The sequence below is a fragment of the Micromonospora sp. DT43 genome (assembly GCF_049841645.1).
GTDB lineage: Bacteria > Actinomycetota > Actinomycetes > Mycobacteriales > Micromonosporaceae > Micromonospora.
The window spans coordinates 56,006-110,409 of record NZ_JBNCKR010000016.1; the positions used below are offsets into that span (position 1 = coordinate 56,006).

57 protein-coding genes (1 of these 57 cut by a window edge) are annotated in these 54,404 nt (G+C 71.6%); 32 read left to right on the top strand and 25 right to left on the bottom strand.

From position 1 onward, the window contains the following. Window positions 1–243: 243 nt before the first annotated feature. From ACLQ26_RS28550 to ACLQ26_RS28560, 3 genes are all read left to right on the top strand, one after another. Entirely contained in the window at window positions 244–1,434 is a 1,191-nt protein-coding gene (locus ACLQ26_RS28550) for a helix-turn-helix domain-containing protein (protein WP_425747430.1), read from the top strand. Window positions 1,435–1,547: 113 nt separating this feature from the next. Further along, a complete protein-coding gene (locus ACLQ26_RS28555; protein WP_425747431.1) occupies window positions 1,548–1,709 on the top strand; it encodes a hypothetical protein in 162 nt (53 codons plus the stop codon). Then, entirely contained in the window at window positions 1,696–2,841 is a 1,146-nt protein-coding gene (locus ACLQ26_RS28560) for a helix-turn-helix domain-containing protein (RefSeq protein WP_425747433.1), read from the top strand. Before ACLQ26_RS28555 ends, ACLQ26_RS28560 begins: the two co-directional genes overlap by 14 nt. A 75-nt stretch (window positions 2,842–2,916) precedes the next feature. Here ACLQ26_RS28560 and ACLQ26_RS28565 read toward each other — a convergent pair whose 3' ends face one another. Beyond that, the gene (locus ACLQ26_RS28565; RefSeq protein WP_425747434.1) at window positions 2,917–3,441 is read right to left on the bottom strand and encodes a TetR/AcrR family transcriptional regulator; all 525 of its coding nucleotides are present in this window, start codon (window positions 3,439–3,441) and stop codon (window positions 2,917–2,919) included. A gap of 145 nt (window positions 3,442–3,586) precedes the next feature. On the opposite strand from ACLQ26_RS28565, the gene ACLQ26_RS28570 reads away from it, so the two are divergent. Further along, a complete protein-coding gene (locus tag ACLQ26_RS28570; protein WP_425747435.1) occupies window positions 3,587–4,483 on the top strand; it encodes an SDR family oxidoreductase in 897 nt (298 codons plus the stop codon). 53 nt (window positions 4,484–4,536) lie between these two features. Here ACLQ26_RS28570 and ACLQ26_RS28575 read toward each other — a convergent pair whose 3' ends face one another. The 3 genes from ACLQ26_RS28575 to ACLQ26_RS28585 form a co-directional block, all read right to left on the bottom strand. Then, window positions 4,537–4,797, bottom strand: a complete 261-nt coding sequence (locus tag ACLQ26_RS28575) for a transcriptional regulator (RefSeq protein ID WP_425747436.1) — start codon at window positions 4,795–4,797, stop codon at window positions 4,537–4,539. Window positions 4,798–4,871: 74 nt separating this feature from the next. Beyond that, the gene (locus tag ACLQ26_RS28580; protein WP_425747437.1) at window positions 4,872–5,375 is read right to left on the bottom strand and encodes a hypothetical protein; all 504 of its coding nucleotides are present in this window, start codon (window positions 5,373–5,375) and stop codon (window positions 4,872–4,874) included. Window positions 5,376–5,592: 217 nt separating this feature from the next. Beyond that, window positions 5,593–6,384 carry an SDR family NAD(P)-dependent oxidoreductase gene (locus ACLQ26_RS28585; RefSeq protein ID WP_425747438.1) on the bottom strand — a complete coding sequence of 264 codons (792 nt, stop codon included), beginning with the start codon at window positions 6,382–6,384 and terminating at the stop codon, window positions 5,593–5,595. Between the two features lie 169 nt (window positions 6,385–6,553). Between ACLQ26_RS28585 and ACLQ26_RS28590 the strand changes: the two genes are divergently transcribed. Next, window positions 6,554–6,685 carry a hypothetical protein gene (locus ACLQ26_RS28590; RefSeq protein WP_425747439.1) on the top strand — a complete coding sequence of 44 codons (132 nt, stop codon included), beginning with the start codon at window positions 6,554–6,556 and terminating at the stop codon, window positions 6,683–6,685. Window positions 6,686–6,786: 101 nt separating this feature from the next. On the opposite strand, the gene ACLQ26_RS28595 is transcribed toward ACLQ26_RS28590, so the two are convergent. Continuing rightward, complete coding sequence (locus tag ACLQ26_RS28595; protein WP_425747440.1) at window positions 6,787–7,740, bottom strand: aldo/keto reductase; 954 nt, start codon at window positions 7,738–7,740, stop codon at window positions 6,787–6,789. Between the two features lie 152 nt (window positions 7,741–7,892). Between ACLQ26_RS28595 and ACLQ26_RS28600 the strand changes: the two genes are divergently transcribed. From ACLQ26_RS28600 to ACLQ26_RS28620, 5 genes are all read left to right on the top strand, one after another. Then, window positions 7,893–8,471: a TetR/AcrR family transcriptional regulator gene (locus ACLQ26_RS28600; RefSeq protein ID WP_425747441.1), complete on the top strand. Its 579-nt coding sequence runs from the start codon at window positions 7,893–7,895 to the stop codon at window positions 8,469–8,471. Between the two features lie 413 nt (window positions 8,472–8,884). Then, window positions 8,885–11,644 (top strand): CHAT domain-containing protein, encoded by a 2,760-nt coding sequence (locus ACLQ26_RS28605; RefSeq protein ID WP_425747442.1) that lies wholly within the window; start codon window positions 8,885–8,887, stop codon window positions 11,642–11,644. Between the two features lies 1 nt (window position 11,645). Continuing rightward, window positions 11,646–11,825 (top strand): hypothetical protein, encoded by a 180-nt coding sequence (locus tag ACLQ26_RS28610; protein ID WP_393293072.1) that lies wholly within the window; start codon window positions 11,646–11,648, stop codon window positions 11,823–11,825. Between the two features lie 9 nt (window positions 11,826–11,834). After that, window positions 11,835–12,569 (top strand): DUF6338 family protein, encoded by a 735-nt coding sequence (locus ACLQ26_RS28615; protein ID WP_425747444.1) that lies wholly within the window; start codon window positions 11,835–11,837, stop codon window positions 12,567–12,569. Continuing rightward, window positions 12,541–13,659: a tetratricopeptide repeat protein gene (locus ACLQ26_RS28620; protein ID WP_425747445.1), complete on the top strand. Its 1,119-nt coding sequence runs from the start codon at window positions 12,541–12,543 to the stop codon at window positions 13,657–13,659. The genes ACLQ26_RS28615 and ACLQ26_RS28620 overlap by 29 nt, the downstream gene beginning before the upstream one ends. A gap of 4 nt (window positions 13,660–13,663) precedes the next feature. Here ACLQ26_RS28620 and ACLQ26_RS28625 read toward each other — a convergent pair whose 3' ends face one another. Beyond that, window positions 13,664–16,462 (bottom strand): CHAT domain-containing protein, encoded by a 2,799-nt coding sequence (locus tag ACLQ26_RS28625; protein WP_425747446.1) that lies wholly within the window; start codon window positions 16,460–16,462, stop codon window positions 13,664–13,666. A gap of 72 nt (window positions 16,463–16,534) precedes the next feature. On the opposite strand from ACLQ26_RS28625, the gene ACLQ26_RS28630 reads away from it, so the two are divergent. The 4 genes from ACLQ26_RS28630 (at window position 16,535) to ACLQ26_RS28645 (ending at window position 18,658) form a co-directional block, all read left to right on the top strand. After that, complete coding sequence (locus ACLQ26_RS28630) at window positions 16,535–16,936, top strand: hypothetical protein (protein WP_425747447.1); 402 nt, start codon at window positions 16,535–16,537, stop codon at window positions 16,934–16,936. Then, window positions 16,933–17,835: a hypothetical protein gene (locus ACLQ26_RS28635; protein WP_425747448.1), complete on the top strand. Its 903-nt coding sequence runs from the start codon at window positions 16,933–16,935 to the stop codon at window positions 17,833–17,835. The genes ACLQ26_RS28630 and ACLQ26_RS28635 overlap by 4 nt, the downstream gene beginning before the upstream one ends. Window positions 17,836–17,924: 89 nt before the next feature. Further along, the gene (locus tag ACLQ26_RS28640) at window positions 17,925–18,275 is read left to right on the top strand and encodes a GlsB/YeaQ/YmgE family stress response membrane protein (protein ID WP_425747449.1); all 351 of its coding nucleotides are present in this window, start codon (window positions 17,925–17,927) and stop codon (window positions 18,273–18,275) included. Window positions 18,276–18,493: 218 nt separating this feature from the next. Then, a complete protein-coding gene (locus ACLQ26_RS28645) occupies window positions 18,494–18,658 on the top strand; it encodes a hypothetical protein (RefSeq protein ID WP_425747450.1) in 165 nt (54 codons plus the stop codon). 25 nt (window positions 18,659–18,683) lie between these two features. On the opposite strand, the gene ACLQ26_RS28650 is transcribed toward ACLQ26_RS28645, so the two are convergent. From ACLQ26_RS28650 to ACLQ26_RS28665, 4 genes are all read right to left on the bottom strand, one after another. Beyond that, a complete protein-coding gene (locus ACLQ26_RS28650; protein WP_425747451.1) occupies window positions 18,684–19,568 on the bottom strand; it encodes a S41 family peptidase in 885 nt (294 codons plus the stop codon). Window positions 19,569–19,700: 132 nt separating this feature from the next. Further along, complete coding sequence (locus tag ACLQ26_RS28655) at window positions 19,701–20,399, bottom strand: DUF4396 domain-containing protein (protein ID WP_425747452.1); 699 nt, start codon at window positions 20,397–20,399, stop codon at window positions 19,701–19,703. 94 nt (window positions 20,400–20,493) lie between these two features. Continuing rightward, on the bottom strand, window positions 20,494–21,585 hold the full coding sequence (locus ACLQ26_RS28660; protein ID WP_425747453.1) for a winged helix DNA-binding domain-containing protein: 1,092 nt from the start codon (window positions 21,583–21,585) through the stop codon (window positions 20,494–20,496). A gap of 59 nt (window positions 21,586–21,644) precedes the next feature. Continuing rightward, a complete protein-coding gene (locus ACLQ26_RS28665; RefSeq protein ID WP_425747454.1) occupies window positions 21,645–22,022 on the bottom strand; it encodes a hypothetical protein in 378 nt (125 codons plus the stop codon). A gap of 173 nt (window positions 22,023–22,195) precedes the next feature. Here ACLQ26_RS28665 and ACLQ26_RS28670 point away from each other — a divergent pair, with 173 nt between their 5' ends. Together ACLQ26_RS28670 and ACLQ26_RS28675 are read left to right on the top strand one after the other, a co-directional pair. Further along, window positions 22,196–22,789 (top strand): hypothetical protein, encoded by a 594-nt coding sequence (locus ACLQ26_RS28670; RefSeq protein WP_425747456.1) that lies wholly within the window; start codon window positions 22,196–22,198, stop codon window positions 22,787–22,789. 51 nt (window positions 22,790–22,840) lie between these two features. After that, window positions 22,841–23,284 carry a DUF5990 family protein gene (locus ACLQ26_RS28675; protein ID WP_425747457.1) on the top strand — a complete coding sequence of 148 codons (444 nt, stop codon included), beginning with the start codon at window positions 22,841–22,843 and terminating at the stop codon, window positions 23,282–23,284. 475 nt (window positions 23,285–23,759) lie between these two features. Here ACLQ26_RS28675 and ACLQ26_RS28680 read toward each other — a convergent pair whose 3' ends face one another. Together ACLQ26_RS28680 and ACLQ26_RS28685 are read right to left on the bottom strand one after the other, a co-directional pair. Continuing rightward, window positions 23,760–24,578, bottom strand: a complete 819-nt coding sequence (locus ACLQ26_RS28680; RefSeq protein ID WP_425747458.1) for an alpha/beta fold hydrolase — start codon at window positions 24,576–24,578, stop codon at window positions 23,760–23,762. A 25-nt stretch (window positions 24,579–24,603) separates the two neighbouring features. Further along, window positions 24,604–25,269 (bottom strand): DUF4097 family beta strand repeat-containing protein, encoded by a 666-nt coding sequence (locus ACLQ26_RS28685; RefSeq protein ID WP_425747459.1) that lies wholly within the window; start codon window positions 25,267–25,269, stop codon window positions 24,604–24,606. Between the two features lie 237 nt (window positions 25,270–25,506). Between ACLQ26_RS28685 and ACLQ26_RS28690 the strand changes: the two genes are divergently transcribed. Further along, entirely contained in the window at window positions 25,507–26,244 is a 738-nt protein-coding gene (locus ACLQ26_RS28690) for a helix-turn-helix domain-containing protein (protein ID WP_425747460.1), read from the top strand. On the opposite strand, the gene ACLQ26_RS28695 is transcribed toward ACLQ26_RS28690, so the two are convergent. The 4 genes from ACLQ26_RS28695 to ACLQ26_RS28710 form a co-directional block, all read right to left on the bottom strand. Next, on the bottom strand, window positions 26,245–28,287 hold the full coding sequence (locus ACLQ26_RS28695; protein ID WP_425747519.1) for a glycogen debranching N-terminal domain-containing protein: 2,043 nt from the start codon (window positions 28,285–28,287) through the stop codon (window positions 26,245–26,247). It abuts the gene before it with no gap. 5 nt (window positions 28,288–28,292) lie between these two features. Beyond that, window positions 28,293–28,664, bottom strand: coding sequence for an SCP2 sterol-binding domain-containing protein (locus ACLQ26_RS28700; RefSeq protein ID WP_425747461.1), 372 nt, complete (start codon window positions 28,662–28,664; stop codon window positions 28,293–28,295). Window positions 28,665–28,767: 103 nt separating this feature from the next. Further along, window positions 28,768–29,967, bottom strand: a complete 1,200-nt coding sequence (locus tag ACLQ26_RS28705) for a WD40/YVTN/BNR-like repeat-containing protein (protein WP_425747462.1) — start codon at window positions 29,965–29,967, stop codon at window positions 28,768–28,770. Beyond that, window positions 29,954–30,508 (bottom strand): RNA polymerase sigma factor, encoded by a 555-nt coding sequence (locus ACLQ26_RS28710; RefSeq protein WP_425747464.1) that lies wholly within the window; start codon window positions 30,506–30,508, stop codon window positions 29,954–29,956. Before ACLQ26_RS28710 ends, ACLQ26_RS28705 begins: the two co-directional genes overlap by 14 nt. A 120-nt stretch (window positions 30,509–30,628) precedes the next feature. Here ACLQ26_RS28710 and ACLQ26_RS28715 point away from each other — a divergent pair, with 120 nt between their 5' ends. The 6 genes from ACLQ26_RS28715 to ACLQ26_RS28740 all read left to right on the top strand — a co-directional run bounded on the left by ACLQ26_RS28715 (window position 30,629) and on the right by ACLQ26_RS28740 (window position 35,245). Further along, window positions 30,629–31,135 (top strand): DUF6584 family protein, encoded by a 507-nt coding sequence (locus ACLQ26_RS28715; RefSeq protein ID WP_425747465.1) that lies wholly within the window; start codon window positions 30,629–30,631, stop codon window positions 31,133–31,135. Window positions 31,136–31,286: 151 nt separating this feature from the next. Continuing rightward, a complete protein-coding gene (locus tag ACLQ26_RS28720) occupies window positions 31,287–32,237 on the top strand; it encodes an SRPBCC family protein (RefSeq protein WP_425747466.1) in 951 nt (316 codons plus the stop codon). A gap of 30 nt (window positions 32,238–32,267) precedes the next feature. Further along, entirely contained in the window at window positions 32,268–33,440 is a 1,173-nt protein-coding gene (locus tag ACLQ26_RS28725) for a zinc-dependent alcohol dehydrogenase (RefSeq protein WP_425747467.1), read from the top strand. Window positions 33,441–33,502: 62 nt separating this feature from the next. Beyond that, a complete protein-coding gene (locus ACLQ26_RS28730) occupies window positions 33,503–34,120 on the top strand; it encodes a hypothetical protein (protein WP_425747468.1) in 618 nt (205 codons plus the stop codon). A 26-nt stretch (window positions 34,121–34,146) separates the two neighbouring features. Next, window positions 34,147–34,713, top strand: a complete 567-nt coding sequence (locus ACLQ26_RS28735) for a GNAT family N-acetyltransferase (RefSeq protein ID WP_425747469.1) — start codon at window positions 34,147–34,149, stop codon at window positions 34,711–34,713. Between the two features lie 145 nt (window positions 34,714–34,858). Further along, window positions 34,859–35,245, top strand: a complete 387-nt coding sequence (locus ACLQ26_RS28740; protein ID WP_425747470.1) for a DUF2267 domain-containing protein — start codon at window positions 34,859–34,861, stop codon at window positions 35,243–35,245. 13 nt (window positions 35,246–35,258) lie between these two features. Here the strand turns inward: ACLQ26_RS28740 and ACLQ26_RS28745 are convergent, their stop codons facing one another. Then, window positions 35,259–36,737 carry a glutamate--cysteine ligase gene (locus tag ACLQ26_RS28745; RefSeq protein ID WP_363685650.1) on the bottom strand — a complete coding sequence of 493 codons (1,479 nt, stop codon included), beginning with the start codon at window positions 36,735–36,737 and terminating at the stop codon, window positions 35,259–35,261. Window positions 36,738–36,920: 183 nt separating this feature from the next. Between ACLQ26_RS28745 and ACLQ26_RS28750 the strand changes: the two genes are divergently transcribed. Beyond that, on the top strand, window positions 36,921–37,259 hold the full coding sequence (locus tag ACLQ26_RS28750; RefSeq protein WP_425747471.1) for a DUF3817 domain-containing protein: 339 nt from the start codon (window positions 36,921–36,923) through the stop codon (window positions 37,257–37,259). Between the two features lie 4 nt (window positions 37,260–37,263). On the opposite strand, the gene ACLQ26_RS28755 is transcribed toward ACLQ26_RS28750, so the two are convergent. Further along, window positions 37,264–38,124, bottom strand: coding sequence for an alpha/beta fold hydrolase (locus ACLQ26_RS28755; protein WP_425747472.1), 861 nt, complete (start codon window positions 38,122–38,124; stop codon window positions 37,264–37,266). A 48-nt stretch (window positions 38,125–38,172) separates the two neighbouring features. Further along, window positions 38,173–38,721, bottom strand: coding sequence for a hypothetical protein (locus ACLQ26_RS28760; RefSeq protein WP_425747520.1), 549 nt, complete (start codon window positions 38,719–38,721; stop codon window positions 38,173–38,175). Window positions 38,722–38,863: 142 nt separating this feature from the next. Between ACLQ26_RS28760 and ACLQ26_RS28765 the strand changes: the two genes are divergently transcribed. From ACLQ26_RS28765 to ACLQ26_RS28775, 3 genes are read left to right on the top strand one after another with little or no spacing between them, the layout of a single operon-like run. Beyond that, a complete protein-coding gene (locus tag ACLQ26_RS28765; RefSeq protein WP_425747473.1) occupies window positions 38,864–39,988 on the top strand; it encodes a Vms1/Ankzf1 family peptidyl-tRNA hydrolase in 1,125 nt (374 codons plus the stop codon). Continuing rightward, complete coding sequence (locus ACLQ26_RS28770; protein ID WP_425747474.1) at window positions 39,981–41,735, top strand: thiamine pyrophosphate-binding protein; 1,755 nt, start codon at window positions 39,981–39,983, stop codon at window positions 41,733–41,735. Before ACLQ26_RS28765 ends, ACLQ26_RS28770 begins: the two co-directional genes overlap by 8 nt. A 49-nt stretch (window positions 41,736–41,784) precedes the next feature. Beyond that, window positions 41,785–42,891 carry an iron-containing redox enzyme family protein gene (locus ACLQ26_RS28775; protein WP_425747475.1) on the top strand — a complete coding sequence of 369 codons (1,107 nt, stop codon included), beginning with the start codon at window positions 41,785–41,787 and terminating at the stop codon, window positions 42,889–42,891. Window positions 42,892–42,966: 75 nt separating this feature from the next. On the opposite strand, the gene ACLQ26_RS28780 is transcribed toward ACLQ26_RS28775, so the two are convergent. Beyond that, entirely contained in the window at window positions 42,967–43,194 is a 228-nt protein-coding gene (locus ACLQ26_RS28780; RefSeq protein ID WP_425747476.1) for a CDGSH iron-sulfur domain-containing protein, read from the bottom strand. A 224-nt stretch (window positions 43,195–43,418) separates the two neighbouring features. Between ACLQ26_RS28780 and ACLQ26_RS28785 the strand changes: the two genes are divergently transcribed. Next, complete coding sequence (locus ACLQ26_RS28785) at window positions 43,419–44,831, top strand: hypothetical protein (protein WP_425747477.1); 1,413 nt, start codon at window positions 43,419–43,421, stop codon at window positions 44,829–44,831. Window positions 44,832–45,052: 221 nt separating this feature from the next. Continuing rightward, window positions 45,053–46,195 carry a SigB/SigF/SigG family RNA polymerase sigma factor gene (locus tag ACLQ26_RS28790; protein ID WP_393292980.1) on the top strand — a complete coding sequence of 381 codons (1,143 nt, stop codon included), beginning with the start codon at window positions 45,053–45,055 and terminating at the stop codon, window positions 46,193–46,195. Between the two features lie 72 nt (window positions 46,196–46,267). Here ACLQ26_RS28790 and ctaD read toward each other — a convergent pair whose 3' ends face one another. The 5 genes from ctaD to ACLQ26_RS28815 all read right to left on the bottom strand — a co-directional run bounded on the left by ctaD (window position 46,268) and on the right by ACLQ26_RS28815 (window position 51,937). Beyond that, complete coding sequence (gene ctaD, locus ACLQ26_RS28795; RefSeq protein ID WP_425747478.1) at window positions 46,268–48,259, bottom strand: cytochrome c oxidase subunit I; 1,992 nt, start codon at window positions 48,257–48,259, stop codon at window positions 46,268–46,270. Between the two features lie 124 nt (window positions 48,260–48,383). Beyond that, window positions 48,384–49,112, bottom strand: a complete 729-nt coding sequence (locus ACLQ26_RS28800) for an ATP-binding protein (RefSeq protein ID WP_425747479.1) — start codon at window positions 49,110–49,112, stop codon at window positions 48,384–48,386. 111 nt (window positions 49,113–49,223) lie between these two features. Beyond that, window positions 49,224–49,682, bottom strand: a complete 459-nt coding sequence (locus ACLQ26_RS28805; protein ID WP_425747480.1) for a DUF4383 domain-containing protein — start codon at window positions 49,680–49,682, stop codon at window positions 49,224–49,226. Window positions 49,683–49,770: 88 nt separating this feature from the next. Beyond that, entirely contained in the window at window positions 49,771–50,928 is a 1,158-nt protein-coding gene (locus ACLQ26_RS28810; protein WP_425747481.1) for a glycosyltransferase, read from the bottom strand. A gap of 25 nt (window positions 50,929–50,953) precedes the next feature. Continuing rightward, window positions 50,954–51,937: a glucosyl-3-phosphoglycerate synthase gene (locus ACLQ26_RS28815; RefSeq protein WP_425747521.1), complete on the bottom strand. Its 984-nt coding sequence runs from the start codon at window positions 51,935–51,937 to the stop codon at window positions 50,954–50,956. 223 nt (window positions 51,938–52,160) lie between these two features. Here ACLQ26_RS28815 and ACLQ26_RS28820 point away from each other — a divergent pair, with 223 nt between their 5' ends. The 3 genes in view from ACLQ26_RS28820 to ACLQ26_RS28830 are tightly spaced (at most 48 nt apart) and all read left to right on the top strand, a layout consistent with a single transcriptional unit that may run on beyond the window. Beyond that, window positions 52,161–53,171, top strand: a complete 1,011-nt coding sequence (locus ACLQ26_RS28820; RefSeq protein WP_425747482.1) for a Gfo/Idh/MocA family protein — start codon at window positions 52,161–52,163, stop codon at window positions 53,169–53,171. Beyond that, window positions 53,164–54,252, top strand: coding sequence for a zinc-dependent alcohol dehydrogenase (locus ACLQ26_RS28825; RefSeq protein ID WP_425747483.1), 1,089 nt, complete (start codon window positions 53,164–53,166; stop codon window positions 54,250–54,252). The genes ACLQ26_RS28820 and ACLQ26_RS28825 overlap by 8 nt, the downstream gene beginning before the upstream one ends. A 48-nt stretch (window positions 54,253–54,300) precedes the next feature. Then, window positions 54,301–54,404 carry the 5' portion of an ABC transporter ATP-binding protein gene (locus ACLQ26_RS28830; RefSeq protein WP_425747484.1) on the top strand. The gene runs 1,675 nt beyond the window's last position, so 104 of the gene's 1,779 nt are visible here — the first part of the coding sequence; the start codon lies at window positions 54,301–54,303; its stop codon lies off the right edge, out of view.

Sequence of the window (54,404 nt, forward strand, 5' to 3'; positions counted from 1 at the left end):
GATGCTGCGAGCGCTGGGTCACCTTGCCTCCCCAGGTGGGTCGTTGCGCGCCTTCAATGTCATCCGTCGAGTGACGCCGCCTATTGTTGCCGATCGAGGCTCGGAAGCCGGCTGACCACGGAAGGTGCCAGACCCACCCGCACGACGTCGAGCGTCACCGATGCGCTGCTCAGCGGGTGTAGCGTCCAACCGGGCGGGGGTAGCGGGCTCAATGCCAGATCGGTCCTCTAACCAGGAGTAGGCATGGTGACGAAGCCGGACACCATCGGTGCCAGGATTCGCTACTGGCGGATGCGCCGTGGCGGGATGACTCAGGCCGTGCTCGCTGGGCTCGCTGGTGTCACTCAGTCGTACGTGTCACAGGTCGAGTCGGGCCGCAAAACCATCGACCGCAGGTCCACCCTGGTCGCTCTCGCCGCCGCACTCCAGGTCACGGTGGCCGATCTGCTCGGCCAGGGCACCGAGTCCGGTGATCCGGCCCGCGAGAGCGCTGCCGAGTGTGTGCCGGCGATCTGGTCGGCCCTGATCGAGATCGAGGACGGCGAGCGCCGCCCGTCGACCTACACACCGGAACGCCTGACGGCCGAGACCGCCCGCGCCGATCAGCTCCGCAATTCGTGCAACTACTCGGCCATGGCCCGCATGCTCCCGGACCTGCTGCTCGAAGCTGCCGCCGTGGGCGGCACCGCGCTCGCTCAGGTCGCCTACCTGGCCTCCACCTGCCTCCGGCACCTCGGCTACCGCCACCTGGCCCTCAACGCCGCCCGGGTATCCGTGTCGGCTGCCGAGGACGTTGAAGATCGCGCGTGGATCGGCGCATCCCGGTTCGTCTACGCGCAGAGCCTGCCGATCGAGTCGGCCCGCTTGGCGGCCAATTCCGCTGACCGATCACTGGCGGAGCTCCAGGGGGACGCCTCCGACGTCCGGGTGCGACAGATGCTTGGTCAGCTTCACCTCATGGCGGCGCTGGCCTCGACCGTGGACGCTCGCCCCGACGTTGCCCGCGACCACCTCGCGGAGGCAGCACGCGAGGCGGCGAGTCTGGGAGATCCGGCCGACGGTGGTGGCTTCAACGGGTGCTGCTTCGGTCCCACCAATGTCGGGCTCTGGAAGATGTCCATCGCGGCTGAGCAGGGCGAGTACGGCAAGATAATCGAGCTGTCCCGGACGATACGACCGCAGGTGCTCAAGGCATCGAATCGCCAACTGTCGTACTGGCTGGATATCGGACGAGCGCTGGCGGACGGCGGTCGTCGAGACTCCGAAGCCCTCGCAGCATTCATCCGGGCCGAACAGGCCGCGCCGATCCCGTTCGCCATCAACCCCCTCGCCCGCGACGCAGTGGTGACCCTGGCCCAGCGTGCCCAGCGCCGGGCCATCCCCGACGACCTGCGGCTGCTCGCCGGCCGCATCGGCATCAACCTGGCCGTATAACTGCCAGTAATTCCCCCCATCACTAATCCGCCCTACTGTCCGTTTTGGGACGTGGTCGCGTTCCAACGGCCTGGGGTGGCGAGCCTCCCGGGCCTCTGACGGAGGAGGCGGGGATGAGCGGTAAGGACGACAACGCTTCGGAGAACAAGGGTGAGGCCGCCGAGCGGGAGGCCGCCAAACAGCGCCTCCTCGCCCAGGCCGAGGCAGACCGCGTACCCGTGGAGGACACGACCCGCGCGGTCCCGGACCGGCGGTGGCGGCGTGACCAACGATGACCTCCCGATCGGCCGGCGGGTCGCCCGCTGGCGGGTGCGGCGGCAGATGACGCAGCAGATGCTTGCCGACCGATTGCGCAGGTCGAAGAGCTGGGTCGACAAGATCGAGCGGGGCGTGCGCCCCCTGGACCGGTACTCGGTGATCCAGGAGCTGGCCCACGTCCTGCGCGTCGACCCGGAGGTGCTTCTCGGCCAGCCGCAAAGCGTCCCTGCCGGCCCTCCGGATGGGGTGGACGACATCCGGGCCGCGCTCGCCCGCTACGACACTCCGCAGGCCCCACAGGAGACGGACGAGCTGAGGCGGCAGGTCGGCTACGCCTGGTTGACCTACCAGCACGCGCACTACGGGCAGTTGGTGCGGGTGTTGCCGGGTCTGCTCGACGCCGCCCAGGGCGCGCGGTCGGCGGAGCTGCTGGTGCAGGCGTACCGCATCACCTCGTCGCTGCTGGTCAAGCTCGGCGAGGCCGACCTCGGCTGGCTGGCCGCCGACCGGGCGATGGCCGCCGCCGCCGATGACCCGGCGCTCGCGGCGACGGCGGCCGTCTCGGTCAGCCAGGCGCTCCGCGCCGCCGGCCGCGACCGCCTGGCCCTGGCCGCGTCCCTCGCCGCCGCGAACCGTGTCCGGCCGCAGCGGTCGGCGGGGGAGTGGGCAGTGGGTGGGACACTGCTGGTCCAGGCCGCCCTGGCCGCCGCGGGCTGCGGCGAGCATCGCCGCGCCGACGAGCTGGCCGACCGGGCCGCGGGCGTCGCCGCACACCTTCGGGGGTACGACGATCAGCACCGCACCAGCTTCGGCCCGGTCGCCGTGGAGCTGGCGCGGGTGCTGGCGGCGGTGTCGCGGGGTGACGCCGTCGAGGCACTGCACAGGCACTCGACTGTGGTGCGGCGGGAGGGGTGGCGGCGGTTGCCGGCCGAGTATCGCGGCGCGTACCTGGTGGACGCCGCGCGGGCGTACCTCCAGGTGGGTGACCTGCGCGGGGCGGCGCGGGCGCTTGTCGACGCGGACAGTGTCGCGCCGGCTGAGGTTCGGTGCCGGCCGTTGGCGCGTACTCTCATCGCCGATGTCGCACGCGCGCAGCCGGCGCCGGCCGGCGTGGCGCGACTGGCGACGTTGGTCGGCCTCACCCGGTGAGCACCTGCGGCGACCCAAGCGCCGGGCGGCGGGACGGGACAAAGGCAGCCATCGGGGCTTCGATGGCGAAAAATGTCAAGCTGCCAGTGCTTTCAGTTCTTCCAGCACCGCACGCTCGACCTCGGCTAGTGACCTCTGTTCGTCCTCGGCGATCCACTCGGAGAAGGCCACGTAGAAAACCGTCACGCCGGTTTCCGCCGCGAGGACGGCCGCTCGCTCGGCGACACCGCGCGCACGCAACGCGCCGGCTACCACCGCCGCGAGCGATGCCCTCTTCAGCAGCTCGCGTTCCAGTAGGCCGGGGTTCGCCGTGATGACCGCGTGGCGCTGACGTGACCAGGGCCGTCGTTCGTCGGCGAAGGACTCCGCCGCGACCGCCAGGGCTGCGGTGACCATCTCCAGCGGCGACGCGGACGGCGGGGCCGCGCGCACGCCGTCCAGGAATGCCTGTTGCAGCATGTCCTGTCCGTCGAACAGCACCTCGCGCTTGTCGGCGAAGTGACGGAAGAACGTGCGCTCGGTCAGGCCGACGCTCTGGGCGATCTCTTCGACGGTCGTCTTCTCGAAGCCTTGTCGGACATAGAGCTCCAGTGCCGCCATCTGTAGGCGCTGCCTCGCACCTGGATCCCATCGCGCCATGGGGAGAGCATAGTGATGACAGCGGCTGACATCATGCGCTAGGGTGACGACAGCAACTGACATCACCAGGGTGTTGGTTGGCCGGAATCAAGAAGGAGATCCATCCATGCGCGTTTTCGTCACCGGGGCATCCGGTTGGATCGGCTCCGCCACCGTCGACGAGCTGCTCGCGGCCGGTCACGACGTCGTCGGCCTCGCCCGCTCCGACACCTCCGCCGCCGCTCTGGAAGCCATGGGCGTCACGGTCCGGCGCGGCGACCTCGACGACCTCGACGGCATCCGCGCGGGCGCCGCAGACGCCGAGGCCGTGATTCATCTCGCCAACAAACACGACTTCGACAACCCCGCCGTCTCGAACAGGGCCGAACGAGCCGCGATCGAGGCAATCGGGGACACCCTCGAAGGTTCGGGTCGGCCGTTCCTGTTCGCCTCGGGCATCATCCCGGTCGACGGTGGTCGTCCCGCCACCGAAGACGATGCCTCCCCGTTCCACGGCCCCGACACCCCTCGCGGCGGCGGCGAGAACCTCGCACTGGACTACCTCGCCCGAGGCGTGCACGTGGTCGGGGTGCGGTTCGCCCCCACCACGCACGGCGCGGGCGACAACGGCTTCATGACCACTCTCGTCGGTATCGCGCGGGAGAAGGGCGTCGCCTGCTACATCGGCGACGGTGCGAACCGGTGGCCCGCAGTGCATCGCTCCGATGCCGCCCGCCTCGTCCGCCTCGGACTGGAGAAAGCACCCGCGGGCTCGCTCCTGCACGCGATCGCCGAGGAAGGAGTCCCGACACGCCAGATCGCCGAGGCGATCGGCCACGCGCTCGACCTGCCCGTCGCCTCCATCTCGGCCGAGAACGCACCAGCTCACTTCGGTTGGATCGGCGGATTCTTCGGCAGGGACATCCCCGCCTCCAGTACTCGCACCCAGGAGATTCTCGGCTGGACACCCACCGGCCCCACCCTCCTGGACGACCTCAACACAGGCGCCTACTCCCACGCCTGACAACCCGTCGACGAGACGTAGGCCGTCGGGTCAACCGGGCTACGAAACGGGACCTAGGACCGCGGCTGTTCTCCGGCTTGAGCGCGTTCCACGATCATTCGTAGCGCCTCGACATGCCTCACGAAACGGGATCGGGCCTCGTCGGTGGCTCGTACCGTGGTTTTGGGTACCCGGCCGTGATACGTGCGCCGTTGCTCGATCTGCCCGTCGTTCTTGAGCGTGGTGAGCTGTTTGGACAGTGCGGAGTCCGACAGTGACACCGCGTCCCGCAGGAAGGCGAAGTCGCACCAGTCCGCGGCTGTCAGCACCGACATGATCGCCAGCCGTGTCGGATCCGAGAGCAGCCGGTCCAGGCCCGGTGCCCGGCCCGCAGTTGGTGGTGAGTCGGTCATCGGCCGCTTCGGTGTTGGAAGGTCTCGCTCAGCAGCTGACTCAGGGCGAACAGCGCGGTGAACGCAGCGCCGAGGAGTATCCCGGCGACGGTGTTCGGGTAGTTGCTCAGGCCGATCGCGCCGGCCACGTTGTCAGCGATCGTGTTGCCGTAACGGGAGAGCAGCCAGCCGCCGAGACCGCCGACGACCGCCACCACACCGAAAGCCTGTGGCGCGAACGTCTGCCTGCGCCGCACAGCGCGCAGCCTGCTCAGTGGCGCTGATCGGCCGGCAAAAGTGATCACGGCAACGATGACGAGCACGACCAGGACCACCGCGGCGAGCAGCTTGGCGCCATCGAGGTCGACGAAGTCGTTAACCGCACATGCCGCGGCACTCAGGAGGAACATCGTTGCGTAGACCCACCACGGCACGCGCGCCGCGCGCCGGGTCCGTTGCTGGTGCTCGTGGATCGTGGCCAGAGTTGCTGCCGCGTTCTGCTGATCGTCTTGCATGCTCATCGTGACCTCCTTGACTAGTTGCCTCATTGGAAAGTACTAGCTTCTTTCCGATGAGGCAACTAGTCAGGTGGCCGGGGCGGCGACGGTGCGCGGATCTTCGCCGGACAGCAGCGGCGCGGGAGGGGTGGCGGCGGTTGCCGGCCGAGTACCGGGGCGCCTACCTGGTCGACGCCGCTCGGGCGTACCTCCAGGTGGGTGCGTCAGTCCCGCTTCGGACTCACAGGATCGTTGTCAGCACGCCGCCGTCGACGCGTACCGCCGATCCGTTGATTGCGGACGCGGCCGGACTGGCGAGGAAGGTCACGGCCTTCGCGATCTCACTGGGTTCGATGAAGCGTCCCAGTAGGGAGGTCTGGTTGGCGCCGATGATCGCCACCTTCAGGTCGTCCTCGAGGAGGGACTGGGCATCGGCAAGCGACCTGACCGTTTCGGCGACGCCTGTGGAATAGGTGGGGCCGCCCAGCACCGAGTTGACGGTCACCGCGGTGCCCTTCGTCAGCTTCGCCAGACCGTTGCCCACTGCGAGCATCGCCGTCTTGGACGTGCCGTAGTGGATCATGTCGGCGGGAATGTTGACGCCCGACTCGCTGCTCACGAACACGATCCGGCCCCACCCCCGATCGAGCATCGCCGGCATGAGGTGCCGCGCGAGCCGGACCCCGCTGAGCACGTTCACCTCGAAGTAGCGCCGCCACTCCTCGTCGGAAATGAGGTCGAAGGGCTTGAGCTCGAAGAGCCCGACGTTGTTGATGAGAATGTCAACGCTTGGCAGTTCGTCGCACAGCCTGTCGACGTCCTCGACAACCGAAAAGTCTGCCGGGACACCGGTGACGGATACGTTGGGCGCCTCCCGGCGCAACACGTCGACAGCCTCGGCCAGCTTTGCCGGGTCGCGGCCGTTGAGGACCACGTTGACACCCTCGCCGGCCAGGGCCTTCGCGGTCGCGTAACCGATGCCTTGACTGGATCCGCTGATGAAGGCGGTCTTGCCGCTGAGCTGCAGGTCCACGTGCTGTTCTCCTCGTGAGTGGTCGCCGATCGGTGCCCGAACGGCGTACCTGCCGGACGTCGGCAGGTGTACCTCTCGACCTTGCCGCAGCCCGATGAGCATCTGATGAGCAACGAGTCAGTGGCCGCCGATACCGCCTCCGCACTCCACATTTTGGGTCGGAGCCGTTGTGCGCGACGCCGGTTCGGCCGGATCGATCATCGCTGGCCGTCGACCGGCGACGGCCGCTGCCGGCGGCGGATCGATCCTGGCGGCAACGGCAACCATCTCGGTAGCCCAGGCGGCGATCGTGGCGGTGTGACGTTGATGTCGCATCGCGTGGAGGCGGATGCACGCGGATCGTGGCAGAAGGAAAGACGAGCGAGGGGGTACGAGGATCGCGAGGGCGGCTCGTCGCTGAAATCAGGCCGTGTTGTGCTGGCCGTTGACCGGAGGGCTGATGGTGCACTGGCTTGCCGCGTCCAGCCGGGTGGAGGCGCTGCCCGGAAGCTCGAATGCGAGGCCGGCGAGGTTGTCGCTCAGTTGGTCGGCGGAGCGCGGGCCGAGGACCACCGAGGTGATCTCGGGGCGGCTGCTGAGCCAGGCGAGCGCCACGGTTGGCGTGGTCGTTCCTAGTTCGGCGGCGACGCTGGTGACCTCGTCGACGATGTCGAAATGTCGCTCGGCGAGGAGACCGGTCACGAATGCGCGTGCCATCGGGCTGGGCATGGCCGCCCATTGGGCGAGTCGGGATTCGGCGGGCGGCGCGGTGCCGCGCTGGTAGCGCTGGGCGAGCAGACCGCTGCCTAGCGGGCTGTAGGCGAGGAGGCCGAGCCCGTGTTGCTGGCAGGTGGGGACGATTTCGGCCTCGATGGCACGCGTGATCAGGGAATAGTTGGCTTGCAGGCTGACGAAGGGTGTTCCGCCGACGCGTTGCGCTGCCCATTGGGCGTTGACGATGCCGGCGGCGGTGAAGTTGGAGCAGCCGATGTAGCGGACCTTGCCGGAGCGCACGAAGCCATCGAGCGCTGCCATGGTTTCGTCGATCGGGGTGTCCGGGTCCGGGACGTGACACTGATACAAGTCGATGTAGTCGGTGCCCAGTCGGCGCAGGCTCGCCTCCAGGGCGCGAGTGAGGTGGGCGCGGGACAGGCCCCGGTTGTTGGGTCCGGCGCCTTGCGGTGCCGCCCCCTTGGTGGCAAGGACGACCTCGGAGCGACGGTGGGCGATGGCGTGACCGACGATCTCTTCGCTGGTGCCGCCTCGGTAGGTGTCCGCGGTGTCGATGAAGTTGTGGCCGGCATCGAGGAACTCGCCGATGATGCGGCGGGTCTCGGCTTCCGGTGTCGGTGCCTGCGGGTCGGTGCCGAAGTTCATCGTGCCCAGGCATGCCCGGGAGACGTGGAGACCGGATCGGCCCAGTGTCGCGTACCGCATGCCATCCCCGTAGAATCGGAATCAATATTCCGCTTGAAGATACGGAACCTGGATTCCGCTCGTCAAGGGTGCTCGAATCGAAGGAGGCCGGCATGATCCGCTCGGATGCGGCGCGCAACCGCGCGAAGGTCCTCGCGGCGGCCGAGATCGTGCTCGGCGAGCAGGGACTGACCGCCCGCATGGACGAGATCGCACGCCGAGCCGGAGTTGGTGTCGGCACCGTCTACCGGCACTTCGCCACAAAGGAAGCCCTCTACGCGGCGATCGTCTCGGCGCGGATAGACCTGCTGCTTGACGAGGCCGCCCGGTTGCGCGTCGCCGCAGAGCCGCAGACCGGGTTCTTCCGATTCTTCGCGCAGGTCGTCGCGGACGCAGCGCGCAAGAAGGCTCTGACGGACGCGTTGCACAGCGCGGGGATCGATGTGAAAGCAGAGCAGGCAGGCCAGCGAACGCAGATGCGCGAAGCGTTGGCGGACCTTCTGCGCGACGCCCAACGCGTCGGCGCGGTACGCCTCGACGTCGGCATGCCCGAGATACTCGCCTTGCTGCGGGGCGCCAGCATGGCGGCGGAAACTGGTGACTACTCCGGCCCGGTCATCGACCGGACCCTTGCCGTTCTGTTCGACGGCTTGCGCCCGCTCGCGGTCCATACACCCCCGCCATCGGTATAACGCACTCACGGGCAGGCCCTGCGCCTGCGGCGCGTCAACTACCGCCACTGCAGCCCGGTGCCGGCCGTTTGGCACGTACTCTCATCGCCGATCTGGTCCGCGCGCAGCCGGCGCCGGCCGGCGTGGCGCGACTGGCGACGCTCGTCGGCCTCACCCGCTGACGGTTCGGCCTGCTGTCCTGGACATGGGAGCGCGTCCCGCTGCCGAAACGCGCTGTCCAGGATCCGACTGTCCATCACGGAAATGCGTAAGTACGGTGCGAAAGGTGCATTGCGCGGCACGAACGTGAATGTGATGTGGCTAGGCTGTCCTACCGAGAGCGACGCGTCCCAACCGGGTTTCCAGAACCTTCAGGATCGGTGCCGAGGAAGGGCGACCGCCGGATGGTCGACAACAGACCACGCGCTTACCGATTGCAGCAGCAGGACGAGGTTGGCGCGGGGCGCAAGGGGTTGCTCGCCGCCCTGATCCTGGCGCAGATCGCCGTCCTGGCATTCCTCGTGAACGCGATGCTCGGCCGGAATCCGCCCAGCATCCTGCAACTCGTGATTCTCCTGGCCCTCGCCCAACTCTTTCGGACCCTGAACGACAGGATATATCTGCCCACTCTCGCGACCCGAGGCGACGCCGTCGTCCTGCGGGTCTACGGAAGCGCCTTCAGGCCGCTGCTCACCTGCACGATCTGGGCGGCACTGGCCTACCTCACCTGGCTTCAGTTCGGCGCGAAGGTGGCAGTCGTCGGTGCTCTGGTGCTCGTCGGCATCGGCCTGCAGACACGGATCAAACTCTGGCGCGCAACCGGAGGGCTGCTTCGGTGGCGCGACATCCAGCTGATGGATTCGCTCCTGGCGTTCGTGTCGCAGGCGGAAGGCGAGGCCCGACGCGGTGAGCTGGCCGCCGCGCGGGAGTTGCAGGACCGTGCCGCCAACCACCCGGCGGTCCGGAAGTATCCCAAGGTGCTCCACAGCATCGCCATGCAGCGCGCCGCCTGGGCACTCGGTCAGGGCGACCACGCGCTTGCCGAACGGCAGTTCACGGCCGCCGCCGAATACCTCCGGAAGCACCCCGACCGGTCGGCGCTGGGGGAGGCTCTCCTGGGGCTGGGAAATCTGTATCTGGCGCAGGAAAGGTACGCCGAAGCCCGAGCGTCGATGACCGAGGCGATCGAGGTCGCCGGCGGGAAGATGTACCGGTTGAATCGAGTACGGATCGAATACAACCTCGCGGTCATCTGCGTCCAGACCGACGACACCGAGGCCGCGCTGTCGCACGCGCTCGAGGCGCGCACACTCAGCCGCCAATGGGGAGCGTCTACCGTTCTCGGTAATGCGTGTGACCTGCTCGCCGGCCTGGCCGCCGAGGCGGGTCGGCCGGCCGAGGCCGACACCTACCTCGCCGAGGCCGCCGAGGCGTATCGGCAGGACGACGCCGGTCCCCACGTCTGGATCCGTCACCATCTGGCGCGAGCGACAGTGTTCACCCTCACCGGTGACGAGGTGCGCGCGCTGGACGCCTACCTGCTGATGATCCGACTGCTCAGCGAGGTCAGGGCCGGTTGGGGGTGGAGGGACGCTCAGGCCCACCTCACGCGCGTCATGGGTGAGCAGGAGTTGACAGCGGTCCGGCTCGCCCACGAGCGCTACGACCGGGGCGATGACTCCGCTGTGGATTTCCTCGCCGAGGTGATGGACCTGAGCAGCCGGACCGCCCTGCGGCAGGTGCTCCGGGGCGGCATCGCCGCGGACGACCGGGCCGACGACATCCAACCGGACCTCGTCAGACTGCTGGGCGAGATCGCCAGCTACGAAGATGCGATAAGCGGGCACCAGACCGGGCGGCCCGTGGCGGAACAGCCCGACGACCTGAAGCAGAAGGGGATCGTCAGCCTGGCCGCGTACGAGCGGCTGGAGAGCCTGGTGTCGATCCGCTTCCGGCGCATGTTCCAGGGAACCGCCCCGCAGGCGTCCGGCGCACCCGCGGGCCGGGTTCCTCCCGGCTCCCACCTGCTCCAGGCTCGGCTCTTCGACGACGACGGTTCGGTGGTCATCACCGGCATCTGGACGTCCCCGGACGGCGTACGCGTTCCGTACCTCCACACGGCGACGGACCGGCAGGCGTCGATCATCCGAGACTTCATCGTGCAGGCACCGGGCCGGCCCGCCACCGACGATGTCGAGGGCGGTGCGGGCGAGTCCGTCGACGATGCCGCCGGCGCACTGCCGACCGCATTCCGCGCGCAGACCGGCACCTGGAAGGCCAGTCGGCACTACCGTCGACTGGTTACCCCGAAGTGGGACCAGTGGTCCGAGCTCGCCGCCCTGCTCCTGCCCCCGGGACTCCTGACCGTCCTCGGCCGTAGCGACCCGGACGGGGACGTGCCGCACCTGCTGATCGTCCCGGATCCGATGCTGTGGCGGGTCCCCTGGGCCGTCCTGGCCGTGCGGAACGACGGCACGGACCGGTTCCTCGCCGACCACGCCATCCTGAGCTACCTACCCAGCCTCGCCCTGCTGGACGACACCGCACCGGATGGGGAGCAACAGTCGCACGGGCCGGCGGCGGCCTATCTTTCGGGCGTCAACCGGGGCGGGATCCGCATCGAGCAGGAGGCCCTGACCAGCGCCTACGGGGATGCTGTCGAATTCCTGCCGACACCCGAGGCGCTGCTGTCCGTGCTGCGGGACTGCGGCACACGATCACCGCTCCGCCTGCTGGCGGTGACTGTGCACGGCAACGGAAGCCCGGGCCTGGCACACGCCCTCAAGCTGACCGGCGGCACCGAGTTGTCGGCCGCACGCATGCTCGCGCTGCGATTCCCCCCGCTGCTGCTGATCAACGCCTGTCTGTCGGCCGAACTGGACCAACGTCAGGGCACCGACCCCCTGGGCATCCCGACCGTGGCGCTGTGCCGGGGAGCCGAGACCGTGCTCGGTGGACTGTTTCCCCTGCCGGACGGGACGGCCGCAAATCCCGAGTACAGTCATGCGACGGCGACCATCCTCAGCCACCTCTACGGTCTGCTCAGCGCTGGCGTACCCCCGTCGATCGCCCTGCGCCGGGCCCAGCGTCGGTGGCGGGAGAGCCGACCGGAAGCGCCGCCGGTGCTCTGGGCGGGGCTCGTCGCCCTCGGTGTCGACAGTCGGATTCCCGCCGGTACGAGTGGAGGTTCATGACATGACGACGCACCAACCGTCCAATCCCGATCCCGACGGGCTCGACGATCTCGACGACCTGGGTCTGGACTGGCGTTCCTACGTCACCAAGGACGCCATCGAGAGCGACGACGACGAGGCGGGACGGCTCGTACCCCCGCCACCGGTGGCCCCACCGCCGCCCCGTCCTCCCTCGTCCTAGGCGGCGCCCATGCCCGCGAACATCGTCACGGTCGCCGTCCTGATCGCCGCCCTGGCGCCCGGCTTCTGCTTCGTGCAGACCTACCGGCGTCACGTCCTCTCCGACAAGCCCAGCCCCACGAGGGAAGTCATCGAGTTCTTCGGCGCGGGGGCGCTGGCCACAGTCGTCGCCAGCCTCCTGATTCTCGCGCTGGGAAACGTGGTGCCGTGGCTGGTCTCACTCCACGACCTGGTGGGGGACACGCGCGACCTGCGGGCCTCCGCATGGCACGTCGTCGCGTCCGCCGGCCTCGTGCTGCTCCTGAGCGTGACGCTGTGCATCGTGGCCGGCGAGGTGCTGGGCCGGTGGGCCCCCAGCCGTGTCGGGCCCATCAACGCCGGAGTGATGTCGGTAGGTGTCCTCGCCACCCCGTCGCCAGGCGGACGGGAGCCCTATCTCGCCGTGGAACTCGACGACGGGCGGTTGGTCGAGGGTTATCTGCGACAGGCGGCGATCGAGGACGACCCGGCCCGACGTGACCTTGTGCTGCAACGTCCCCTCTTCTTCAGCGGCACCGGCTACTTCGAGAGGACGCCGTCCCCGGCCGTCAAGCTCTACATTCCCGGCTCCATGATCCGCGTCATCCACATCAGTTACCCGCCCGTCGTTCGGGAGCCGGAGGATCCGGATCCGACACCCGATCGTGAGGTCGTCGACAGCGCAGGAGGTGCGCGCGATGGGCAGATGGTTCCACCGCAGCCGTAAACGCGACGACGAGCCACCGCGGGAGTCGGCGCCGTCCGGGCCGGTCCTCGAAATCACCGTCAGCGGGGGCGGTCGTCGGTCGAGCACCACGACGATCGGCGGTCCGACCGCCTACGGGCTGCAGTACCACGCCTACCACGAGCAGTACGGCGTGAGCGACCCGCGGACGTTGGAGGCGGGCACCCGATACGCGCAGGAGTTGATGCGCAACCACGACGTCGCCGAGGCCGTGACCGTCTATCAGGAGATCGTCGGGTTGCGCAGCTCGGCGCTCGGGCCGGAGCATCCGGACACCCTGCGCAGCAAGCACAGCCTGGCCTTCGCGCTCTGGCAGCGCGGCGGCCACGCCGAGGCGGAACGGGTGCAACGAGACGTCTACGAGGCGCGGCGTCGGGTGCTGGGCGACTCCGACGCCGAGACGTTGCGCAGCGGCAACAACCTCGGCTGGCTGCTGATCGAGCTGCGTCGGATGGACGAGGCCGAACCGCTGCTGCGGACGATCGCCGACGGTATGGCGCGGACGCTGGGCCGCGACGACGCGGAAACGTTGACCTGCCAGATGAAGCTGGCGGGGATCCAGCACCTGCAGGGCCGCAGCCAGCAGGCCGAGCGGGGCCTACGGGACGTGGTCCAGCGGCTGACCCGGACGGTGGGCCCCACCAGCCCGGTGACGCTCCAGGCCCGCAGCAACCTGCTCGTCGTCCTGCTCGACAACGGTCGGGCCGCCGAGGCGGTCGAGGCCGCCCGGGCGCTCGCCGACGACGCCGGGCGCGCTCTCAGCACCACCGACGGGGTACGCCTGCATGCCCGGCACTCCCTGGCCCGAGCGCTCGCCGGGGTGGACCGGCGGGCCGAGGCGATCGGGTTGCTTGCCGACACGCTGCCGGACAGCGAACGGGGCCGAGGCGTCGACCACCCCGCGACCCTGGAGATGCGGATGCTCCTCGCCCAACTGCTCGTCGAGGCCGGCGACCGACGCGCGGGTCCGGAGGCGCGCGCCGCGCTGGCCGGCTGCGAACGCGTACACGGGCCGGGTCATCCCGACACGGAGAGGGCCCGGGCGCTGGTCCGGCTCACCGACGGGCGGTGAAAGGTCAGCCGCCGGTGTGGATGTGCGCCGCCCACAGCGTCGGCGCCAGCGGGTAACGGTCCCGCAGCCCCCGCACGGCCGCGTGCAGCGCGTACGCCGCCGACCCGGTCGCGTCGCCGTGCGCGTAGAAGGCGGTGGTCAGGGCGAGGGAGATCGCGTCGTCGACCTCCCACAGGGTGCCGATGACATGCCGGAACCCGGCGAGCTGAAAGGCGCCGGTGATGTGCAGCGCCTCGTCGACAAGGGTCGGCGGGGCCTGGGTGGTCGCGCACGCCGACAGGAAGGCGAACTCCGCGTCCAGGTCGAGGCGGGACAGGTCGGCCACGGTGAGTGGGCTGGCCTGGTGGTCGTGCACGAGCAGCCGGCCCTGCGCCGGGTCGTGCGGATCGGCCACCGCGTGGCACGCGAAGTGCGCGTACGCCGAGTCGGCCAACCGGTCCAGGACCTTCTCCCGGGTGGCTCCCGTGTCCAGCCCGACCCACGCGCCGGGCAGCGCCCGCGCCGCCGACGCGGCCTCACGCTCGGCGCTGGGCAGCGCCCCCGGGCCGCCGGGGGTGGCGCGCATCGCCACGACGCAGGACCGGGCGTCCGGCCGGGACTGGCGCGCTCCGGTGCGCTTGCGGGCCAGCGCGGTCACCGTCGGGGTGTAGGAGGAGACCACCCGGTCGAGCGCCGACCGGCCGGCGCCGGCCTGCGCGGCGTGCAGGGGAAAGAACGCCAGCGGACCGACCGGGCACCACCAGACGCGCGGCAGCTCGCCGGCCGCCTCGGACGCGCCGATCCCCTCCAGCACCGGCCCGACCAGGACAGACCACAACCATTCGAGTACGTCGCTGAGCGCCGACTGGGCGCGCAGCCTGCTCCGGGCGTCCGCCGTCGGGTCGTACGCCGTGGTGGTGGCCTCCTGGAGCAGCCGTAGTTGCGTCATCGCGTCGGCAAGCGACAGTTCCGGCAGCGGCAGCACCGTCACGCGATGCCCCCGCAGGATGATCGCGTCGCAGCGCAACTCGCTTGCGATCGGCACGACCACCGTCCCGTCGACCCGGTCGAGCAGTTGTCGGGCGCTGGGCGCGCGCAGGAAGTCACCCAGGCCGGGCAGCTCCCGGATCGTCGCCAGCAGCACGTTCCACTCGGTCTCCCGGTCCCGGCCGAAGGTGGTGGGCCGCGACGTTTCGGGGGCTGGCGCTTCGAAGTCCCGGCGCATCCGCTGGAAGTCCGCCGCCAGACGCCCGTCGGCGCGTTGCAGTGCCGCCCACTCGCCGTCGGCCGTCAACCGCTGGTGCAGCAGCAGGCCCCGGCCGCGCTCCAGCAGCTCCAGCGCCCGCTCCGGCTGCCCGGCGCCGATCGCGCAGGAGGCGGCCGTCGCCGCCAACCCGGCCGTCGAGCCGAGGTCGGCGTACTGGTCGTGTCGGGTACGCCCCCGCGACGCCAGCCGGGGCAGCAACGTGATGGCCTCGTCGAAGGCATCAGTCGCCTCTGCCCACCGGCCCAGCGCGGTAAGCGTGTAGGCCGCCTTGTCGAACGCCTGGATCCGGACCGGCACGGCCCCGGAGTCGATGCGGCCGGCGGCGCGCGCCCGCTCGACGGCCTCGGTGAGCAGCGCCTTCTCACCGGTACGCAGGTAGGTCGCCCGCAGCGCCTGGGCGATGGACAACCCGGTCTCGACACGATGCGGATCGCGTGCGGGCAGGGCGTCCAGCGCCTGGCGCAGCAGGACGAGCGCCTCCTGGAGGTAGGCGGGCTCCCCGGTGGCGTCGTAGAGCAGCCGGAGGCTGTAGCCCAACTGGTCCGAGTACAACGCGTGGTTGGGCTCCCCACGTACGGACAGCGCGAGCGCCCGGCGCAGCAGACCGATCGCCGTCTCCAGGGCGGAGATGTCCCCGGTGAGCTGGTGCGTCCTCATGCCCACTGTGGAGAGGCTGGCGAGCGCCGTCCGGTGCTGCGGATGCCGCTCACCGACCGTGCTCAGCGCGGCGGCGAACTCCTCCCACGCCTCGCGGAGCAGCTCGGCGCGGCCGGTACGGTCGACGAGGGTGAGCAACGTCTGCCCGGCCAGGAACCGTGCGTCGACGCTCTGCGGGCTGTGCTCCCGCAGCACCGCGACGGCCCGTTCGACATCTGCCGTGTGGGTGGTCCCGGACGCCCGGGCCAAAAGGCACCGGGCTCGCAGCAGAACGATCTGGTCCTGGTTGGGGCCTGTGGCGTCCACCGAGGACACCAGCTCCAACGCCTCGTCGACGTAGTCCTCCACGCCGGTGAGCTGGTAGGCGCGCAACAGTGCCTCCGCGTGGATGCCCCGCAACACGGGCAGGTGTTCCGGGCTGATCCACTGCTCGGCCATCTTGGCGATGGCCGTGAGCCGGTAGAGCGTGTCGACCGAGCCGTCGAAGTCGTGCCGGACCCGATGGACCTGGCAGGTCTTGAGCATCAGCACCGCGCTGTTGGCGAGGTCGGCCGAGGCGTCCTCGGCGAACCGCAGATACTGCTCGGCGATGTCCAGGAGCTGCGGCTCACTCTCGATGTGGGCTCTGGCCAGCAGCACATCGGTGTACGTGGCAAGGGCCTGGACGCCGTGCGGCGTACCCAGATCGGCAGCCAGAAAGGAGTCGGCCATCGCGCGGATCGCGGCCTCCAGCACGACGGTGGCCTCGATCAGGTCCTGCCGCGCCTGGTGTGCGTGGTAGCGGCCGAGCAGCGCGGCCCCCAGCTCCACCTGGGCCTCGGCCCACCGCCGGTCGCCGAGCGGCCGTCCGGCCGCGGCACGACGCCAGTGGTCCACGGCGTCCCTCGCGAAGCGACCCACCGACGCACCTCCCCATCGCGGTTGCCCCCAGCCTGCCAGCCGCCCGCCACATCGACAGGAGATAATCAGCCGATGAGTCAATCGGCGCGGGACCGGCAGCTCGACGACGACCGGGCCACCCGGCTGGCCCGGGTCTGCGCCGACATCGCGCAGGTGGGCGACCTGCTCGGCCCGGAACCGGCCCGGGCCCTGACGCGACTGCGGGACCGGTCGCTGTCCGACGAGGACGTGGACGCGGTGCTCGCCGAGGTGACCGAGTTGATGCGCCTCGGCGGCCTCGTCGGCGGCGACACGACCGTCCGGGGAGATCGCTACCTGCCGCTGGCCGGCATCCACGGCCGCCGCCCGGAAGTCGTGCGGGTGTGCCCCGGTGACCTGTGCGACCGGGTCGAGGTCCCCCGGCCGGACGCCGGCCCGCCGCCGCGCTGCGCCGTGTGGGACTGCCCGCTGCCGACGTTTCGGATGGACCGGTGAACGCGGTCATCGCCTCGCTCGGTGGGAAGCTGGCCGAGCGGTGGCTCTCCGGCCTGGCGCTGCCCGGTCTGGTGTTCGTGGCGATGGCCGCCGTGGCGGTGCGGCTCGGCCACGCCCACTGGTGGGACCTGCGGCTGCTGCGGCAGGAGGTGGACCGGCTCGCCCTCGGGTCACCGTCGCGGAGCACCGGGTCCGCGCTGCTGATCGTGCTCGGTGTCGTGCTGGGCAGCGTCGTCGCCGCGCTGGCCGCCCAGAGCCTGGAACGCCTGGTCGTGGCCCTGTGGACCCAGGACTGGGGTCGGGCCGGCGATGCCCTGACCCGCCGGCGGCGACGCCTGTGGAACGCCGCCATGGACCGCTACGAGAACGCCCTGCGGGACAAGGCACGCCGGTTGCGGTCCGCCGACGACACCACCGGTCCGCTGCCGGACACCCAGGCGCTCGCCCGCGCCTGCGATCGGATCGCGGTGACCGAGCCGGACCGGCCGACGTGGATCGGGGACCGCATGGTCGCCACTGCCGTACGGGTGCGGACCTGCTACGGCCTGGACCTGGCCGCCGCCTGGCCCCGACTGTGGCTGCTGCTGCCCGAGGAGACCCGGGTCCCGCTCGCCCTCGCGCAGGCCGACTTCGCCGCCGCCGCCCGACGGGTTGGCTGGGGCCTGCTGTATCTGGCGCTCGGTCTGCTGTGGTGGCCCGCGGCGGTCGTCGGCCTCGGCCTGTGCCTGGCGGGTTGGCGAGGGGGCCGCGGCACGGTGTCGGTGCTGGCGGACCTGGTGGAGGCGGTGGTCGACCTGCACGTCCGCACCCTCGGCGCCGCGCTCGGGCATCCCACCGACGGCGCCTTCGGCACGGCCGACGGGGAGGCCGTGACAGTCCTGCTGCGTAAGGACCGGTGACCCCGAGGGTCGGTGTCGGCCGGCCCGGGGTTTCCGGGACCGTGCGAATCGGGCATGTACGTCGGCACTGCTGGAGGGGAGAGACGGCAATGCTGGTAACCGGTTATCTCGGCGCGGTGCTCATCGGGGCCCTCGTCGGCCTGCTCGGCCGACTCATCCTGCCGGGCAGGCAGCGGATCGGTCTCTTCGCCACGTTCGTCATCGGCGTCGGCTCGGCGGTGCTGGGCACCGTGGTCGCCAGGGCCCTGCACGTCGACGACGGCGCCGGCGCGCGGGTGTGGGTGCTGCGCTGGGACTGGGTGGTGCTCGCGATCCAGGTCGGCCTCGCGATCATCGTCGTGGCACTGGCGAACATGCTCACCTTCACCCGGCTCGCCGGCGGCGACGACACCCCCCGCCGGCGCCCCCGGCGCCCCCGGCGCAGCCAGGCCAAGGGCTGACGAGCGGAGGGACTGCGCGCAGGGGCCGTCGCACCGGACGGGAAGCTGGCGCCGTGATCCACTCGCCTTCATGGAAGTCGGGGTGTCCCGGCTCGTTGGACACGCCGACTTCACGGAACCCGAGTTGATCTCTCGTCGCCGATCAGGAGCACGAAACCGCGCTGGGCCGGGCGTTCGGCGTCTACTACGCGATCTTCAACGCGTCGCAAGGGCTGGGCATGGCGGCGGCCGGCCTGCTCGGCGACGTACTCGACGTCGTCCTTGTGCTCAACGTGCAGGCTCTGCTGTACCTGGCCTCCGGGGCGGTCGCCTACCTGGGCCTGCGCTCCGCCCGGCAGCAGCGCGCCGCCGTGCGGCAGCGCGCCACTGTCGACGTCGGGTAGACCACGGCCGTCGACTCGGCCGCGCTTATGCGCCCGAGATGGCCTTGAGGGCCGTGTCGAGTGCCTGGTCGGCCGGGACGGGCACGTCGGGGATCACTCCGACGCCCTCCCAGTTGGTGCCGGTGACGCTGTTGATGGTCCGGGCGGTCGGCACGGTCACGAGGATGTGTTCGGTGACGGGGTGGCGGGCCGTCGGATGCGCGCCGCCACGCGTCGTCTCACCGACGACGACCGCCCGGCCGTGCGCCTGCAGGGTGTACGCCACGTCCTCGCCCCCGGAGAACGTCATCGCGCTGGTGAGCACGTGGACCGGGCGGTCCGCGTAGCGCGGCGCGGGAAGGTGCGCGGTCGTCCAGAACTGGCGCGTGGCGCCGGTGGACCGCTCGTAGAAGTCGTTGAGGTGCACCTGGTCGTCGCGGAAGAAGTAGCTGCACCACATCGCGGCGCCCTCCGGCGTTCCGCCGCTGCACGCGCGCAGGTCGAGGACGAGCGCGGAGCTGAGGGCGACCAACTGCATGGCCGCGCCTATCGCGGCGGCGCCGTCGTCGGCGTACGCGATGCGCCGCACGTCGATCAGCCCGACGTTCCCGTCCAGGTGCTCGACGCGGCGGATCCCCTGGTTCTCCCTGCGGAGCAGCGCGCGGAACGCCGCCTGCCCCCCGTCCTCGTCCGCCGGATCCAGCGACTGCGGCCGGTCCGACCACAGCAGCCGCAGATGCTTGTCCGGGCAGGCCTGCTGCAGGTGTTCGGTCACCGTCTCGCAGAGCGCCGGCCCGTCCAGGCCGTCGTAGTCGCCCGCCGCGACATGGTGCCGGATGGCGGCGTCGATGTCCGCGACCCTGTCCGGAAAGACGTACCCCGCCTCGATCCGGTCGAGGGCCTGTCCGATGATCTGTTCGTTGGAGAGCACGGCGGGCACGCTAGACCGCCAACGGCCTCATGACCACCGACTTTCGTCCAGGTTCCACGATCCACTCGCCTTCCGGGAAGTCGGGGTGTTCGGACCTCTGGGACACCCCGACTTCATGAAATTCGAGTCGATCTAGCCATCCACGGCGCGCCGTTCGACTCTCAGCCCCCGACCGAGTTGCCAGGAGGCGGTGGGCCACGCCGCGACGAAGCCGGCGATCAGCCCCAACTGGCCGGCGAACCAGAAGATCGGGCTGTCGGGTCGCAGGGGTGGCTCCGGGAAGATCACGCGGTGTGCGAGCGTCAGCCACCCGAACAGCGCCAGCTCGAACGCGGTGATGGTCAGCAGTTCGACCCTGGTGACCGTGGACAGCGCGTGCCAGAGCTTCGTGCCGCGGCGACCGGGCGCGCCGACGTACCGGAAGAGCACGGCTATCACCACCGCCGCCAGGTAGTCCCCGGCGTAGTCGACCCACAGGGTCTCGTGGGCCGGGTCGGACCTCATCAGGTACAGGGCGACCTCGGCAACGACAAAACCCAGGGCGCAGTGGGCGCCGCAGCGGGACACCTGGGTGACGACGACGCCCCGGCGCGGCCTTCGGGGCTGGTCGTCGCGCCGCCGTCGGGAGAACGCCTCGGGCCTACCCCAGTTCCAGTAGAGGTGAACGGCTGCCGGGCCGATGTAGAGAACGGTCACCAACCAGACGATCTCCATGACCCGGACCGGCTGACGGTGCCCGCGAAGGTAGGTGTCGGTGACGACGATCGCGCAGCTGACGAACCCGACCGCGAGCGAGACCCAGGCCAGCGCCAGGAGCCAGGTCGGTTGCATCCCCGCCCCTCTCCGCGCGTCGGGCGTCGACGCGTTCCGCAGCCGAGTGCCGAGGGGTCTTCGCAGTCTCCCAGCCCGCTCGGCGCGCGGGGCCCTAACTGGCGAAGTCGACGCCGGTGAGGGAGACGGCGCGGTGGGCGGCGAGACGTTCGGCCTGTGCGGTGACGGCCTTGCGCGTGGCGGCCGACAGCCGCTGCCAGGGCTGGATCGCGACCGTGAACGTCCTGCCGGACTTGCGGGGACGCCAGGTGCCGACGAGGTCACCGTCGACCAGGACGGCGCCGGGGCGACCCAGCACCGGCCACAACTCCTTGGCGCGGGCGGCGGTCGGCACCAGGGTCGCCCGGTCCTTGGCCTGGAGGAACAGGTCGAACGGGCCGAGGAGGCGGGCGCCGCCGGTGTCGGCCGATTCCAGGGCCTCCGCGTCGGCGGCCAGCAGCGAGCGTGCCTCCCCGTCGACGGTCACCTCGATCACGTCGTCGGGCCAGCGCGCCTTCACGTCCTTGACCGGGGCGTCGAGATAGTCGGCCACGTGTTTCGGGGTGGCCGGGCCGAGCAGGCGAAGGTAGGCGCGTATCAGGTCGAAGCGGTCGCCCGCGGTGGCCGCCCTGCGGAAGCCGGTGATGCGTCGCAGGACCGGTGGTGACGTGTCGAGGTCCAACTCCAGCCCGGCCCGCGCGGCGGCCAGCCGGAACGGCATCTCGTAGAGGTGCGTGGCGTCGCACACCCGGCAGAACCGCAGGTACGGCTCGGGCAGCAGAGTGGCCAGGCGGCCGGAGACGTCGCCCTTGACCGTCGGCGTGGTGACGATGGCTCGCATGCGGGCGGCCACCTCGTCGAGAGCGGCGAGGTTGGCGATGCCGGCAGCCTTCAACGGCTTGGCCGCGTCGTAGATGCGCTTGCCCGCATCGGCATCGGAGAAGGGTTCGAGCGCTGCCACCACGCGCCCCACGTCGGCCCGCCGGTAGAGGTGCGGGGCGCCGCGCACCGTCCACAACAGGACCACCTGCTCGTCGGACATCGCGGTCACGTCTACCCCGCGCGCGGCCAACGCCCACCGGGCGCCGTCGGGGCCGGTGTTCTGCACACCGATGTCCAGGACGGCGGTGTCGGCGAGCGTGCCCTGATCCCGGTCGAGCTGCTGGGCCCGTACGCGGAAGTGCAGCACCTGACGACTGTCAACCATGGCCGTACCCTAGGGCCTCCTGCGGCGGCTGGCCGGGGTCCTGCCCTCGTTCGACGGTGTCATCCGCGCCCGCGTCGGGCGAGCACGTCGCGGATGGCGAAGACGACGAGCGACAGCGGCACGAACACCCACAGCTGAAGGACGGTGTAGCGGCGTAGCTCACGGTCCGTGTCGGCGCCGGCCAGCTCGGCGTCGAGGGCGCCGGGCCGCGTCAGCATGATGGCGTACGCGGACAGCGGAGCGTAGTTGAGGCCCGCCCCGATGAGCCACAGGCCGAACGCCCGGGCGCCGAGGTCGTCGGAGGACGCCAACAGCCAGCTGCCCCACGTCACCATGGCGACCACGCCGACGAGGAACTCGGCCAGGATGATCCGCCGTCGGCGGGTGGTGCCCCGGCTGCCGTACATGTCGATGGCCGCCAGACGACGAACGTTCATGAGGCGATGATGCCACCGGCGAGCAACCTCCGGCGTCAGGCCGATTCCGCGCGGGCGACCGCTCACCGGGTGCGGGGATGTGGCTCCCTCGGCGCGGGGATTCGCTCGGCCGGCCGTCCGGGCAGCGTCATCCCGGAAGGAATCAACGCCCCCACCGATACGGAGTACCGACCGTGACGCAGATCCGGACCGTCGACGCCTCAACGCCGTCCCGTACGCCACCGCCGCCGCGGTGGGCCCGCCGCGCCGGTCACGTGGCATGGATCGCGCCCGTGCTGGGATTCATCCCGCTGCACGTGCCCTGGATCCTCGGCATCCCGCTGTTCGCCCACGCCGACCCGTTCGACGAGTGGTACCACGGTCGCGGCCCCGGCGTCGGGGAGCACCCGGTCGACGGTCTCCTGGGCCTGCCGGCCGGTGCGTTCTACCTGGGCCTGCTGTGCGTCCTCGCCGGCCTCGGCGGAGTCCTGGCGCTCGGCCTGATCAGCGACTGGGGACTAGCCTTCCCCCGCTGGGTGCCGTTGCTGCGCGGACGCCGGGTGCCGCCCTGGGTGCCGCTGACGCCGACGATCCTGGGATCGGCCCTCATGATCGGCTACTCGGTGACCCTGCCCTGGCAGTTCGCCGCCGACCTGGCGCAGTCCAGCGCGGACGACATCTTCACCCCGACCGGTGTCCTGATCGGCCTTCCCCTCCTGCTGGCCTGGGCGGTCGCGTTGCCGCTGGCCGGCTGGTCCTACTACCGCCGTACCCGCGTGGCCCGCTGATCGGGGCCGCCGGCAGGGACGCCGGTCGCGGTGGTGTCTAGAGTCGCAGTCGTGCGGATCCGGATCGAGGGCAGCGACCTCCCGGGTCGGCGCGGCGGCGCGGCCGCCGACGCGCTGCGGCTCGGCAACGTGCACGTAGGGATCCAGCGCAAGACCGAGGTGATCGACCGTGTACCGGCCGACGCGATCACAGCCACCTGGACCGTCGAGGTGTCCAGCCGGGAGGTCGACGGGATGCTGGACGTCGGCGGGCCGTTCGTGCACGGCCGTCCCGGGGCACGGTTTCTGTACCTGAGCTGGGGCACGGTGACCGAGGACGGGTTCGCGATGTTCCGGCGGGCGAAGCTGATGTTCACCGACGTCCCGACCGCGCTGCTGCGCGCCGCACACGACGGCGGCGGGCTCCTGGTCGGCAGGCTGGGGCTGACGGACGCGAGCGGGGAGCCGGTGTGCGCCCGGCTTCAGCCTCCCGCCGTCACCTGGACGGTGGAGTGACCGCTGGGAAGGCGGTCATGCGCGGTCGCATTCGGAGACCCCCGTAGGCGCAGGTGCCAGGGTTTCCGGGCACTACCGAAGCAACGATCGAGCCTGGGGCGGGTCGCGTCCGCTCCTCTTCAGCCTGCCCGGCCGTGTGGCGTCGGGCGACGTGGCGATGCGGTGCGCCAGCACTGGTGCAGGGGGTGGTCTCGAAGCGGCTGAGGGGGTGGGTGGCTCCTATGGACCTGATGTCGTGAACGAATCAACGCGCTTGCGTGCCGTCGCCCGTGGCCGCGACCCACGCCGCCCTCGCGCGGCCGATGATGTCGCAAAACGAATCAGCTCCAAAGGATGCAACCAACACCTCGCCCACCGAGCGTGGCCCGCCCCGGTCATCCGGGTCGTCGCCCCGGTCACCGTGCCGTCCCGGCTGCCCCGGTCGCGTGAGGCGACCGGGGCAGCCGGGGTCGAGCGGGCGGCAGGCGACGTGATGTCAGCACCCTGCACGGTCGAGGTCGGTGACCTCGCGTACGGCTGTGGCGACGGCCGCGAAGTCCTTCTTGAGGATGGCGCCGTGGTTGCTGGCGACCTTCGCGGCTACCTGGATGTTCGGGTTGCGGGTGGTCACCGCGTCGAGGCTGGTGCGGATGCGTTCCTGCTCGTCGCCCTTGCTGCCGAGGGACGTCCCCGACGCGACCACGTACCGCACCGGGACGGTGATGGCGTCCAGCACCGGGCCCAGCTCGCGCTCGCTGGAGAGTCGCCCCAGCTCGATGTTGCTCTCCGCCATCTGTGCGGCGTTCATTCGTGGGGTCAGGCCCGTCGGGCGCAGCAGGGGCATGAACACGTTCATTCGTCGGAACATCTTCCGGATGCGCTGCTCCATGGCCTCGTCCAGCCAGTCGTAGGGGAAGGCGCCGTCGACCAGCACCGCGCCGATGGTGCGGTGCGGGTTGCGGTGGGCCCAGTGCGCGCCGACGACCGCCCCGTAGGACCAGCCTACGAGCACCGCCCGGTCCACGCCTCGGGCGGCGAGGACGGCGTCGACGTCCCGGACGGCCGCCTCGAACGAATAGTCCGTCGAGCGGCCCGACTTTCTGCCCCGGGCTCGTTCGTCGTAGGTGATGTGCCGCCATCTGGTACCCAGTTCGGTGATGACGTGCCGCCAGTATCCCTGGGTGGCGAACTGGCCGTTGAGGAAGACCACCGGGATGCCGGGACCGCCGGTGTCGGTGACGGCCAGGGCCGTGTCGTCGACCGGCACCATGCCGGTCCACGTCGAGCTGGTCGAGGTGGGGTTGTTCGTCGTCATGGTCGTACTCCTGAGGGGTTGGGGTTCAGAGGCTGCGGGCGGTGATGTCGCCGCGCGCGGTGGTGGCGTGGATGTCGAGGTCGGCGCTGCCGGTGTTGGTGAGGGCGTTGCGGACGCGGCCGTGGCCGGTGCCGGCGTCCAGGGCGGCCGAGACGCCGCCGGCGGCGGCGACCGAGATGTCGCCGGACTGGGTACGCAGCACGACCGTGCCGCGCCAAGCCTCGGCGACGTGGATGTCGCCCCGTGTCGTGCTGATCTCGGCCGGGCCGTTGAGCCGACCGACCTCGACGTTGCCGTCGATCGCGGTGAGACGCACGCTCGCGGCCTCGTCGATCTTGATGTTGCGGTACGCGCCGTCGACGGTGACGTCGCCGAGGCGTCCGACGCCGCGCAGCTCGGCGCTGGCGGCCCGAACCTCGACACGGGAGTCGGCGGGCAGTCGCACGGTCACCTCCACCGAGCCGGAGGGGCCCACGAGCCGGTTGGTGGGGGGCGCGGCCGTGACGCGCAGAACGCCGTCGGCGTACGCGATGGTGGTCGCCTCCGCGGCCCGGGTGTCGCGGTCCCGGCCGGGATCGGTGGGCCGGACCTCGACTGTGGTGTCCGCGCGGTCGGCGGCGATGACCTGGACGCGACCGGCGGGGAGGTCCAGGACGGCGGAGATGGGGGCGGGGGTCGGAAAGCTCTGCATGGTGTGCTCCGGTGCTCGTTCGGTGTTTCTGATATGCGAAACGCTACGTTGCTTTCCAGTACACGGCAACAAGCTCGTTGCGAACCAAATGCGTATGCCCAGCTAGAATGGCTGAAACTGTTGCAATGGTCCGTCGGCTAACGCAACGCAACGACCGGTTGCCATTGCAATAGGATGACGGTGAACGCTATGGTGGGAGCGCGCGGGACCGCTACGACAACCACGGAGGAGATCGCGATGCCGGGAGGCAGACTCACCCAGCAGGAACGCCAGCAGATCGCGCTGGGGCTGGCCGACAGCCTTCCCTACGCCGAGATCGCCCGGCGGCTCGACCGTCCGACGTCGACGGTCACCCGTGAGGTGCTGCGCAACGGCGGGCCGAACGCGTACCGCGCCGACCTGGCCCACCGCGCCACCGAACGCCGGGCCCGCCGACGCGCGCCCGCCACCGCCCGCGCGGCGGAGTCGGCCCCGCAGCCGCACGGCCGGGACGCCGAGGCCGTCGCCGAGTACGCGGAGACGTTCACGACGGTCCTCATGGCCTCGGGCCTCAACAAGATGTCGGCCCGGGTGCTGACCTGCCTGTTCACCACCGACACGGGCAGCCTCACCGCGTCGGAGCTCGCCCAGCGCCTCCAGGTCAGCCCGGCGTCCATCTCCAAGTCGGTCGCCTTCCTGGAGAGCCAGACCCTGGTGCGTCGCGAGCGCGACGAGCGCCGCCGCGACCGTTACGTCGTCGACAACGAGCTCTTCTACCAGGCGACGATCGCCAGCGCCCGCGCCAACGACCAGGTCGTCGAGACGGCACGCCAGGGCGCCGCCGTCCTCGGCCCGCACACCCCCGCCGGCGCCCGCCTGGAGAACATCGCCCGATTCCTGGACTTCATGAGCGAGAGCATCACCCGCGCCGCCGAACAGGCCCGCGAGGTCCTGCACGCGAGGCTGGAGGCGTCCTCGACCGGCCCCACCGGCTGATCAGCGCTGCTCGGTGCGATGCCTGGCGAACGCGTCGACCCGGCCCCACCGGCCGGGGATGTCCAGCAGCGCCACCCGGGCGAAGGCGGACGGCAACGCGGGATTCACGGCGAGATGGTCATCGTGCGGGTCGATCCCGAGCATCGTGCGCAGCAGCAGCATGGGCGCCCCGCTTGACCACGCCTGCGGGCTGCCGGCGGTCGGGTACCGCACCGGGTACCGGGTGGTGCCGCGGTCGAACCCCCCGAACGCCTCGGGCAGACGGCCCTGGAAGTAGGTAGCGGCGGAGAGGATGCTCTCGGCGATGCGACCCGCCTCGGTGGCGAACCCGTAGCGGCGCAGACCCCAGGCGATGAACGAGTTGTCGAACGGCCAGACCGTGCCGTTGTGGTACCCGAGCGGGTTGTAACGGCCCTGCCCCTCGGCGAAGGTTCGCACCCCCCAGCCGGAGAACAGCGCCGGACCCATCAGATGGTCGACCACCCGCGCGGCCCGCTCCGGTGGCACGATGCCGCTCCACAGCAGGTGCCCGATGTTGGAGGAGAGGCTGTCGACAGGGGTCCCGTCGTGGTCGAGCGCGAGGGCGTAGTAGCCCTGGTCGTCGAGCCAGAAATCGCGGTTGAAGCGGTCGTACAGCGTTGCCGCCTCGCGTTCCAACCGGTCGGCGTAATCGGGGTCGCCCCAGAAGGCCCGCGCCATCCGCGCCCCACGGATCTTGGCGTCGTAGGCGTACCCCTGCGTCTCGCAGGTGGCCCTCGGGAACCCGGGCAGCCGGCCGTCGGCGTAGGAGATGCTGTCCCAGGAGTCCTTCCAGCACTGGTTGTCCAGCCCGGTGGCGCGGTTGCGTTTCTGGTACCAGACGTAGCCTGTCGACGTCAGGTCGGCGTAGGTGTCGATCCAGGTCAGGGCCGCGCGGGCCTCCTGCTCCAACTCCACCACCAGCGCGGTGTCGCCGCTCCACCGCTCGTACTCGTCGAGCAGCACCACGAACAGCGGCGACGCGTCGACCGTGCCGTAGTAGGGGGAGTGGGGCTGCTCCTCGAACGCGGCCGACTCCCCGTAGCGCAGCTCGTGCAGGATCCGGCCGGGATCCTCCTCCAGGACGTCGTCGGTCCGGGCGCCCTGCAACGACGCGAGGATCCGCAGGGTCGGCGGGGTCAACGACGGTGTGACGGGCAGCGTCTGCAGGCAGGTCAGCAGGCTGTCGCGGCCGAACAGGGTCATGAACCAGGGCAACCCGGCCGCGGGTACGGTCGCGCCGCCGAGTGAGAGCGGCGCGAAGCGCAGCGCCGCCAGGTCCACGAGGCTGCGGTGGTACACCTGCTGCAGCGCCGCGCTCTCGGTGTCAAGTGTCGGGGCCTGCGCGACCCACTCCCGCACGCTGTCCGGCAGGGTCGAGTCGTCCGGCCGCTGCGCCCGCAGGGCGTCACGCAGGTCCACGCCGTCCGGGCGAAGCGCCCGCATGGCGGCCTGCAACCGGGTGGTCCACTGGTGTCCGGGCTCCAGGCGCACCGCGAACCGCAGGCCGCCCGGGTCGATGGTGGCCTTCTCGCTCGCCGACACGACGACCTCCCGGCGGTACGTGCCGCGCCGATAGCCCAACCGCAGCTCGCCCCCGTCGACCTGGGTGTAACTGGTGCCGGCCTTGTCGTGGATGTCGAACTTGATCTCGAAGATGTCGGCGAAGTCGGCCGCCACCTCCAGACGTACGTCCAGGTCGACAACCCCCTGGCCGTAGTTGAAGATCGTCAGCGACTCGGTCAGGTCCGGGCCGATGCGTCGCCGCCGGATGCCGGACACGTCCGCCTCGACGTAGTCGACGGCCCCGCCCGGCACCACGAAGAACGTGACCTCGTAGTACTGGCTGTCATCCACCGACAGGGCGGCCATGCGTTCACCGTTGACGGTGAGCACCCAGCGGGACAGGAAGCGCGTGTCGGCGGCGAACAGCCCCACCGGAGTGGCCGGGGAGGACTCCACGTCACCACTGGCGTCCGACACGATGAACGTGTTCCCGTCGATACACGACACGGTGCCCGGGATGTCCCTCACGACGCGCCGCTCGGCGTCGGCTGTTCGCGCTGCCCCCCGCCGCTGTTCGCGCGGGGAAACAGCCGACCGAGCCGCAACGCCAGGCCGAGGTCACCGTCGACCAGGATCTCGCCGCGGGTGATCGCCGCCAGCCCGTTCACCTCACCCCGCGCCATCGCGTCCGCGACCGGCACGGACACCCTGATGACCGTGTCCGCGGGATCGGCGCTCCTCGAAACCTCCATGCGGCCGTGGTCGATGATCAGAAGCCACTGTTCCAGGTCGTCCCCGTTACCGATGTCGAAGCGCACGCTCCCACACACCTTGCTGAAACGCGGGTCCTGGCAGGCAGCGGCCAGTCGCGAGAAGAAGTCACTGGTCGCCGTCATCCGACCTCCCCGGCCGCTGGTAGGAGCGCATGCGGTTACCCGGTCAGCGACACTCCATTCCTCGCCCGGAAAGGCTTCCGTCGCCACCGGGGCATCCGGCCCGTCACGGCGCGAGCGTGAAGCGGGCCCAGGTGGTCGCGTCAGTGGTGAGCAGCAGGTGGTCAGGCTCGTCGGCCGATCCGACGTCACGGCCGAAGAGCCAGGCGTACCCGGGGGCGACGCTGACCGACCCGACGAGTGGGCCGTACTCCCGGGCGACCAGGAAGGTCCGCCCGTCGTCCCGGCTGACCAGCAGTCGCGCCGTGCGGTCGGACGCCGTGCCTCCGCCCGCGGTGATCGCCAACAGGGATCCGTCGGAACCGACCGTGAGGTCCCAGTGGGGCTGCGCCGGCAGGTCGGCGTCGGTGTCCGTCCAGGTCTTCGCGCCGTCGGTGGTCCGCAACAGCCGGATCCCGCCGCCCGCCGTCTCGGTCAGCACGTAACCCTGCCGCTCGTCGAGCCCGACCACTGCCAGGACTGTCGCGTCGCCCCCGACCTCCCAGGTGGTCCAGGTCGCACCCCGATCGGCGCTGCGGACGACCGTCGACCCGGAGGCGCCCCCCTTCTGGTAGGCCGCCCAGATGCTGCCGTCCGCGGCCGGGTAGAGGCTGAACAACGGACGCCACGATGGCACCGTGGCGGACAGCCGGTAGACGGTCCCGCTCGACGGATCCACCGCCAGCGGCTCCCGCACCGCCCCGCAACCGAAGCCGCAGAAGACCGGTCGGGCCGTCGCCGGAAACGACGGAACGGCCACTATCGCGGTGTCCCCGTCCCGCCAGGTCCGCCCGTAGTCCGTGGAGAGGTGCTGCTGCCCCGCGTCGCGTACCAGGTACGACCGCTCACTGAGCACCGACGCCTCCAGGTGGCTTCCCGGCGCCCCTGTGGTGTCGACCGCGCATCTGGTGCCCTGGAACCGGGCCGCGTCCCAGTCCGACCAGCTCCGGCCGCGGTCGCCGGTGTAGGCGAAACGCAGGACGCAGCCGTCCGTCCACACATCCACCCCGGCGTCGGGGCCGGTCAGCGTGAAGTCGCCGGAATGCGTGGGCGACGGCCGGGTCGGGTCCGCCGGGTCGGCGCGGTCGCGCCCGACAGCCAGCGGTACGACCGTCAGAACCGCCAGGACGAGCAGCGCGGCAGACACCGTCGCGACGGAACGGTGTCGACGGGAGCGGGCCGAGGACCGCAGCTCCTCGATCGGTGGCTGGCGGACAGCCTTGGTGACGGTGTCGACGTCGAACCCGGAGAACTCACGACCGGACATCGATCCTCCCGGTTTCCGTAGCGTCGGTGGTGCTGGTGGTGGTGCCGCTGTCGCCGCTGGCGGGGTCCGTGAGCAGCGTGGCCAGGGCCTGCCGGCCCCGGGACAGCCGGGATTTCACCGTCCCGGCCGAGACGCCCAGCGTGGCGGCGACCTCGTCCACCGGCAGGTCGACGAGGTAGTGCAGCGCCAGTGCGTGCCGCTGCCCCTCCGGCAGCATCCGTAGCGCGGCGAGCAGGGCGAGGTGCTCCGGCGAATGGTCGGCGACGGCCGGTGGTGGGCCGATCCGGCGCAGCAGCCCGTCGAGCACCCGGCGGCGTCGGTAGCGGCTGCGGGCCCAGTTCACCGCCACCCGACGCAGCCACGCCTCCGGGTTCTCCAGCCCGGCAAAGCGCCGAGGTGACACCAGTGCCCGGGTGAACGCCTCCTGGACCGCTTCCTGCGCCTCACCCAGGTCGCCGGTCACCGCGTACAGCTGGACCACCAGCCGCCGGAAACAGCCGGCGTAGAGCTCGGAGATCAGATCGCCCTCGGACACCGTCACCTCCCCTCTCCACCACTCCCACCAACGGGCCGGGGAGAAGGTTCCGGTGGCCGGCCAGAATATGGGGCTCGGCGGAATTGGAGTGTCGTTGCGGCACGCGGACCGCTCACAATGTCGGCCATGGCGCGGGAGCACGTACTGGCGAAGGTCGAGGCCGACCTGCGGCGTGGGCACGTCCACCCCGCGATGCAGCGCCTGGCGAGCCTGAACGCCGCGTACCCCGACGACCTGGAGCTGCGCTCCCGGCGTGCCGCGCTGTACCGGCAGGTGGGCAACGTGGCCGAGGCCGGGCGGTGGGGGTTCCTCGGCGAGGACGCCAGCGCGCAGGAGATCGCCGCGTTCGAGAGGTCCTACCCGGAGGCATGGCAACGCCTGCGCGCACTGAAGATGATCGCCGACCCCACCGACCGGCTCGGGCCGATTGCGGGCGCGCGGCTCGCCCGCCTGGTCCGGCAGATCGAGCGGCAGGGCCCCTTCGCGGTCGCCTGGACCGAGGACGGCCCCCGGGCGGGAGCACCCACCTCGTGGCGGGAGGCGGGGGGCTGCCTGGCGGTGGCGCTGATTGGTCTGGTCCTCGTCGCGCTCACCGTCGTCGGCCTGATCACAGTGGTCCGCTGGGCGCTGTAGAACGACCCGGGGGTACGCGCCGCGAACGGCAGGTGGGGCGTTCTATCCCGAATCGGTCTCGTGGGGTGGGCGTACCGCATAGCGTCACGAAGGCGGATCCACCGCCGATGCGCCGCGCGTCGGCGGCCACGGCCCGCGGAAGGGACCGGACATGGATCGAGTCGACACGGTGCTCCTGCCGGAGCTGGACGGGCCGGTGCCGGCGGCCCTGCCGAGGGCGCTGGGCCTGGTGAGCCTGGCCCTGGGCGTGGGCGCCCTGGCCGCCCCCCGATCCCTCGCCCGACTGACAGGCGTGGACGACTCCCCGACGGCCCGGGCGGTCATCCCGGCCGTCGGCGCACGCGAGCTCGTGCACGCCGTCGGCCTGCTCACCGGCCGTCGCCCCGCCGGCTGGGCGTGGACGCGGGTGGCAGGTGACGCGCTCGACCTCACACTGCTGGTTCGGGCCATGGCCGATCGTCGGGGTGAACGACGACGGCGCGCGGCGCTGACGACCGCCGCGATCGCCGGCATCACCGCCCTGGACACGGCCGTCGCCATCGCCGCCGGTCGCGCCCGCCGGGCCCGCGCCCGGGTGATCCGGATGGAGATCGCTGTGACGGTGAACCGATCGCCAGCCGAGGCGTACCGGTTCTGGCGCGACATGGAGAACCTGCCGAAGTTCATGGCGCACCTGGAGTCGGTACGCGCCGACGACCTGCGTCGCTCCCACTGGATCGCGCGCGGCCCGGCCGGACGCCACGTCGAGTGGGACGCCGAGATCATCGACGACCAGCCGAACAGGTCGATCACCTGGCGCTCGTTGCCGGGCACGCGGGTGGCAAACGCCGGGCGGGTCCAGTTCGTGCCCGCGCCGGGCGACCGGGGCACCGAGGTGCGGGTGCGCCTGCGCTACGCGCCGCCCGCAGGCGCGCTCGGCCGGGCGGTGGCGAAGCTCTTCGGCGAGGAGCCCGAGCAGCAGGTCCGCGACGACCTGCGCCGGTTCAAGCAGGTGCTGGAGGCCGGCGAGGTGGTCCGCTCCGAGGGCAGCCCGAACGGCATCTCCGTACGCCAGCAGGCCATGCAGCGGCCCGCGCAGCCGCTGCCGGCGTCCCGTCGCTGACCACCCACGCCGTCGAGAGGGATCCCGCAGATGAAGGCCACCGCCTGGATGGGCACCGACCGCGTCAAGGTGATCGACGTGCCCGATCCGACGATCATGAATGCCCGCGACGCGATCGTGAAGATCAGCACCACCGCGATCTGCGGCTCCGACCTGCACCTCTACCACGGCTACATCCCCGCGATGCGCAAGGGAGACATCCTCGGTCACGAGTTCATGGGCGAGGTGGTGGAGGTGGGCCCGCAGGTGCGCAACCTCAAACCCGGCGACCGGGTGGTGGTGCCGTTCCCGATCGCCTGCGGGCACTGCTCCTCCTGCCAGCGCGGCCTGTACTCGGTGTGCGAGAACTCCAACCCCAACGCCGGGATCGCCGAGAAGGTCATGGGCCACTCGCCGGCCGGCATCTTCGGCTACTCCCACCTGCTCGGCGGCTACGCGGGCGGCCAGGCCGAGTACGCCCGGGTGCCGTTCGCCGACGTCGGCCCGCTCAAGGTGCCCGACGACGTCCCCGACGACCAGGCGGTCCTGCTCGCGGACGTCTTCCCGACCGGCTACATGGGCGCCGAGATGTGCGACATCAAGCCGGGGCAGGTCATCGCCATCTGGGGCGCCGGGCCGGTCGGGTTGCTCGCCGCCGCCAGCGCCCGGCTGCTCGGCGCGGACCGGGTGATCGTCATCGACCGGTTCCCGTACCGGCTGCGGCTCGCCGAGGAGCACGCCGGCGCCGAGACGATCAACTACGACGAGGTCGACGTGCTGGACACCCTCAACGAGATGACCGCCGGCCGCGGACCGGACGCGTGCATCGACGCGGTCGGCCTGGAAGGCCACCACGGCAACGCGGCCCTGTACGCGTACGACCGGGCCAAACAGGCCACGCGGACCGAGACGGAACGGCCGTTCGCGCTGCGGGAGGCGATCCTTGCCTGCCGCTCCGGCGGGGTGGTGTCGGTCATCGGCGCGTACGGGGGTGTCGTCGACAAGTTCCCGATGGGCGCGTTCATGAACCGGTCGCTGATCATGCGGACCGGTCAGTGCCACGTGCAGCGCTACACCCGACCACTGCTGGAGCGCATCCGGCGCGGCGAGATCGACCCGAGCTTCATCGTCAGCCACCGCCTGCCGCTGCGGGACGCCCCCAAGGGTTACAAGATCTTCCAGAAGAAGCAGGACGACTGTACGAAGGTGCTCCTCACGGTCTGACCAGCCGTCCACACCCGACGGTCGCGCTCGGCGGTGCTGCGGACCGTCGCTATCTTGTAGCCATGAGAGTGGATGCGGCTTCGCCGTACGAGGTCCGCAGGAGTCGGCTCTGGACCGGCCTCGCGTTGGCGCTGTACAGCCTCCTGCCGGTCACGGCCATCGTGATCGGTCTGGGGAACCTGTCCGAGCTCTTCCTGTTCTTCGTGATCGGGCTGGTCTTCGAGACCATCTTCGTCGGCACGATGCTCGGCACCATACGGAGCGCGCTGCGGCAGGAGCTGCTCTTCGCCATCGACGAGCAGGGCGTCTACCTCGGCCCGGATCAGTACGGCCGGCCGGCGATCCGCGAGCAGTGGTCCCGCATCGACTTCGTGGTCCACTTCCAGGGGCGGGTGTGGACCACGCAGAGTATCCCGAAGGTCGTGCGCAACGTCGGTTTCGCCCGGGACGGCAGGATCGTCACCTCGCGGGTGATGAACGGCTGGCGGTTGAACGTCAAACGAGCCTCCGCGGCCGCCGCCCGATTCGGCGGGGGAACACAGGTGCTCAAGGCGCCGTATCACGGCGAGATACCGCGCGAGGCGATCTACACCCTCGCCCTACCGCCGCAGTGGCTTGCCGCCCACGCCCGACCCGGCGCCCGACGACTCCCTCCCGAGGTGACCGGGACACCACACTGAGCGCCGGGTTGGCTAGCGTGTCCGGGATGGAGAGTGTGGACGGGGGTACGCCGGGGCCCGGCAAAGACGTGGATGTTCGGCTGCGACCCGCTGCCGAGCCCGACCTGGCGATGATGCGGCGATTCTGCACCGAGCCCGGGCTGATCGGGCTGGACTGGGCCGGTTTCCGTGACGCCGGGGCCCCGGCCCGCCGGTTCGCCGTCGACGGCTGGCTCGGCGCCGACGACGGGCGGCTCGTCGTCGAGGTCGGGCAGGATCAGGCCGCGGCCGGCCTCGTCAGCTACACCTCCGGCCGCTACGCCGGGCTGGCGTCGTACTGGGAGATCGGCATCGTGCTGCTTCCCGAGTGGCGGGGCAGGGGCATCGGGTGGCGAGCCCAGGCGATGCTCTGCGACTACCTGTTCCACCACACGCCGGCGCAGCGCATCCAGGCCGGCACCCACCCGGAGAACCTCGCCGAGCAGCGGGCGCTGGAGAAGGCCGGCTTCCAGCTCGAAGGTGTCGTGCGGGCCTGCGAGTTTCGGGCCGGTACGTGGCGCGACGGGTATCTCTACAGCCGGCTGCGCGACGATCCGCCGCCCGTCCACGGGTGAGTCCGTGCCGGTCTGCCGCCACCTGCGCGCTGTCGTCCCCGAGCACCGCTTTCCGGCCACCCCGTTTGTGCCAAGCGAGCCGGGGAAACCGCCCCGTTCGCCCGGCAGGCCGCACGGCCGGTCGAGGAGACGAAGGGAGCGGTTCATGGAGTACGAGCAGATGATCGCCACGGTCCGGCAGCGCGCCGACCTGGGGGAGAACGAGGCCGTACGTTCCGTGCAGGCCGTCCTGTCGGTGCTCGGCGAACGGCTCGCCGGACAGGAGGCCGACCACCTCGCGGCCCAGCTACCGGAACGACTGAACGGGTCGGTGACCCGCAATCCGCAGGGCCGCCGGTGGGACATCGGCGACTTCCTGAAGCACGTCGGCGACCGGGAGCAGGTCGCGAACGCCGACCAGGTGCGTCAACACGCCCAGGCGGTGCTGCGTACCGTCGCCGAGGCCCTCGACGACGACCAGCGACACGACCTGCTCGCCCAGCTTCCCGGCGGCATCACCGACCTCTTCGGTGTGCCCACGCCGCGCGGCTGACCGTGGCGTCGCGTCAGGGGATGGGCCACTCGTGCACCGGCCGGTTGCTGTGCATGAGCTCCACATAGTGCCGGACCACCTCGCGCAGCGCCTCCGGCCGGTCCAGGTGATCGGCGGACTCCAACCGGTGCAGCGTCTCCACCTGCCAGGTCGCGCCGTTGCGACTGGTCAGGCAGCGCTGCTCGATGACGCCGAGCAGCCGGTCGCGCTCGACCGGGTCGAGGCCCCACCGGTCCAGGCCGTGGTGCGCCATCGGCAGCAGCCGGCGCAGCACCAGCTCGGTGACCGGCAGATAACCGAGGCCGGGCCAGAAGACCTGCGCGTCGATGCCGTGCCGGGCGCAACTGGTGAAGTTCTCCTCGGCCGCGCTGAACGACATCTGTGACCACAGTGGCCGGTCCGACTCGGCCAGAGCGCGGACCAACCCGAAGTAGAAGGCGCCGTTGGCGATGGTGTCCAGCACTGTCGGCCCGGCCGGCAGCACCCGGTTCTCCACCCGCAGGTGCGGCCGACCGCGCGACACGTCGTACACCGGGCGGTTCCAGCGGTAGATCGTGCCGTTGTGCAACCGCAGCTCGGCGAGGTTGGGCACCTCGCCGGCCGCCAGCGTCTGCGCCGGGTCCTGCGGGTCGCACACCGGCAGCAGCGCCGGGAAGTAGCGGACGTTCTCCTCGAACAGGTCGAACACGCTGGTGATCCACCGTTCGCCGAACCAGACTCTGGGGCGTACACCCTGGGCTTTGATCTCTTCCGACCGGGTGTCGGTGGCCTGCTGGAACAGCGGGATGCGGGTCTCGCGCCACAACTCCCGGCCGAAGAACAGCGGCGCGTTCGCGCCGAGCGCCACCTGGATGCCGGCGACCGCCTGGGCGGCGTTCCAGTAGTCGGCGAACTGCGCCGGGCTGACCTGGAGGTGGAACTGGGTGCTGGTGCAGGCGGCCTCCGGCGTGATGGTGTCGGCGGTGACCGCCAGGCGCTCCACGCCGCTGATGGCGATCGGCAGGTCCTCGCCCCGCGCCGCGAAGATCTGCTCGTTGAGCAGCTTGTAGCGCGGGTTGGCCGAGAGCGTCTCGGCGGTCAGGTGCTCGGGGCGCAGCGTCGGCAGGATGCCGATCATGACCATGTGCGCGCCTACCGTCCGCGCCTTCTCCTCGGCGGCGTTGAGGCTGGCCCGCACGTACTCCTCGAAGCCGGCGGTGCCGGTGCCTGTCAACCGGCGCGGCGGCACGTTGATCTCGATGTTGAACTGGCCCAGCTCCGTCTGGAAACTCGGATCCTCGATGGCCGCCAGCACGTCGGCGTTGCGCATCGCCGGGTTCGACGCCTCGTCGACGAGGTTCAGCTCGATCTCCAGGCCGGTCATCGGCCGGTCGATGTCGAACCGCGACTCGCGCAACATCTCCGCGAAGACGTCCAGGCAGTTACGCACCTTCTCGCGGTAACGAGCCCGATCCTCCCGACTGAACGTCCGAACGCCGACATCCTCGCCCATGGTCACCACCCTGTCACCGCTGGTACCCCCCAACCTCGCACGGGACCGACGGGCGGGGGAAGACCCGAGAGTCCTTTCCTACCCAGTCGCGAGCGCCGTGACCCCTGTCGCACGCTGCGTGGTCGGCGGGGGCGCCAACGGCCGTACCGCTAGCATTGCCGCCCGAGAGGTGGTGGCGTCCGGATGCGCGAGAAGGTGACCCGGTTGTTCGTCGCGGCGGCGATCGCCGAGGCGTGCTCCTGGCTGGCCCTGCTGGTCGGAATGGCGGTCAAGTACGGTCCGCCGGACAACGAACTGGGCGTCAAGATCTTCGGCCCGATCCACGGCGGGCTGTTCATCGCGTACGGGCTGCTGGTGCTCGCGGTGGCTCGGCTGCGCCGGTGGAGCTTGCCGGTGACCCTCGTGGCGCTGGCCTGCGCCGTTCCACCGTTCGCCACCCTGGCCTTCGAGCGCTGGGCCCGCCGCCGGGGGATCCTCGGGGTCGACAGCCAACCGACCCGCGAGCCCGCCGCCGTCGGCTGAGCGCTCAGTCGGCCAGGAAGTCGCCCAGCACGGCAGCCAGGGCCTCCGGCGCCTCCTCCGCCATGTGGTGACCCGAGTCGACAGACGCGGCCCGCACGTCGTCGGCCCACTCCCGCCAGATCGCCGCCGGATCGCCGTGCAACTCCACCATGTCGTCGCGCTCGGACCAGACGAACAGCACCGGGCAGGAGATCTTCCGCCCGGCCGCCCGGTCGGCGTCGTCAGCCGCGCGGTCCGGCCCCAGGCCCGCCCGGTAGTCCTCACACATCGCGTGCACAGTCGCCGGGTCGTGGATGGCCCGGTGGTAGTCCGCGTACGCCTCCTCGCCCATCTCGGCGGGGGAGCCGCCGTACCAGGCGTCCGGGTCCGCGTTGATCACCCGTTCCGCCGGCTTGTCGGTCTGGCCCAGGAAGAACCAGTGCCACCAGCGGGCGGCGAACCGGGCGTCACAGGTGGCCAGCGCCGCCCCGATCGGTACCCCGTCGAGCACAGCGAGGCGGCTGACCCGCTCCGGATGGTCCAGGGCGGTACGCATCGCCGCGTACGACCCACGGTCGTGGCCGACCACTGCGGCGCGCTCGTGGCCGAGCGCGTCGAGCAGCGCGACCACGTCGCGGCCCATCGCCCGCTTGGAGTACGCGGAGTGGTCGGCCGTCTCGGCCGGCTTCGTCGAACCGCCGTACCCCCGCAGGTCCGGGCAGATCACCGTGTGCCGCTCGGCGAGCAGCGGCGCCACCCGGTGCCAGGTCGCATGGGTGCGGGGATGACCGTGCAGCAGCACCACGGGCGAACCGGAGCCGCCGTGGCGCACCCGTAGGCGTACCGGGCCGACGTCGATCTCGTCCAGGGCGAATCCGGGAAACATGCGCTGCCGTTGCCCGCCGGGGCGGGCCGGGAAACGCGGGCCGACGGCTCAGGTGAGCGTGGAGCAGGCCACCACGCCGGCGAGCAGCAGCGCGCCCAGTACCGCCTGCAACAGCAGCGGCGGGCCGAGATGCGACCAGAGCGTCGCGGTACGGGGAGTGAGCAACTGCCCGGTGGTGAGGTTGACGATTTTCTCGATGCGGGGCGGCAACTCCGGGTCGCGCTGCGGGCGCAGGGTGAGCTGCACCTGATCGGCCGGGTGCAGGGCGCTCTGCGGCAGGTGCCCGTGCATCTCCACCTCGCAGAGCTGACCCGCGGTGTTGCGCAGCCGGACCGGCGTCACCAGATACTCCGGGCCTTGCTTCAGCTCCTTCCAGCGCCGCCGCGTGCCCCCGCCGCCGAACGAGAAGAGCGCCCGCAGCAGCAGGGCCGGCAGCCGGGCGAACGCCGCCGCGGCGAGCACCGCGACCAGCACCGGCTGGCCGACGCGTATCTCACGTGTGTAGCCGTCGAGCAGGCGCACCAACCGCCCGGTGACGATCCGCTCCGTCGGGTGCACGATCCGTCGGGTATCGAGTCCGCTGTCCATCCCCACCACCGAGAGTCCGCTTGTGTTCACTGATCGTATCGATGTCCCCGGTTGAACGACGTGAATGAAACCTGGTCACGGGCTCACGGCCACGAGGTGACATCCCGGGCGAGCAGGGTAAGCGGGGGGCCGAGCTGGAAAGGGGTCGAGCATGCAGCTGTCCTTCCTGCGCCCGCTCTACGACCGACCCGGGCCGTGGTGCTCGGTGTACCTGGACGCCTCCGCCGACACGGAGGACGCCCACCCGGCACTGGACCTGCGCTGGCGTGCCCTGGAACGTCGCCTTGCCGAACAGGGCGCCGACGAGGCGAGTATCGCCGCGCTGGACCGGGTGATCCGGGGTCACGACCCGATGGTCGGGGACTACGGCCTGGCCGTCTTCGCCAGCCACGGGCGGGTGGTGCTCTCCGAGTACCTGTCCGCGCCGCCGCTGCGCGACCTGGCCAGTTTCGACCCGTTGCCGCACGTGATGCCGCTGCTCGCCCAGCGCGGCGAGCAGGTGGCCTGGGTCCGGGTGGTGGCCGACCGCACCGGCGGTGACGCGATGGCGGTCAGCGCGGGCGGGGTGCCCCGCCGGGCGCACGTCGCCGGCCGGGACAGCTTCCCGCTGCGCCGCGTGCAGCCCGGCGGCTGGTCCCAGTCGCGCTACCAGCGGGCCGCCATGGAGGCGTGGCACCAGAACGCCGGCGACGTGACCGCCGCGACGGTGGAGCTGGCCGACAGGGTCGGCGCGGACGTGGTGGTGGTGGCCGGCGACGTCCGCGCCACCGGGATGATCGCCGCCCAGATGCCGGAGCGCTGGCAGGACCTGGTGGTGCGTACCGACGCCGGGTCCCGGGCCGGCGGCGCCGACCAGACAATGCTCGACGACCTCACCGTGCAGACCATCGCGGAGGTCGCCGACCAGCGGATCACCGCGGCACTGGACCGGTTCGGTGTGCAGGAGGACGTCGGCGCCGGCCTCGACGCCGTCGTCTCGGCCCTGCAACGCAACCAGGTCGACACCATGCTCATCGTCGACGACCCGTCGGCGAACGGCGAGCTGTGGATCGGCCCGGAGGCGACCGAGATCGCCGTCGACCCGGCCCAGCTCAGCGCGATGTCGGTGGGCGACCCGCAGCGGGTACGCGCCGACGCGGCGCTGGTACGGGCGCTTGTCGGCACCGACGCGGCGCTGACAGTGCTGGGCGCGGACGAGGCGCCCCAGCTCACCGAAGGCGTGGGCGCGGTGCTGCGCTACGTCGACGAGGGCACCCCGGGGCGCGGCAATGGCTGAGCGTCGCGTCGCGGACCTGGTGGTGGAGCGGCTGCGGGCGTGGCGGGTCCCGCGCGCCTTCGGCTACCCCGGCGCGGCGATCGCCCCGCTTGTCGAGGCGTTGGACCGCTCCGGCGGCGACCCGGCGTTCGTCCCGGCCCGGCACGAGGAGACCGCCTCGTTCATGGCCACCGGGCACGCCAAGTTCACCGGCGGCATCGGGGTCTGCCTGGCCACCCAGGGGCCCAGCGCGGTACAACTGCTCAACGGCCTGTACGACGCGAAGCTGGACAGCAAACCGGTAGTGGCGATCGTCGGCGAGGACGTCACCGGCCCACTGGGCGGCGCACACCAGCAGATCGGGTTGAGCCGGCTCTTCGGCGACGTGTGCAACCAGTTCGTCCAGTACGGCCGCAGCCCGGAGAGCGTACCGGCGCTGCTGGACCAGGCGTTCCGCACCGCGGCGGCGACCCGCAGCCCGACCTGCGTGGTGCTGCCCCGGCACCTGCAGGAGGCCCTGGTGCCCGACCTGGGGACGTACGCGGCCGGCGTGATCACGGCGACTCCCGGCGAGCCGCTGGCCCGGGTGCTGCCACACGAGGCGGACCTCGACGCCGCCGCGCAGGTGCTCGGCAACGGCCAGCGCACCGCGATCCTGGTGGGCCAGGGAGGCCGGGGCGCGGCCGCCGAGATCATCGAGCTGGCCGACCGGCTCGGCGCCGGGGTGGCCACGTCACTGCTGGGCAAGCCGGTCCTCGACGAGCGGCTGCCCTTCCACGCCGGGGTGCTCGGCGAGGTCGGCACGCCGGCCGCCGCCGAGCTGATGGGCGGCTGCGACACGCTGCTGCTGGTCGGCACCAACGACCCGTGGACCGACTACTTCCCGATGCCCGACCAGGCCCGGACCGTGCAGATCGACATCGACGGCACCCGCATCGGCAGCCGGTATCCGGCCGACGTGCCACTTGTCGGTGACGCCGCCGAGACGCTGCGGGCGCTGCTGGCCCGGGTGCCCTCCCGACCTCAGCAGCAGTGGCGTGCCACCGTGGAGAGCGCTGTCGACAGGTGGCGTACGACCGCCGTCGACCGGGCCGCCGCGCCTGCCGAACCGATCAACCCGCAGCTCGTGCTCCAGGAACTCTCCACCCGGGTGCCGCAGAGCGGCTCGGTCGCGGTCGACGTCGGCTCGGTTCTCTACTGGTACGCCCGCCACCTCGTCCTGCCACCCGGGGTGAACGCGCAGCTCTGCGGCACCCTCGGCTCGATGGGGTGCGCCCTGCCGTACGCGGTGGCCGCCAAACTCGCCGCGCCCGACCAGCCGGTGATCGCGCTGCTCGGCGACGGAGCCATGCAGCTCAACGGCCTCGCCGAGCTGATCACGGTGTCGCACCACTGGCAGCGGTGGACCGACCCCCGGCTGGTGGTGCTCGTGCTCAACAACCGCGACCAGAACGGCATGGGCGGTGGCCGGGAACCGTCGTCCGACCCCACCCACCGTCGCCCGGACGTGCCGTACGCCGGCTGGGCCCGGCTGCTCGGGCTGCACGGTGTCCGGGTGGACCGCCCGGAACTGGTCGGCGCCGCCTGGGACGAGGCGCTCGCCGCGGACCGCCCGTGCGTCCTGGAGGCGGTAGTCGACCCGGCGGTGTCGTTGGCGCCCCCGGAGCCGGCCTTCGCCGACCTGCGCGGCCTGTACGACGAGGGGGAGCCCGCCCGGCGGGTCCGCGAGCAGGTGGAGCAGGCCGTGGCCGTCGAGGATCTCGTTTAGGCGTACCTCATCAGGGCATCAGTAGCGGCCCGACGACGCTGGAGGTCACATGCCGGAGCCCGCCGACCGCCGCTACGGTCCCGCGCGCCTGCCGCGGTCACGCGGTCCGCTGTCCGCCGCGGTGACCGATGCGCTGCGCCGACCGCCGCACGACCTGCCGCCCGGCCTGGGCGTCGACCTCGACCCGGCGGACCCGTTCAGCGACGAGGACCTGCAACTGACCCTGTTCCTCTGCTACGAGCTGCACTATCGGGGTTGGCGCGGGGTGGACGAGGACTGGGAGTGGCAGCCCACGCTGCTGGCTCTGCGGGCCCGCGCCGAGCGCCCCTTCGAGGCGGCGCTGCGCCGGCTGGTCGGCGCACCGGCGGTGCCGGCCGGCGGGGTGGCGGCCGGGCTGGGCGACCTGGTCGCGGCCGACGACGGGCCGCCGCTGGCCGCCACGCTCCAGCGACGCGCCGACCTCACCCAGTTCCGTGAGTTCGTCGCCCACCGCTCCGTCTACCACCTCCGCGAGGCCGACCCGCACAGTTGGGCGCTGCCGCGTCTCGGCGGTCCCGCCAAGGCCGCCCTCGTCGAGATCCAGACCGACGAGTACGGCAACGGCCGGCTGGACCGGATGCACGCCGAGCTGTTCCGGCGCACCCTCGACCGGTTGGGCATGGACACCGGCTACGGCGCCCACCTGGACGCGGTGCCCGCCGTGACGCTGGCGACAAACAACCTGATGTCGCTGTTCGGGCTGCACCGGCGGCTGCGCGGCGCGCTGCTCGGGCACCTGGCGGCCTTCGAGATGACCTCGTCCCTGCCCAACCGCCGCTACGGCAACGGCCTGCGCCGGCTCGGCTTCGACGAGGTGGCCACCCGCTTCTACGACGAGCACGTGGAGGCCGACGCGGTGCACGAGCAGATCGCCGCCCACGACCTGTGCGGTGGCCTGATCCGTGCCGAGCCCGCACTCGCCCCCGACGTGCTGTTCGGCGCGGCGGCGGCACTCGCGGTGGACCGGCTGTTCGCGGCGCACCTGCTGGACAGTTGGGCCGCCGGCCGCAGCTCACTGCGGGCACCCGCGCCGCCGGCCGCGCCGCCGACCGTCTCGCTCGCCGTGCCGGCGTCCGCCGCTGTGATGCCGCCGGCTGCCCGGCCCGTCGTCGTCTGACGGCCTGGACGGGCCTGCCGCACCCGGGCGCCCGTGCGTTGACGAGGCTGCGTCACGAGGCGCGGCGCTGTCGCGTCACGCCTGGCGACCCGTGCCCGCGCGGAAGTTGACCACCTTGTGGGTGCCGTCGCAGAACGGCTTGAGCGCCGACTTGCCACACCTACACAACGCCACCGTGCCGCGGCGGGCGTCGATCCGCTCGCCGTCCGGGGTGACCAGGGAGAAGTCGCCGCGGACCAGCAGCGGTCCATCCTCGTACGGGGTGATCGTGGCGGCGGACTCGCCGGTGTCCTCGGTGTGCATGGGCCGGGAAGTGCCCGCCCCCGCGGCGACGAAACCCCGTGCGGACGCCGTGTGCCCCACCTGTCGGATCGTCCCCGCCGGCCCCCTCCCGCCGCCCGGGGCTGATCGTCGCCGAACGCCGCTGACCTGTGGATTGTTGCCGCCGGGTGGGTGATGCCCCGTTTGAACCCCATCGGGACGGGAAGCCGGGCCGCGTGGTGAGCGAACGAGGCAAGGTGGGCCCGGTGCACAAGGTGCACAAGGGGCTGACGGCCGACGGCGCCGGTCTGGCCGGCGACCGGGTCGTGGCCCAGGGCAGCGCCGCCCGGGTACTGGTCGCCGCCACCGCCCGGGCGCTGCGCGGCGTGGACTGCGCCGACCTCGGGCACACCGGGCCCGCGTCACGGTTCCCGGGCGCCCCCGAACCGGTACGCCGCGCGGCGGTGAGCCGGGCCGCCGGGCGGGTCGCCCTCACCGTCGACCAGGTCGGCGAGGTGGATGCGGCACGCGTGGCCCGCTGGTTCGTCGACCAGTACCCGCGCCGGAGCTACCCGGGTGTGCTCATCGGTTCGCCGCACGGTGCGGCGGCCCACCTCGCGGTGGCCCTCGGCGTGCCGTGGCTGCCCGCCGGCTTCGAGATGACCGCCCACTGGAGCGACGGCGCCGTGGACCGCCCGGACGCGGCTGTCGAACACGGCGGCGCGCTCGCCGAACGGCTGCTCGCCGGCAACCCCGACGTGCACCTGCGTCAGGTGCACTGCCCGGCCAGCCGGGGATCGCTGACCGGCGTCACCGTGTCGCTTGTCGCCCGCTGGCGGGCACTGCCGGCCGCGTACGGGCAGTTCCTGACCGACCGGCTGGACGCGGGGGCCCCGGTGCTGCTGGTACGCGACGCCCGCACCTGGCCCGTGTCGGAGCGCGGCCCGGGACACAGCTTCCAGGTCGGCTGCCCGGCCAGTGGGCTGGACCCGGTCGACTTCCACCCCGACAGTCACGCCCTGCGGCAGGTCCTGCGCGCCGTGGGCGGGGACGCCACCGGGTGGGCGTCGCCGGAGGTGTCGGTGCCGTCGGGCGACGCCGAGCACGGCATGGAGTCCGGCTTCGAGCTGGCGGCGCGCGACTTCGCGACCCGGCACGGGCACCCGCTGCACCGGGTGCTGACGCCCCGGCCGGCGGCGCTGAGCGCGGGTGTGGCCGACCTGTACCGACGGTGGCTGCGGGCCGCCGGCAAGACCGGTGACCGGTTGGTGGTGGAATGCGGCCGGCTGCTCGATCCGTGGCAGGTGGTACGGGCGGGGATGGTGCCGTACTGGTGTGAGAACGCCACCCGGCGCACCGTCGACGAGGCCGAGTGGTGGCTGGCCGGCAGCGAGGCGTTCAGCTCGGTGGACGTGCTGCCCGAGCCTCCCGGGATGCGCTCGCCCGCCCTGGCCGGGCTGCCGCAGTGGCTGGCCGTCGCGGGCTTCGGCAGGCGGCGGCGCGCGCTGGACCGGACCTCCGCCCGAGGTTATCCGGTGACGTCCGTGCCGACGCGCCGGGCCACCGAGGTTCTGCGCGCCCAGCCGTACGACCTGCCCGCTCCGCCCCCGCTGGGGGCCGTCGAGGCCCTGTCGGTGCTCCGCGACAGTGGCGGCCACCAGGGGTTGCTCGTCTCCTGAGGGGAGGACGCCGAAACTTCCTCGCGAACCCGGGGTCCCGTGATTGAGTACCTACGGAGCGGGAACATCGCTGGCTGCGACGGCCTGACTGCGCCGCGTACATGCGTTGTCGCCCGCTGGCATCCCAGTCACTGACCCACTTTCCGGCCCGGTGCGTGGCTCGACCACGCGCACGACCGGTTTCCCGATCCGGGCGGGGGACCTTCCTGAGGGAGGCGCGGATGTTCGGACAGACGAGCACGACCACGACCACACCACCACCCACCGAGCGCGGTCTGGAGGATCTGGACGCGGCGGCACTCGCGTACGCGGCCCGCATCGCGGGGCTGCCGCCGGAGCGGCGGGGGGAGGCCCGGGACGACCTGGTGCGCTTCGCGCTGCCGTTCGCCGGGCGACTGGCCCGCCGCTACCGGGGCCGGGGGGAGCCGCTGGAGGATCTGGAGCAGGTGGCCCGCCTCGGGCTGGTCAACGCCGTCGACAGGTACGACCCGGAACGGGGTTCGTTCACCGCGTACGCGGCGATCACCATCGTCGGGGAGATCAAGCGGCACTTCCGGGACCGCACCTGGGGCGTGCACGTGCCCCGGCGGTTGCGCGACCTGATCCTGGAGGTGGGGCAGGCCACCGCCGCACTGACCAGCGAGCTGTCCCGGGCGCCGTCGGTGGCCGAGCTGTCGGCCCGACTGGAGACGCCGCAGGAGGAGATCCTCGCGGCGCTGGAGTCGGCGGCCGGCTACAGCCCGGCGTCGCTGAACGCGCCGGTCGGCGGGGAGAGCTCCGCGGAGTTCGGCGACCTGGTCGGGGAGTCGGACAACGCGCTGGAATCGGTCGACGACCGGGTGACGGTGAGCGGCCTGCTGCACCGGCTGCCGTGGCGCGAACGCCGCATCCTCGCCATGCGCTTCTACGGCAACCAGACCCAGGCGGAGATCGCCGCACGATTCGGCATCTCGCAGATGCACGTCTCCCGGCTGCTGTCGCGGGCGCTGACCTGGCTGCGGCAGGCGATGCTCGCCGACGCGCCACCGCCGTGGCAGAACGGGGCCGCCGAACCGGACCCGGGCAAGACCCGCATCTCGATACGGCAGGACGGCGACGGGGTCGTCGTCGAGGTCGGCGGTGAGATCGACCGGGACGGCGCGGACCAACTGCGCCGCGCGATGCTGGAGGCCGTCAACGGCCAGCCTAGCGAGGTCGTCGTCGACCTGGTCGGCGCGGGCGGCTTCGACGCCGGCGGGATCGCCGCGCTGATGGCGGGGCGGGACGCGGCGGAGCGTACCGGGGTGCCGCTGCGGTTGACCCGGGTGCAGCCCGCGGTGCGCCGCTCGCTCACCGCCGCCGGCCTGGCGCCCGCCCGGGACTGACCGCACACCGACGACGGACGAACGAAGGGCCGACACCCCGCAAGGTGTCGGCCCTTTTGCGCGTACCGGAGGTCAGTGTTCTTCGGTTTCGCCGTCGCTGTGCGGGTGCCGCCAGCGTTCGTGCGGCTTCGGCGCGTCCTCGGCGTCCTTCGGCGCGTCGCTCTGCTCGAAGCTCGGCCGGCGTACGCCCTCGGGCTCCGGCACGTCGACCGGGCGGGCGCCGGACTCCGGCGCCGGTTGGTACGCGACCGCGTCCCGGGCGCCGTGCGCGCCCTCGGCGGCGGGTGACTCCGGCGCGTGGTGCTCCAGGTGAATCTCGTCGCCGAACTGCTGCGGTGGCTTCGTGGTGCGCTGCGGCAGGTCCCGGCCCAGGTCGGCGACGAGGGGACCGTACTTCAGGTCGAACGCCGGGCGTTCCGAGCGGATGCGGGGCATCTTGTCGAAGTTGCGCAGCGGCGGTGGGCAGGTGGTCGCCCACTCCAGGGAGTTGCCGAAGCCCCACGGGTCGTCCACCGTGACGATGGCCCCGTACCGCCAGGACTTCCAGGCGTTGTAGATGAAGAAGAGCGTGGACAGGCCCAGGATGAAGGCGAAGATGCTGGAGACGGTGTTCAGCGTGGTGAAGCCGTCGCTGGGCAGGTAGTCGGCGTACCGGCGGGGCATGCCCTCGGCGCCCAGCCAGTGGTGCACCAGGAAGGTGCCGTGGAAGCCGATGAACATCGTCCAGAAGTGCGCCTTGCCGAGCCGCTCGTCGAGCAGGCGGCCGGTCATCTTCGGCCACCAGAAGTAGTAGCCGCCGAACAGGGCGAAGACCACGGTGCCGAACACGACGTAGTGGAAGTGCGCCACCACGAAGTAGCTGTCGTGGGTGTGCCAGTCCACCGGAGGGCTGGCCAGCAGGACGCCGGTGAGGCCGCCGAGCAGGAAGGTGACCAGGAAGCCGATGGCGAACAGCATCGGCGTCTCGAAGGTCAGCTGCCCCTTCCACATGGTGCCGATCCAGTTGAAGAACTTCACCCCGGTGGGCACCGCGATCAGGTAGCTCAGGATGCTGAAGAACGGCAGCAGCACCTGGCCGGTCGCGAACATGTGGTGCGCCCAGACCGTCATGGACAGCACGGTGATCGCGATGGTGGCCAGCACCAGACCGGTGTAGCCGAAGATCGGCTTGCGGGAGAAGACCGGGATGATCTCGGTGATGATGCCGAAGAACGGCAACGCGATGATGTAGACCTCGGGATGGCCGAAGAACCAGAACAGGTGCTGCCAGAGCATCGGTCCGCCGGTCACGGCGTCGTACACGTGCGCGTTGAGCAGGCGGTCGGCCGAGAGGGCCAGCAGTGCGGCGGCCAGCAGCGGGAACACCAGGATCACCAGCACGCTGGTGAACAGCATGTTCCAGGTGAAGATCGGCATCCGGAACATGGTCATCCCGGGCGCGCGCAGGGTGAGGATCGTGGTGATCAGGTTGACCGCGCCGAGAATGGTGCCCAGCCCGGAGAGGACCAGGCCGACGACCCACATGTTCGCGCCCACACCGGGGCTGTTCTCGACGCTGCTCAGCGGGTTGTACGCGGTCCACCCGAAGTCCGCCGAGCCGCCCGGCGCGAGGAAACCGCCGACCACCATGAGGCCGCCGAACAGGTACAGCCAGTAGGCGAGCGCGTTGAGCCGGGGAAACGACACGTCCGGCGCGCCGATCTGGATCGGCACGATGAAGTTGGCGAACCCGAAGGCCGCGGGCGTGGCGAACAGCAGCAGCATCACCGCGCCGTGCGAGGTGAAGAGCTGGTTGTACTGCTCGGAGGAGAGGAACTGCAGGCCCGGGCGGGCCAGCTCGGCGCGCATCAGCATCGCCTGCAGGCCGGCCAACAGGAAGAACCCGAAGGAGGTCAGCAGGTAGAGCAGGCCGATCTGCTTGTGGTCTGTGGTGGCGAGGAACTTGATCAGGGAGTTGCCGGGGACCGGCGCCCGCAGCGCTCCGGGGAAGCCCCCGAAGCGGGCCGGTGCCAGGATCGCCGGGCCCCGATCGCGACCGGGTTCCGTGGTTACCCGCTTGGGCATGGCTGCTCACCCCGTCGTGACGGCAGAAAGGACGAGCGTGCCTACCCGACCCTCGCACCATGTAACCAGGCTGAAGCGGTAATTTCGGTCAGATCGCCGGTACCGGTCGAAGCCGCCCGTGCGCTCAGGTGGCCGGCAGCATCGCCCAGACGGCCTTGCCCTGACCCGCGGGCACGCTGCCCCACCGCTGCGCCAGCTCGCGGACCAGCAGCAGCCCTCGGCCGCCCTCGGCCCGCAGATTCACGCCGGCGGGCTGGGCGGCGGCCCGACTGCCGTCCACCACGGCCAGGTGCAGGTACGGCCGGCGCAGCGTCAACGTCACCTGCATGGGGGTGCCCGCGTGCCGGACGACGTTGCCGACCAACTCGCTGAGCACCAGCGCGGCCGGGCCCGCCGCGACGGGCAGATTCCACCGGGCGCAGGCGTCCCCGACCAGCTCCCGGGCCCGCCGGCAGGCCCCGGCCACCGGCTCCAGCCGGGCCCGCATCCGCAGCGTCCCGGTCGCGCCGGCCATCCGGGTCGCCTCCGCGCAGTCCTGCGACACCGGCACCACCCGGCACGTCGTCGACTCGGCGAGCCAGCGCGCGGCGACCGGCGGCGGCGCGCACAGCACCACAGGCACGGCCGGCCACTCCTCGGCCCGGCGAGCCGTCGCCGCGAACACCGACAGCGCCAACCGGTCTCGCACGGTCACCTTCGCGAGGTCGACCACCAGCGCCTCCGGCTGCGTGGCCAGGGCCCCGTCCAGCGCATGGTGCACCGAGCGCATCGTGCCCAGATCGAGGGCGCCGGTGAGCCGGACGACCGCCACCGGTGCGGCCTCGCGCACCTCGCAGGTGATCCGGCTGGCCATCGGCGTGCCCTCGATTCGCTGGTCGGTCGGGATCTGCCCACTACCCGAGGCCCGGCGGCACCAAACCGGACCGGTCCGACCCGGGACGCAGGTCACGCCCCGACGCGCAGGTCAGCGGCGTGCCCGCCCAGTCAGCAGACCCAGCGCGATCAGGCCCAGCCCGAGACCGAGGTGCAGCCAGCCGTCGGCGGCGTTGACCGGAAGGACGTTCGCGCCGGTGTCGTGGTCCACCGCCAGGCCGTAGAGCCAGAGCACCAGGTAGACGGCGCCGCCGCCGATGAGGAAGGTCCGGGCGCCGCTGACCGTGCGCGCCAGCGCGAGGCCGACCACCCCGAACAGCAGGTGTACGAGGTTGTGCAGCACTGAGACCTGGAAGACGCCGAACAGGAAGGCGCCCGAGCCGTGCCCGGCGAAGCGCAGATTTTCCGTACCACTGGTGATCCCCGGGACGAAGCCCAGCACGCCGATCAGCAGGAACAGCACCGACGCGGTGCTCGCCGCCCGGCGTACCGGCGGCTTGCCGTCGGCCGGGTTGGCCCGGGCCCGGGAGTGCGCCATCGGTCCGACCATCACCGGCTCCTCGCTGCGCGACGGGCGTGAGCGACGCGCCTACCCGTTGCCGCCGACGCGAAACGCGCCGACGGCAACGGGTGCGTGCTCAGACCGGTTGCAGGCGGGGCGCGCTGGCCAGGTCGCGGACCCGCTGGTACAGCTCGACGTAGCGCTCGGCCATCACCGCGGGCGTGAACCGCTGGGCGGCCACCCGCCGGCACTCGTCCGGGTCGAGCAGGTCGGCGGCCACGACGAGGTCGTCCAGCTCGGCCTCGTCGGCGGTGAGCAGGCCGGTGCGGCCGTGCTCGATCAACTCCGGCAGGCAGCCCCGAGAGGTGGCCACCACAGGCGTGCCCAGGGCCAGCGACTCGACCACCGCCGTGCCACCCGGCTCCTCCCAGCGCAGCGGGAACAGCGACGCGCGGGCGCTGGCCAGCAGGTCGTCCCGCTCCTGGCCGGCCACGGTGCCGATCCAGCGCACCAGATCACCGTCGACGTGCGGCGCCACCTCGTCGAGGAAGAACCGCACGTCCGGGTTCTGCCGGGCCTCGTCGCCGGCCGCGGTCAGATCGGCCGGGCGATGGTACGGGCCCACCGGACCGGCCAGCACCAGCGGTACGCCGATCCGCTGTGCGAGCCGCGCGCCCACGTCCTGCCCCTTGCCCGGGTTGATCCGCCCGAGAATGAGCAGGTGCTCGCCCTTCTCCGGGCGGGGCCGGCGGTCGGCGTCCACGGCCAGCGGCGTGGACAGGTGCACGTGACCGACGGAGTGCTCCCGCAGCGCCAGCGGCGCCCGGGCCAGCTGCGACGCCGAGACGCCGTTGACCCGGACCCGGTCGCCGCCGTCCAGGTTGCCGTACAGCGCGGGATGTTTGGCCAGGTCCCAGTGCAGGGTGTGCAGGGTCGGCGGCCCGGACGGCCCCATCGCGGTGAGGGTGGCCAGCCCGACCGCCTCCACGTGGTCGTGGACCAGGTCGATGTCGTCGCGGGAGTGCAGCTCGCGGACCACCCCGGCCAGGTGCGCCTGGGCGATCCCGCAGACCTGGTTGTACGGCCGTTGCAGCGCCGCGAACTGCCCGTCGGCGAAGACCGACACCTTCTCGTCCACCGGCAGCTCGCTGCTCTCCACCGAGGCGAGCACCACCCGTACGCCGAGTCGCCGCAGCTCCGGCACCAGGGTGGCGATCACGTTCTCGATGCCGCCGTAGCCGGGCGGGGGGACCGACAGCCACGGGCCGGCGTTCATCAACACGGTGAGGCTCATCGGGGGCACTTCCGTACCTCGGCGCTCACGCCGCGGCCACCCGTCGGCGGGGGACCCGGTGGCGCAGCTCGGCCAGCGGTGGGCGCTCCTCGATCGACACGTCGCTGACCACGATCTCCCGGTCCAGGTTCGGCAGCGTGTCCGACCCGCCCCGGCGGAACTGCGTGAGCAGCGCCTCCGGCATCGTGCCCGGGCTCGCCCAGCCGCGTCGTTGCAGCCGGGACCAGGCGGTCAGCATGATCTGCGCGGACATCCGGCCGAGCGCCGCCGTGTCCTGGTGGCGGTGCTTGCGCTCGCCCAGGTCGACCTGCGCCAACGCGTCCAGGCCGACCAGGTCCAGCAGGTCGATCATCATCGCCGTCTCCACGCCGTACCCGGAGACGAACGGCACCTGCGACAGCACCTCGCGGCGACCGGCGTACTCGCCGGCGAGCGGCTGCACGAAACCGGCCAGCTCGGGCCAGAAGAGGTTGAGCAGCGGTCGGGCCATCAGCTCCGTCACCCGGCCACCGCCGTCCTGCTCCACGCTGGCGGCGCCCACCAGGGGCCGGTGATAGAAGCCCTTCACGAAGTCCACCGACGGGTCGGTGAGCAGCGGCCCCAGCAGACCGGTGACGAAGTGCGGGCGGAACTCCCGCAGGTCGGCGTCGATGAACGCCACCACGTCGCCCTCCGCGGCGGCCAGCCCGGCCCAGAGCGCGTCGCCCTTGCCGGTGAGCCGGGGCAGGCCCCGGGTCATCGCGTCCTGGCTGACCACTTCCGCGCCGGCGGCGCGGGCCACCTGCGCGGTGCGGTCGGTCGACCGTGAATCCACCACGATCAGTTCGTCGACGAGAGCGACCCGATCCATCAGGTGTTCCCTGATGGTCGACACGATCGCGCCGACGGTCGCCTCCTCGTTTCGTGCCGGCAGCACCACGCTGACCCGGCTCTCTCCCTTGGCGCGCAGCAGCCGGCGTGCCGGCCAGTCTGACGCCGAGGTGGTCCGGTACGTGGCCCACGCCTCCACCACCGGTGACACGGTCGTATCCCGCACGGGCACCCCTCCGTTTCGTGCGTGGAACAAGCGGAGCCTCTAGTTCCCACTCGCCACCACGCGCTAACCGTTCCCAGCGCAACAGCTTGATCACGATGGTGACATCGTGGCGTTCCCAGGGGATGAACGTTTGATTGCGCGCAACCCAGGGGACTGCTCCCAGTGAAGCCGAAACGTTCTCGAAAGAGGTTGTCGAATGGGTCGATGCCGGGTGGGTCTCGTGGGGGCCGGCGGGGTGGCACAACGTCATGCGCGGGTGCTGTCCGGGTTCGACGACGTCGAACTGGTCGGGGTGACCGACGTGGTGCCGGACGCAGCGTCCGCGCTGGCCGCCCAGCACGGCGGGCAGACCTTCCGCGACGTCGACGAGCTGCTGGCCGCCGCCCCGGACGCGGTGTACGTCTGCGTGCCGCCCTTCGCGCACGGCCCCGCCGAGGAGGCGGTGATCGACGCCGGGGTGTCGATGTTCGTGGAGAAGCCCGTCGCCGTCGACCTGGTCACCGCCGAGCGCGTCGCCGACCTCGTCGCCCGGCGCGGGCTGCGCACCGCCGTCGGGCACCACTGGCGCTACCTGAGCGTGCTCGACCAGGCCCGGGAGCTGCTCGCCGACCGCCCGGTGCGAATGGTCAGCGGCGCCTGGCTGGACAAGGTGCCGCCGGTCGCCTGGTGGGCGCGCCGCGACCGCTCCGGAGGCCCGGTGGTCGAGCAGGCCGCCCACGTGCTGGACCTGATCCGGGTGCTGGCCGGCGAGGTCACCGAGGTCACCGCGTACGGCAACGGCACGCCACCGCCCGTCGACGGCGCCGACATCGACTCGGTGACCACCGCCACGCTGCGCTTCGCCGACGGTGCGGTCGGCACCCTCAGCGCGGCCTGCGTGCTGGGCTGGAAGCACCGGGCCGGGCTGGAGATCCTGGCCGACGGGCTGGCCCTGGCGCTGACCGAGGACGGTCTGCTGATCCGCGACGCCGACGGCGAGCGACACGTCCCCGCCGATCCGGAGGCCGCCCGGGTGGCGGTGGACCGCGCCTTCGTCGACGCGGTACGCGGCGTCGGCGACGACGTGCGCGTCCCGTACGCCGAGGCGCTGAAGACCCAGCGACTGGCCCTCGCGGTGGCCGACTCGGCCCGCACCGGTCAGACGGTGCGGCTCGCCACGCCCGCCGCGCCGGTCGCGCTGAGCAGCGGGGTGAGCGTCGATGCGTGATCGGGTGGTCACGGTCACCGCCCCCGGCCGGGTGGAGCTCGTCGAGCAGGGGGCCGCGGTGCTGCGCCCCGGCACCTTCCGCGTCGAGACGCTGTTCAGCGGCGTGTCCGCCGGTACCGAGCTGAGCTATGTCAAGGGCACGAATCCCTACCTGAACGTCACCTGGAACGCCGACCTGGGGCTCTTCCAGCCCGGGGAGGCCAGCACCCCGTACCCGGTGACCCGGCTGGGGTACATGCAGGTCGGCCGGGTGGTGGAGAGCGCCACGCCGGCGGTCCCGGTCGGCGTCGTCGGTGCGATGACCTACGGGCACCGCACCGGCTGGCTCGCCGACCCGGTCGCCGAGCGGTTCGTGCCGCTGCCCGACGACCTGGACCCGCTGCTCGGCGTCTACGTCGCGCACATGGGCCCGATCTGCGCCAACGGCCTGCTGCACGCCGCCGCCGACCTGCACGGCGCGGACGTCCGCTCGCTCGGCGACGGTGTACGCGGCCGGCGGGTCGCCGTGGTCGGCGCCGGCGTGGTGGGTCTGCTGACCGCCCTGCTGGCCCGGCGACACGGCGCCGCCTCGGTGGTGGTGCTCGACCCCACCCCGCGCCGCCGCGAGGTCGCCGAGGCGCTCGGCCTGGAGACCCTCGACCCGGACGCGGACGACCCGGCAGTGGTGCTCAAGACCCGGTGGGCCCACACCTCCGGTGACCGGGGGGCCGACGTCGTGTTCCAGTGCCGGGGGCAGTCGTGGGCGTTGCAGCTCGCGCTGCGGACGCTGCGCCCGCAGGGCACCGTGATCGACCTGGCCTTCTACCAGGGCGGCGCGGACGCGGTCCGTCTCGGTGAGGAGTTCCACCACAACGGGCTGGCGCTGCGCTGCGCCCAGATCGGGCGGGTGCCGCGCGGGCTCGCGCCCACCTGGGACCGGGAACGGCTCTCCGCCGAGACCATCGACCTGCTGCGGGCGTACGGGGACGTGATCCGCAAGCACCTCGTCTCGGCGGTGGTGCCGTTCGACGAGGCGCCCACCCTGCTCACCGACCTGGCCGAGCGCCGCCGCCAGGAGTTGCAGGTCGTCCTGGCCACGTGACCGTCGGAGCGCGCCCGCCGGGTGACACGGCGGGCTACCGTTCCCGCCATGAGCACCCCGAAGGACCGGCCGGTCGGCGACGCGACCGCGAGCCGCCCTGTCGGTCTGAGCGCGTTGCTGCCGTACCTGCGGGAGCACCGCGGCACCCTCGT

Excerpts from the sequence above, each read along its gene's own strand:
- ACLQ26_RS28720 (WP_425747466.1), top strand. The coding sequence starts at position 31,287 with ATGGATCGAGTCGACACGGTGCTCCTGCCGGAGCTGGACGGGCCGGTG.
- ACLQ26_RS28595 (WP_425747440.1), bottom strand. The coding sequence starts at position 7,740 with ATGAACTTCGGCACCGACCCGCAGGCACCGACACCGGAAGCCGAGACC.
- ACLQ26_RS28640 (WP_425747449.1), top strand. The coding sequence starts at position 17,925 with ATGCTGGTAACCGGTTATCTCGGCGCGGTGCTCATCGGGGCCCTCGTC.
- ACLQ26_RS28645 (WP_425747450.1), top strand. The coding sequence starts at position 18,494 with ATGGCGGCGGCCGGCCTGCTCGGCGACGTACTCGACGTCGTCCTTGTG.
- ACLQ26_RS28615 (WP_425747444.1), top strand. The coding sequence starts at position 11,835 with ATGCCCGCGAACATCGTCACGGTCGCCGTCCTGATCGCCGCCCTGGCG.
- ACLQ26_RS28745 (WP_363685650.1), bottom strand. The coding sequence starts at position 36,737 with ATGGGCGAGGATGTCGGCGTTCGGACGTTCAGTCGGGAGGATCGGGCT.
- ACLQ26_RS28575 (WP_425747436.1), bottom strand. The coding sequence starts at position 4,797 with ATGTCGGTGCTGACAGCCGCGGACTGGTGCGACTTCGCCTTCCTGCGG.
- ACLQ26_RS28570 (WP_425747435.1), top strand. The coding sequence starts at position 3,587 with ATGCGCGTTTTCGTCACCGGGGCATCCGGTTGGATCGGCTCCGCCACC.
- ACLQ26_RS28730 (WP_425747468.1), top strand. The coding sequence starts at position 33,503 with ATGAGAGTGGATGCGGCTTCGCCGTACGAGGTCCGCAGGAGTCGGCTC.
- ACLQ26_RS28655 (WP_425747452.1), bottom strand. The coding sequence starts at position 20,399 with ATGCAACCGACCTGGCTCCTGGCGCTGGCCTGGGTCTCGCTCGCGGTC.
- ACLQ26_RS28750 (WP_425747471.1), top strand. The coding sequence starts at position 36,921 with ATGCGCGAGAAGGTGACCCGGTTGTTCGTCGCGGCGGCGATCGCCGAG.
- ACLQ26_RS28800 (WP_425747479.1), bottom strand. The coding sequence starts at position 49,112 with ATGGCCAGCCGGATCACCTGCGAGGTGCGCGAGGCCGCACCGGTGGCG.
- ACLQ26_RS28790 (WP_393292980.1), top strand. The coding sequence starts at position 45,053 with ATGTTCGGACAGACGAGCACGACCACGACCACACCACCACCCACCGAG.
- ACLQ26_RS28755 (WP_425747472.1), bottom strand. The coding sequence starts at position 38,124 with ATGTTTCCCGGATTCGCCCTGGACGAGATCGACGTCGGCCCGGTACGC.
- ACLQ26_RS28770 (WP_425747474.1), top strand. The coding sequence starts at position 39,981 with ATGGCTGAGCGTCGCGTCGCGGACCTGGTGGTGGAGCGGCTGCGGGCG.
- ACLQ26_RS28600 (WP_425747441.1), top strand. The coding sequence starts at position 7,893 with ATGATCCGCTCGGATGCGGCGCGCAACCGCGCGAAGGTCCTCGCGGCG.
- ACLQ26_RS28765 (WP_425747473.1), top strand. The coding sequence starts at position 38,864 with ATGCAGCTGTCCTTCCTGCGCCCGCTCTACGACCGACCCGGGCCGTGG.
- ACLQ26_RS28610 (WP_393293072.1), top strand. The coding sequence starts at position 11,646 with ATGACGACGCACCAACCGTCCAATCCCGATCCCGACGGGCTCGACGAT.
- ACLQ26_RS28620 (WP_425747445.1), top strand. The coding sequence starts at position 12,541 with ATGGGCAGATGGTTCCACCGCAGCCGTAAACGCGACGACGAGCCACCG.
- ACLQ26_RS28780 (WP_425747476.1), bottom strand. The coding sequence starts at position 43,194 with ATGCACACCGAGGACACCGGCGAGTCCGCCGCCACGATCACCCCGTAC.
- ACLQ26_RS28725 (WP_425747467.1), top strand. The coding sequence starts at position 32,268 with ATGAAGGCCACCGCCTGGATGGGCACCGACCGCGTCAAGGTGATCGAC.
- ACLQ26_RS28550 (WP_425747430.1), top strand. The coding sequence starts at position 244 with ATGGTGACGAAGCCGGACACCATCGGTGCCAGGATTCGCTACTGGCGG.
- ACLQ26_RS28715 (WP_425747465.1), top strand. The coding sequence starts at position 30,629 with ATGGCGCGGGAGCACGTACTGGCGAAGGTCGAGGCCGACCTGCGGCGT.
- ACLQ26_RS28775 (WP_425747475.1), top strand. The coding sequence starts at position 41,785 with ATGCCGGAGCCCGCCGACCGCCGCTACGGTCCCGCGCGCCTGCCGCGG.
- ACLQ26_RS28690 (WP_425747460.1), top strand. The coding sequence starts at position 25,507 with ATGCCGGGAGGCAGACTCACCCAGCAGGAACGCCAGCAGATCGCGCTG.
- ACLQ26_RS28555 (WP_425747431.1), top strand. The coding sequence starts at position 1,548 with ATGAGCGGTAAGGACGACAACGCTTCGGAGAACAAGGGTGAGGCCGCC.
- ACLQ26_RS28740 (WP_425747470.1), top strand. The coding sequence starts at position 34,859 with ATGGAGTACGAGCAGATGATCGCCACGGTCCGGCAGCGCGCCGACCTG.
- ACLQ26_RS28565 (WP_425747434.1), bottom strand. The coding sequence starts at position 3,441 with ATGGCGGCACTGGAGCTCTATGTCCGACAAGGCTTCGAGAAGACGACC.
- ACLQ26_RS28700 (WP_425747461.1), bottom strand. The coding sequence starts at position 28,664 with ATGACGGCGACCAGTGACTTCTTCTCGCGACTGGCCGCTGCCTGCCAG.
- ACLQ26_RS28735 (WP_425747469.1), top strand. The coding sequence starts at position 34,147 with ATGGAGAGTGTGGACGGGGGTACGCCGGGGCCCGGCAAAGACGTGGAT.
- ACLQ26_RS28665 (WP_425747454.1), bottom strand. The coding sequence starts at position 22,022 with ATGAACGTTCGTCGTCTGGCGGCCATCGACATGTACGGCAGCCGGGGC.
- ACLQ26_RS28680 (WP_425747458.1), bottom strand. The coding sequence starts at position 24,578 with ATGACGACGAACAACCCCACCTCGACCAGCTCGACGTGGACCGGCATG.
- ACLQ26_RS28810 (WP_425747481.1), bottom strand. The coding sequence starts at position 50,928 with ATGAGCCTCACCGTGTTGATGAACGCCGGCCCGTGGCTGTCGGTCCCC.
- ACLQ26_RS28805 (WP_425747480.1), bottom strand. The coding sequence starts at position 49,682 with ATGGTCGGACCGATGGCGCACTCCCGGGCCCGGGCCAACCCGGCCGAC.
- ctaD (WP_425747478.1), bottom strand. The coding sequence starts at position 48,259 with ATGCCCAAGCGGGTAACCACGGAACCCGGTCGCGATCGGGGCCCGGCG.
- ACLQ26_RS28660 (WP_425747453.1), bottom strand. The coding sequence starts at position 21,585 with ATGGTTGACAGTCGTCAGGTGCTGCACTTCCGCGTACGGGCCCAGCAG.
- ACLQ26_RS28630 (WP_425747447.1), top strand. The coding sequence starts at position 16,535 with ATGAGTCAATCGGCGCGGGACCGGCAGCTCGACGACGACCGGGCCACC.
- ACLQ26_RS28685 (WP_425747459.1), bottom strand. The coding sequence starts at position 25,269 with ATGCAGAGCTTTCCGACCCCCGCCCCCATCTCCGCCGTCCTGGACCTC.
- ACLQ26_RS28825 (WP_425747483.1), top strand. The coding sequence starts at position 53,164 with ATGCGTGATCGGGTGGTCACGGTCACCGCCCCCGGCCGGGTGGAGCTC.
- ACLQ26_RS28820 (WP_425747482.1), top strand. The coding sequence starts at position 52,161 with ATGGGTCGATGCCGGGTGGGTCTCGTGGGGGCCGGCGGGGTGGCACAA.
- ACLQ26_RS28580 (WP_425747437.1), bottom strand. The coding sequence starts at position 5,375 with ATGAGCATGCAAGACGATCAGCAGAACGCGGCAGCAACTCTGGCCACG.
- ACLQ26_RS28705 (WP_425747462.1), bottom strand. The coding sequence starts at position 29,967 with ATGTCCGGTCGTGAGTTCTCCGGGTTCGACGTCGACACCGTCACCAAG.